Source organism: Amycolatopsis bullii, from assembly GCF_014654205.1.
Lineage (GTDB): Bacteria > Actinomycetota > Actinomycetes > Mycobacteriales > Pseudonocardiaceae > Amycolatopsis > Amycolatopsis plumensis.
On record NZ_BNAW01000054.1, the window covers coordinates 1 to 57671 of the forward strand.

Genomic DNA, 57671 nt, shown 5'->3' on the forward strand with positions numbered 1-57671 from the left:
GGTCCGCACGAGCGCGCGGAACAACGCGGGGACGTCGGACCGGAACCGGTCCAGGACGAGCCGGGCCGGGACGAGGTCCGCGCGGCCGGCACCGGCACCGGCATCGAGCAGCGCGGTCCCCCGCCCGGCACCCAGCGGGCCGATCCCCGAGCGGGCCAGCCGCTCGACGTCGCCCGCGTCGAGCGCGCCCGCCATCCCTTCGTCCGCCCACAGGCCCCAGGCCAGCGCGGTGGCCGGACGGCCTTCGGCCCGCCGGAGCCGGGCCAGCGCGTCGAGGAAGGCGTTGGCGGCGGCGTACCCGGCCTGGCCGGGTGCGCCCAGCACGCCGGCCGCAGAGGAAAACAGCACGAAGGCCGGCAGTTCGAGGTCGCGGGTCAGCTCGTGCAGGTGCCAGGCCGCGTCCACCTTCGGCGTCAGCACGCGCTCCAGCCGGTCGGTCGTGAGCGAGCCGACGGTGCTGTCGTCGAGCACCGCGGCCAGGTGGACGACCGCGGTCAGCGGCCCGGCCGCCCGCACGCGGGCGACCAGCGCGGCGAGCGCCGCCCGGTCCGTCACGTCACAGGCCTCGACCGACACCTGCGCGCCCGCTGCGCCCAGGTCGCCGACGAGCTCCGGCACGCCGTCCGCCGCGGCCCCGCGACGGCTCGCCAGCACCAGCCGCCGGACCCCGTGGGCGGTCACCAGGTGCCGGGCGACGATCGCCCCCAGAGCGCCCGTGCCCCCGGTGACGAGCACCGTCCCGGCCGGGTCCCAGCCGAACGGCTCCGGGGCCGCGAACGGGACCAGCCGCGGGACGTGGCACGTCCGGTCCCGCACCGCGACCTCCGGCTCGCCGCCGGGCACCGACTCCGCCGGCGGCAGGGTGCCGTCGGTGTCGAGCAGCCCGAACCGGCCGGGGTGCTCGGCTCTCGCCGACCGCACCAGGCCCCACACCGCGGCCGCGGCGGGGTCGACGGCACCGGTACCCGGTCCGGTCGCCCCGGACGTCACGACGACGAGCCGGGATCGCTCGAACCGCGGGTCGCCGATCCAGTCCTGGACGAGACCGAGCGCGTGCCGCGTGGCGATGTGGGCGGCGGCGGCGCGGTCGCCGCCGCCGGTTCCGATGCGGGCGAACACGACGTCCGGCACCGGGTCGGCGAGCGCGGCGAGACCGGCCTCGCCCAGCGTGGCCGTCTCCGCCGGGGCGGCCGCGGGCGCGGGCACCTGCCGCCATTCCACGGCGAACAGGTCGTTCGCCGCGGCGGCCGTGTTCAGCGCACCGGGCGCGAGCGGCCGCAACCGCAGGGCCCGCGCGGACGCGACGGGCTGTCCCGCCGCATCGGTGGCGAAGACGGAGAACGTGTCCTGGGCGGTCCTCGACAGCACCACCCGCAGAGCGGTCGCCCCGACGGCGTGCAACGCGAAGTCCTGCCAGGCGAAGGGCAGGAGCACCTCGTGCCCTTCGTCGAGGACCAGAGCGTGCAGTGCCGCGTCGAGCAGTGCCGGGTGCAGGACGAAGGCCGCCGCCTCGGTGGCGCCTTCGTCCGGGAGGGCGACCTCGGCGAAGATCCGGTCCCCGCTGCGCCAGAGCGCGCGCAGGCCGCGGAACACCGTGCCGTAGTCGTACCCCCGGGCCGCGAGCCGGTCGTAGGCGCCGGTGACGTCTTCGGCGACCGCGTCCGGCGGCGGCCAGCTGCCGAGGTCCTCCCCGGCCGGACCGGTGCCGGGCGCGAGGAAGCCGGTCGCGTGCCGGAGCCAGGTTTCGCCGCTGCGCGAGTGCACGCCCAGCGCCCGGCGGCCGTCGGCGGCCGGCGGGTCGACCACGACCTGGACCGCCACGCCGTCGCGGTCCGGCACGATCAGCGGCGTGGCCAGCGTCAGCTCCTCGAGGTGCCCGCAGCTGACCTCCTGCCCCGCCCGCAGCGCCAGTTCGACGAAGGCCGTTCCGGGCAGGATCGCCGTGCCGGCCACCACGTGCTGGGCCAGCCAGGGGTGCGTCGCCGTCGACAACCTTCCGCTGAGCACCACCCCGTCGGACCCGGCCACGGCCACCACCGCGCCGAGCAGGGGGTGCCCGGGGACACCGAGTCCCGCGAAGGCGACGTCACCCGCCGGGCGGCCGGCGTCCAGCCAGAAGCGGCTGCGCTGGAACGCGTAGGCGGGCAGCCGGACCCGGCGGGCCGACGACCCGGCGAACGCGGTGCCCCAGCCGACCTCCACCCCGGCCGTGAACAGCACCGCGAGAGCCGTCATGAACGTTTCCGGTTCCGGCTTCGCCTTGCGCGCCACGGGTGCGAGCACCGCCTCGTCGAGGCACTCCCGCGCCATCGCGGTCAGCGTCGCGTCCGGGCCCGCTTCGACGAAGACGTCGGCCCCGGCCGCCGCGAGCGCGTGCACGGCGTCGGCGAACCGCACGGGCTCGCGCACCTGCCGCACCCAGTACTCCGGGTCCGTGAGCACGCCGGGCGCGACGAGCTCCCCGGACACCGTCGACACGAGCGGCAGCTCCGGCTCGCGCAGCTCCAGTCCGGCCACGACGTCCCGGAACGCGTCGAGCATCGGTTCCACCAGCGCGGAGTGGAACGCGTGGCTGACCCGCAGCCGCTGGGCCCGCGCACCCCGGGCCCGGAAGTCTTCGACGAACGCGTCCACCACGGTCTGCCGTCCGGACACGACGACCGCCGCCGGTCCGTTGACGGCGGCGATCTCGATCCCGGCCGACAGCGCCTCGCGCACGACCTCTTCCGGGGCTTCGACCGCGGCCATCGACCCGCCCGCCGGCAGGGCCTGCATCAGGTTCCCCCGGGCCGCGACCAAGGTGCAGGCGTCCGGCAGCGACAGGACCCCGGCGACGTGCGCCGCCGCGATCTCTCCCACGGAGTGCCCCGCAAGCAGTTCCGGCGCCACGCCGAACGTCGTGAGCAGCCGGTACGTCGCGACCTCGAAGGCGAACAGCGCGGCCTGCGTGTACCGGGTCTGCTGCAGCAGCGCGGGATCCGCGTCGAACATGACCTCGCGCAGCGGCCGCGGCAACCGGTCGCCGAACCCGGCGCACACCTCGTCCAAGGCCGTCGCGAAGGCCGGGTAGGCGGCGTACAGCTCCCGGCCCATGCCCGCTCGCTGGCTGCCCTGGCCGCTGAACAGCACCGCGGGGCGACGGCCGGGCCGCGCCCGGCCCCAGACCACGCCGGCGGCACCGCCGCCGGCGAACCCGGCCAGCGCGGCCGCGGGATCACCGGCCACGGCAACCGCCCGGAACGGCAGCGCGGCCCGGGTCGTGGCGAGCGAAAACCCGATGTCCTCCGCGGTGTGCGCGGCCGCGGCCGCCGCCACCCTGGCCGCTTGGGCCCGCAAGGCGGCTTCCCCCGCCGCGGTGACCACCCACGGCACGACGGGCACCGGCGCGGCGGCCTCCGGGCCGTCGGCCACCACCGCGGCCGGCGGTTCTTCGAGCACGACGTGGGCGTTGGTCCCGCTGATGCCGAACGACGACACCGCCGCCCGGCGCGGACGCTCGCCGGCCGGCCAGTCGACCGGCTCCGTCAGCAGCTCGACCCGGCCGGCCGACCAGTCGACGTGCGGGGTCGGCGCGTCGGCGTGCAGGGTCTTCGGCAGTGTTCCGTGCCGCATCGCCATGATCATCTTGAGCACCCCGGCGACGCCGGCGGCAGCCTGGGTGTGCCCGATGTTCGACTTCACCGACCCCAGCCACAGCGGCCGGTCCCGGCCCTCGCCGTAGGCCGCCATCGCGGCTTGCGCCTCGATGGGGTCACCGAGTGCCGTCCCCGTCCCGTGCGCTTCGAGGACGTCGACGTCGGCGGGCAGGAGCCGCGCGTCCGCCAGCGCCGCCTGGATCACCCGCTGCTGCGAAGGACCGTTCGGCGCGGTCAACCCGTTCGACGCGCCGTCCTGGTTCACCGCGGACCCCCGGACGATCGCCAGCACCCGGTGCCCGTGCCGCTCCGCGTCCGACAGCCGCTCCACGAGCAGCAGCCCCACCCCCTCCGCGGCCCCGAACCCGTCGGCCGAGGCGGCGAACGCCTTGCACCGGCCGTCCGCGGACAATCCCCGCTGCCGCGAGAACTCCACGAACATCGCCGGATCCGACATCACGACGACACCGCCGGCCAGGGCCAGGTCGCACTCGCCCCGCCGCAGCGACTGCACCGCCAGGTGCAGCGCCACCAGCGACGACGAGCACGCGGTGTCGACCGTCACCGCGGGTCCTTCGAAGCCGAACGTGTAGGAAACCCGGCCCGAAAGGACACTTGCGGTGTTCCCGGTCAGGAGGTACCCCTCGAGGTCGGCGGGCGGGTCCGCCAGCCGGGACGCGTAGTTTTCGTAGCTGCGCCCCAGGAAGACCCCGGTCCGGCTGCCCCGGATCAGCCCCGGATCGATTCCGGCGTACTCGAGCGCCTCCCACGTGGTTTCCAGGATGAGCCGCTGCTGCGGGTCCATCGCCAAAGCTTCTCGCGGCGAAATGCCGAAGAACTCGGCGTCGAAGTCCGCCGCGCCGTCGAGAAAGCCACCCTCACGCACATAACTCTTCCCTGTCTGCTCCGGATCGGGGTCGTGCAGCCTGTCGAGGTCCCAGCCGCGGTCGGCCGGGAACGCGGAAATCGCGTCCCGGCCGGCCGCGACGAGGTCCCAGAGCTCCTCCGGCGACGCGACCCCACCCGGGTACCGGCACGACATCCCCACGACGACGATCGGATCCGCGCTCCCGCTCCCGGCTTCCGCCAGCCTGCTCCGGGCCTGCCGGAGATCGGCGGTGACGCGCTTGAGGTACTCACGCAGTTTCGCTTCGTTCGTCATGAGGAATCCCGGTTCGTCGTGCGGGCGGCGGGAGAGCGAGCGGTCAGGCGGAGGCCGGCACCGGAGCGTCCACTGCGGACTGCATGACGGGTGCCATGTCGTAGAGACCGGAGATGAGCACGATGAAGTCCTCGCGAGCGGCGAGCGCCTCGGCCGGGTCGACCAGCGCGCGGGCGCGCTCGAAGTACTCCACGACCTTCTTGCTGGGGTCGTAGAAGAACCGCACGAACGAGATGACGACTTCGAGGAAGTCCCGGTAGGACTTCTCGTACGCCGTGCGCAGTTCCTCGTCGCGCTCCGGGGCGTCGAGCAGGGCGTTGACCGTGCGGGCCGCCGTGGAGGCCCCCTTCATCGCGAGCATCACCCCCGTCGAGAACAGCGGGTCGATGAACGCGGCCGCGTCGCCGGTCGTGAGCACGCCGGGTGCGGTCATCCGGCTCGCCGTGTAGGACCAGTCCTTGGTCGTCCGCGGCGCGGCGACCTCGACCGCGTCCCCGAGCAGGCGCTGCACCTCGGTCGACTCCGCGATCCGCTGCCGCAGCACCTCCGGCGGGGTGAGCCCGGTGGCCGCGTACTCCGTGGTGGGCGCGACGAATCCGACGCTGCAGGTGCCGTCGCTGAACGGGATCATCCAGAGCCACCCCGGCGGGCGGTTCTCCACCAGGATGTTGCCGGCCTGGCGCCCCTCGTAGCGGGTGCCGCCCTGGAAGTAGGTCCACGTCGCGAGGTTCTTCAGGTCCTCGTGCCACTCGACCACGTCCAGGTGCCGGGCGAGGAGTTTCGTCTGCCCCGAAGCATCGATGACGTAGGGCGCGGTGACCTCGACGACGTCGTCGGACCGGCCGACGCTGTACCGGACACCGACGCACCGCTCACCCTCGAACAGCAGCTCGCGGACCGACGCTTCCTCGATCACCGTGGCACCGAGCCGACGGCTGTGCGTCAGGAGCAGGTTGTCGAACTCCGCGCGTTTGACTTCGTAGGCGTAGGGGTGCGGGCAGATCTCGTCGAAGTCGACCGACCACGGAGTGGGTTCGTCGCCCCAGAGCAGGGACAGGCCGAACTTCTTGGTGGCGCCCGCGGATTCGATCAGGTCGATCGCGCCCAGCTCCTGCAGCACGGGCACACAACCGGGAACCAAGGATTCGCCGATGTGGTAACGCGGGAATTTCTCCTTTTCCAGGACCAGCACCCGCCGGCCCCATTTCGCCAGCAGACCGGACGCGGTCGATCCGGCCGGACCACCACCGATCACGATGACGTCATAGCCATTCTGCATTGCGTGGAATCCCTTCGACAGTGGGATGTAATCGACGTGCGCAACGGCTTTGCGGCCGGACGCGTGACGGCCGCACGGAAAGCCGGCCGGCCCGCGCACGCCGTGTGGAGAAGCTCTCCCGGCGACTGGCGCGTCGTCGAGTCTCATGACGTGAGCTCGGCCCGACAACCCTTAGCCCCGCGTTGGGCAACCCGTAGCCCGCGGGTTAAGGGTCGGATCCGGCCGCACTAGGGGTGTCACGAAGCGCGGGGCAGCCGCTTAGCTGGCGAAGCCCGAGAAGACCGGCGCCGCGACAGGGGGAACCGCGCATGACCGAACTACAGGTGGCCATCCTGCTCTGTGACGTCGCGCTGATCGTGGTGATCGCGCGGCTGACCGGCCGGCTCGCGCGGGCGCTGGGACAGCCGGCGGTCCTCGGCGAGATCGTCGCGGGCATCCTCGCCGGACCCACCCTGTTCCACGGCGCGATCGCGCAAACCCTGTTCCCGGTGGACATCCGCCCGCAGCTGACCGGGCTCGCTTCCGTCGGGCTGGTGCTCTTCATGTTCGCGGTGGGGCTCGAATTCGACCACGCACGGCTGCGCGGATCGGGCCGGGTCGCCGGTGCGACCGCGCTGGGCGCCTCCGTCGTGCCGTTCGCGCTCGGTTCGGCGTTCGCCCTCTACCTGGTCGGCCGCCACCCCGGCAACCGCCTCGGCTTCGTGTTGTTCCTCGGCGTGGCGCTGTCCGTCACCGCTTTCCCCGTCCTGGCCCGGATCCTGACGGACCGGGGGATGCACCGGACGACCATCGGCACGGTCGCCCTGTCCGCGGCCGCGGTGTGCGACCTGGCCGCGTGGACGATGCTCGCGGCGGTCCAGGCGATCGTCGGCGGCGGCGGCGGGACCGACCACTGGCTGGTCCTCCTGGTCGTGCCGTTCGCCGCCGCGTTGTTCCTGGTCGTCCGCCCGGTGTTGCGGTGGCTGCTAACGCGAACCGGCGGCGAGGCCCCGCACCTCGGGCAGTTCGCCGTCGTCCTCGCCTGCCTGCTGGCCTCGGCCGCCGTGACCCAGCTCCTCGGTCTGCACTTCGTGTTCGGCGCTTTCCTGTTCGGGCTGGCCGTGCCCCGGCGGGGCACGGCGAAGGTGCGTGAAGATCTTCTGCACCGCACGCAGGCGACGACCGCGCTGCTGCTGCCGGTGTACTTCGTCGTCGCCGGCCTGAACGTCGACCTGTCCCGGATCGGGACCAGCGGGCTGCTGGAACTCGGGGCGATCATCGTCGTCGCCGTCGCCGGCAAGTTCGCCGGCACCTTCGCCGGCGCACGCACGCAGGGCGTCTCGGCCCGCCAGTCGGCCATCCTCGCCACACTGATGAACACCCGCGGGCTGACCGAGCTGATCGCGCTCGGCGTCGGCCTGCAGATCGGCGTCCTCGACCGCGAGCTCTATTCGTTGATGGTGGTCATGGCGGTCGTCACGACGGCGATGTCCGGGCCGCTACTGCGGTGGCTGGCCGGCCGCGAGAACCAGGAGCCGGTGCCGGAACCGCTTCATTCACTGCCGACCACGTCGAACTGAAGGTCCGTGGGCAGGTCCATGCGGCGGGTCACCCGGAGCTTGCGGTAGGCCCGGGTGAGGTGCTGCTCGACCGTGCTCACCGTGATGAAGAGCTTGGCGGCGATGTCCCGGTTGGTGCACCCCTGCGCCGCCAGGCTCGCGACCTTGCGCTCGGCGTCGCTCAACGCGCCGGTGCCCTCGGCGTTGCGCCCGGCACCGCCCCGGTTTTGGGTCGGCAGCAAGGATTCCAGGCCCGCGCCGTGGAGCTGGTCGATGATCGGCGTGGCGTTGATCTCGTGAGCGAGGTCCCGTGCTCGCCCGGCCGCGGCCCGGGCACCGTCGTGGTCGCCGTCGGCCAGGAACGCCGAGCCGCAGGCGACCAGCGCACGCGCGAGTTCGTAGCGGTCCCCGCAGTTCTCGAAGATTTCCACCGCTTCGCCGAGGAGACAGCGCCGGATCCCGGCGTCGGGTTCGATTTCCGCCAGGATCCGCAACGCAAGCCCGTGTGCCCGTGATCCTTCGGGGGTCTGCCCGCACAGCTGCTCGTCGACCAGTTCCCGGGCGCGGCCGGGCTCGCCCATCCGGAGGTACACCTCGGCCGCGCCGGTTCGCCAGGGGACGACGGTCGCCAGGTCGATGCCCCAGTCCCGCATCAGCTCGCCGCAGTGGAGGAAGTCGGTCAGCGCCCCCGCGGTGTGCCCGGTGGCCAGCGAATACCTGGCCCGGGCTTCGAGGAAGTGCAGGCCGTACCGGGTCTGGAAGGTCGCCTCCAGCACACCCTGGTCGAGCAGCTTGGCGGCTTCGGCATGCCGCCCGGACGCGGTGACGGCCCGCACCAGCGCACCGAGCGGTGCGCCGACGGCGGCGCCCCAGCCGCGCGGGCGGATGAACGTGAGCGCGGCGCGCGCGTAGTACTCGGCGCTGGGCAGGTCACCCCGCCGAAGGTCCACCTCGGCCCGGATCGCCGCGAAGACGGCCCGCCAGCTGGGCACTTGGCGGGCCCCCGCGTCCGCCAGCAGGCGATCGCTCCACGTGGCGGCCGCGTCCACGTGGCCCCCGTAGATCAGGGTCAGCAACGCGGCCTGGAGGGTGTCCAGGTTCGCGTCGCTCATGGCCGTCGCGGCCAGCAGCTGTTCGGCCCGGCGGCGGTTGTCTTCCGGCGCGTCCTGCCGCAGCACCGCGGCGAGCAGCGCGTTCGCATTCGTCCTGACGACCATGGTCGCCGGCGAGTGTTCGGCGCTCTCCTCGGCGAACAGCCGCTGGTGCACCACTAGTGCCGGATACGTGTGCCGCAGCCGCAGTTGCATCAACCGCAGTTCCGCCGCGGATTCGGCGTCGGCCTGGCCTGCGCCGAACTGCTCGATCGCCTCGACGGCGTCGTCGAACCGGCCGTACCAAAGCAGGGAGCGGATCAGCGACGCGGCATGCCGTCCCCGGAGCGTCCCGCGGCGCAAGGCGTCGACCAAGGTCGGGTAGTACCGGGCGGCCAGCACCGGGTCGGCCCGCCACTTGGCGAGCGCGAGCTTCATGGTGATCACCGCGCGCCGGTCTTCGTCGTCGCAGGTCCGCAGGGCGAGCTGGAGCGCTTCGGTGGCGATCGGCAGCCAGTCGTCGGCGAGCGCCTCGTCCGCTGCTTCCTCCAGCACCGGCACCACCCACCGGTCCTCCACCGGCGGCGCGGCGAGCAGGTGCCCGGCCACGGCGGTCGCCGGCGCGCCGTCGCTGTGGAGCAGCTCGGCCGCGGCCCGGTGCAGCGCCGCCCGGTCGCCCGGCGACATCCCGTGCCGGATCGCGGTCACGGTGGCCGGGTGGCGGAAGTGGTTGCCCTCCAGCAACCCCGATTCGGTGAGCGTCGCGATCAGCTGGCTGGTCGAGGCGGGATCGATGCCCAGCAGCTGCCCGGCCAGCCGCGACGACGCGTGGTCACCGAGGATCGCGATCGCGCGGGCGACCGCCAGCGCCTCCGGCCCGTACGAGTCGATCAGCCCGATCACGGCCGCCTCGAACGCGGGCCCCGCGGCCGGCGGGGTGCCCGGCCGATCGGCGTCGCCGCGGTCCCGCAGCAGGCTCATGAGCAGCTTCGGGTTGCCGCCGGTCGCCTCGTGGTATTCGGCCGCCCGGGCCGCCTCGGCCCCGCCGGTGCGGGCGAGCAGGCGCTTGGTGCCGGCGAGGGACAGCGGCGCCAGCCGGACCGCGTGGAAGTGCGGTAGCTTCGCCAGCTCGACGTGCGCCGCGGACCGGCCGGAATACGGGTGTTCGAGTTCGCTGAGCACGAGCGAGATCCGGCTTCCGGGCAGCCTTCTCGCGAAGTGCAGCAGGCACTCGAGAGAAGCGACGTCCGCGTAGCCGATGTCGTCGACCAGGATCGTGACCGGACAGGCCCGGGAAAGCTCCTGCAAGGCCGACCACATGCCACGGATCGCTTCGGCCCACACCGAATCCCCGTGCGCGCTGCGGTCGTGGTCGATCACCGGCGCCTTGTCCACGCTCTCGTCGAGGGCGACGGTGAGGCGTTCCAGCCCGGCCTGCCCGCTCGGGCAGCTCTGCAGCAGTTGTGCCACCACGCCGAGCCGCAGCGGTCTTTCGGCGACGGTCGCCGTCGCGCGCAGGACCAAGCCGCCCCGGCGTTCGACCTGCTCGGCGTGGGCGGCGAGCAACGCGCTCCGGCCGTGGCCGGCGTGCCCGAACACCACGACGACCGAACCCCGCGCCTGCCGTGCATGCTCGAACTGCTCCGCCAACCGGACGAGGACACTGTCCTCCTCAGCACCTCGCATGCGACGCCCCCCGACTCGCACAGAACCCCAGACAACGGAGACCCGGAAGAGAAATCATGATTCGGCGTCAACGCTGACGGAATTCCACGCTAGCACGAGCCGCCTCGACCGGTCAAAGCGGAAACATGCACAAAACATTTACCCCCACACCCTTTCGCGCGCGTTTCCTCAGCCGGAAGCGACGCACACTCCGCGATCCGCAACACGAAGCGCCCACATGTCACTTCCGAGAAAGCGCACCACGACCCCCGAACCAACCCCCACACTCACCGACGCGGAGCCACGCCCCGCGGAACCAGCTTAACGCAACGCGGGGGTACCGCGTCGGATTCCCATCGCCGACCGGACCAAGGACGGCTCGGCCGTGCGGCGACCCCCGCACCGGCGGGGCCGCCGCCGAGCGCCGTCCGACACGTCCCGCACGGCTGGCGTCGGCCCCGCACCCGGCACCCGCACGCCCACGAAAATGCGAGAGCGGAATGGCGTGGCTTATCGCTCCTTCAGCGCGTTCACACCTCGCTTGAACCCTTTTCGGCACCGAACGGCCAGGTCACCGGAAACGGCAAGACCGGACGTCCAGGCACCGCTTCCGGCCATCACCCGGCGTGCGACGGCGAGGGTGCGGCGCGTCGGCGCAGCCTGCCGAACAAGGAAGCGGTCAGCGCATTGGTCTTGCCGTCGATGACCGCCGGTCCGTTGCCCGGCAGGGCACGCACCACGGTAGCGGCGACGGCCTCGGCACTGCGCGTGCCACGGGTGTCATCGGCGTTTTCGTGGGACCGGGACTGACCGCCACCACCCGGCCCCGGTGCCTCGGGCCTCGGCCCACAGCGCCTGGGTGAACGAGATGACGTACGCCTTCGTCGCCGCGTACACCGCCAGATAGGGAGCCGGGATGTATCCCCCGGTGCTGCCGATGTTGACGACGGCGCCGTGGCCGCGGGCGACCATCGCGGGCACCAGGAGCGTGGTGAGCTCGGTCAACGTCTTGGCCGGCCGCGTCGGCGCGTCGGCGGTGGCGAGATCGAGCGCCGCGGCGCGCACGGTGACTCCGTGACACCGGCTCAGCCGCGCGGCCGCCTCGTCGAGCTTGCCCGCGCTGCGGGCGACCAGGACGAGGTGCATGCCGTCGGCGGCCAGCCGCTCGGCGATGGCCGCGCCGATGCCGGTGGAGGCGCCGGTGACGAGGGCGAACTTGTCGCGCATCTGCGCTGCTGTGGTCATGATTTCGACGGTGAACCTTGACGTCAACCGGCGGGTGATCGCGGCCGGTGCCGACGCAGGCAAGCCTACCCGTACGCGGACAAGGGTGCCTGGCACCTCGACGAGCGCCGGGGGACGACCGCGAAGGACTCCAGCGGCGCGCCAACCCGCTGACGCTCACCCCGACCGGGGCCGCGTTCGAGGACGGCGCGCTGCGGTTCACCGGCGGCTCCGCGGACACCTACGGCCCGGTCGTCGACACGACCGGTGACTACACGGGTTCGGGAACACGCGGAAGTTCGTCGAGCCGCTCGGCGGGCAGATCGTGGCGGAGTTCTTCGACGTCGGGCAGTCACGGTCCGTCCCGTGGGAACGACGTACCGAGGGCGCGCGGCTGCTCGCCGAGTTGAAGAATCCGCACCACGAATGGGACGCGATCGTCGTTGGCGAAGGCACGCGTTGTTGGTTCGGCAATCAGTTCTCGCTTATCGCGCCGAAGTTCGCGGCGTACGGCGTGGATCTGTGGGTCCTAGAACTGGGCGGCAAGTACGACGCGCGGAACCCGTCGCACAAGATGCTCATGAGCGTGCTCGGCGGGATGAGCGAGTCCGAGCGCCAGCACGTTCAGGCTCGCGTCCGCGCGGCAATGGACGCGCAGGTGATCAACGAAGGACGGCACCAAGGTGCACCCTACGGGTACGTCGTCGTCAACAGCGGGCCACATCCGAACCCGCGAAAAGCTGCGGAAGGGTCCAAGCTGCGGGTGCTGGCGATCGACGAGACCACGGCGGACGTGGTCCGCCGGATCTTCGCCGAGTACCTGGACGGAAACGGCGATCGCGCGATCGCCAACCTGCTCAACCGGGACGGCATTCCCTGTCCCTCCGCGCATCGGCCGGACCAGAACCGGCACCGGCTCGCGGACGGCTGGCAAGGCAGTTCGGTGCGGGCGATCCTGGACAACCCGCGATACACCGGCTACGCGATCTTCGGGCGTTGGACGAAACAGGAGACGTTGCTCGACCCGGAAGACGTCGCCGCGGGCCACGTGGTGCGGTTCAAGCGCGCGGCGCCGGACCGGATCGTGCGGTCGCGTGAGCAGGCGCATCCGGCGATCGTGTCCGTGGAGACCTTCACGCAGGTACAGCTTCTGCGTCGGTCGAAGTCGGCGGGTGGGTTGAAGACGGCACGCAAGGCCGAGCGAGGCGCCCGAAACACCGCACGGTCATATCTGCTGCGCGGACTGGTCCGATGTGGAATCTGTGGCCGGAAGATGCAAGGCGCCACGATCCGGAAGGGCGCCTACTACCGCGGTACTTCGCGGACCATGGCGCCCGGCTCACTGACGCTGGCGGATCATCCGAAGACGGTCAACTTGCGCGAAGGCGTGGTCGTCGAGGCGCTCAGCGGATGGCTTCACGAGCTGTTCCACCCGGACAACCGCGACCGGACGGCGGCCGCGCTACTCGGATCGGACGGGAGCAAGGCCGACGGCGGCGCACTGGAGGCGGCGCGAAACCGGCTGGCGGACGCTGAGGCGAGGCTTCAGCGGTATCAGGCCGCCATCGCGGCCGGCGTCGATCCCGAAGCACTCGTAGACCCGATGAACCAGGCACAGGCCGAACGAGCCGCCGCGAAAGCACAGATCGAGAACGTTCCAGCCGACTCGACAGTAAGCCGTGCCGAGATCTACGCGAGGATCGATGCCCTCGGCGACGTCTGCGGAACACTGGCCGACGCGACCACGGCAGGCATGAGCCGCCTGTACCGCGCGCTGAACCTGAAGCTACGCTACGAACCAAAAGAGCTGGCCGTCTATGCGACGACCAACCCGGGTGTAGATAGTGCGTGTGTCCGAGGGGGGACTTGAACCCCCATACGTGGGATATCTCCCGTGTTTGGGGAGATCATGCACTCACGGTAGCACAGAGTCACCGGGGCCGCGCATCCCTTCATCCCGCTCTTCGCCTTGATTCTGGCCACGCTCGCAGCCGTGTGGAACAGCAGTGCCAGGCCAGGACACACCGGCACCGGGCCTGGCCGTGCTCGACCGTGCCTTCCGGGGTTGCTTCGACCTATCGAGGGACTGTCCCAAGATCGGCTCTGGCGCACTTTCGGTGGTGGTGTGATGGGTCCCCGGCTGGGACGGGTTTGCGGGGCCGCCATGATCGCTTGTGGTTGAGATGGCGAAGCTGGTCGGTGCGGTGTTCTCGGGGCTTTCGGCGCTGTCGATCGAGGGGGTCGAGGACGCTGGCGATGTGATCGTGGTCCGGGTTTCTACCAGGGACGATGCGGTGGCGTGCCCTGGCTGCGGAACACCGACAGGCCGGGTTCATGCCTTCCATGAGCGGGTCCCCGCGGATGTCCCGGTTGATGGCCGCAACCGGAACTTCCACCGAACCCCGCAGCCCCATGCAAGATCGAGGCTCACCCACCGGGTGCCGGCGGCACCCGGTGGTTCGTCACGGAGTCGTCAGTCGAACCAGTGTAATATCTGGTTCCAGTTGGCGATGTAACCCAGATTGGCGGTCATTCCTTCGAGGTATGCCTTCGGGCCGAAAGTGGCCCTGCCACCCCATGAGACGTTTCCGCTCGTTGTCAAGTTGTTCTGACTGTCTGTCTCGAGTTCAACACCGCCGCCCATTGAAGGTACGATCTCCACGCCTCCCGCAACGGACGGACTGAAGGAGCTGTTGACCTGATCTGCGCGCTCGGTGTGGAACTTCAGCCCGAAGCCGGCCGAAGCCCCGCCGCCGATCTGGCGGCTCAGCTTCAAGGAGTCGTTGAGCGTCACCCCGTGATTGTCGCCAGTGAGGCAAATCTCGCCCTCGGCATGCCCGCCCAGACCGGCGGCGGCGGTGACGCAGATCGACACCGCCTGCGTAGGCCTGCCGAAAAGTTCGGAACGCTGTTTCTCAAGCCAACCCAGAAAACTCTCCAAGGGATCCTTGCTCGACTTCTTATGCCTCTCCTCCTCGTTCTTTCGGCTGTTCGCGAGTGACCTTTCGTGATCTTGCCTGCGGATCGTGTCGTATACTGTCTCGCCTGTTCTGCAGTAGCCCTTGCCGTTGAACGGATCCACTAATGTACACCCGCTGGTACGGGATATGTCTATGCAGCCGGTGAGGACGAAATAGCCCGGCGTCCCCGGTCCGCCGCATTTCACGATGTCCGGCCGCGGCTCGAGGTAGTTGGGATCGTTGCGGTAGCCGCGGCTAGTCTTCCTCGGTGGCCCGGTGCCGCCGGCTTGTTTCGGCGCCCCGGCGCCGCCGGTTTGGGCTGGCGCCCCGGTCCACGGGTCCAGTCCATTGCAGGAGCCGGAGCTGTCTCCGCAGTCGCTGAGAATGAGTCCGGTGGGGTCGCTGAAGCTGACGGGGCTGTTGTTGGCGTAGGCGTAGCCCTGCATTTGCTGGGGGTCTTCCGGTTTCATCACCGGGTCGACCGAGATGAAGCGGCCCGTGCTCGGGTCGTATTCGCGGGCGCCCAGATGGGTGAGGCCCGTCGACGCGTCCTTTGTGCCGCCTACGAAGCCACGCTCACCAGGCCAGGTGGGCTCGGCTCCGCGTGGGGCGCCGTACGGGGTTTGGCGTCGGCGGGCCACCGTGAGGGTGGCCGGGTCGATGGCGGTCTGGGTGGTGCCCTGGTGGTCAGCGGCCAGCCAAGTGATCTTGTCCTTGCCCTGCTGCATCGCGATGACCGCGCTGCCATGAGTGTAGTAGCGGGTGACGCTGAGCGTGTTCGTGCCCGCGTCCAGGCGGATCTCCTGCTTGCCGAGGTACAGCGTGCTGCCGCCGGGATCCTTGCGCAGCAGGCGATCACCGCCGGCGGTGTAGATGAACGACGTGCTGCCTCCACCCTCGGTCACCGCGGCGAGATGGCTTTCGCGGTCCCACGTCAGGGTCTGGTCGGAGCCCGGCGCGACCCGGCGCGTGGTCTGGCCGACGCTGTTGTAGGTGAAACTCTGCGTGCCGGCGGGGCCGCTGGCCGACCGAAGCGTGTGCGGCTGCGGCTGATCCGCGGCCGGGTAATCGTAGGTGCGCTTGGCGGAGGCGACCAGTCCGCGCGTGGTCTCCTCGAGCCGGTTGCCGCCCGGGCCGTTCTTGTACGAATCCCAGTAGGGTGCGGGTCCAGCGGACACGGTGGGCTCGGCGGTGCACCCGCCGTTGCGGGGGCCTTCCGATCCGGACCACGTGCCTGGGGCGGCGGTCCACGCCTCGGTCAGCCGGCGCAGGTGGTCGTAGCGGAAACACTGGATGTCCGGCGCGTTGGTGTTCACATCGGCGGCCATCGAGGTGATGCTGCCGGCGTCGTTGTAGGTGTACTGCACGTCGGCCTGCTTCGGCTGAGGAACCTCGGCATCCACAATGGAGCGTTCGAGCCGGCGGTTGTTGCCGTTGTAGTAGAACGACTGCCAGCCTCGGTTAGGGGTGACGCCCTGCTCAATGCGTTCCGGCTCGCCGTAGCGGGTGTAGTAGGTGCCCGCCACCAGCTGCTGGCCGGCACCGGTCCGGGTGGCGATCGGCCGACCCCAGTCATCCATCGCGTGGTTGACCGTCTGCGCACCCACGTCGGTGCCCGGCACCCTGGGATAGGTCTCGCTGTTCTGGGTGCCGTCCTCGCCGTATCCGAAGTTGATGTTGTACGTTCCGGCCAGCGCGCCCTCGGCGGCGGGGATGGTCACCGACGTGTACAGCGGCTGGTACCGCGGTGTGTAGGCATCGATCGTCGATGTGTACGCGTTCTCCCCGACATACCTGGTGGACGTCGCAGGCTGACCCTTGCCGGCTGGGACCGTGTCGTAGGTCCACTTGGCCAGTAGCTTGCGGGTGGCACCGTCCACCTCGGACAGCGCGGTCTTGCGGTTCAGGGCGTCGTAGTCGTAGGCGAGGGTTCGCCCCAGAGCATCCTTGGTGGACACCAGCCGATCGGCGTCGTCGTAGCCCTTCGTGCTGGTACCGGAGTCCGGGTCGGTCCCGCTGATCGCGCGGCCGCGCAGGTCGTAGCCGTACTTCCAGACAGCGCCGTCCGGGCCGGTCACCTCGGCCACCTGTGCGGCAGGCGTGTACTTGTACCGGGTGACGTCGAAATCGCCGGTCGGCGCCGGTCCGTGGTACTGGCGCAGCTCAGTGGCCCGGCCGCGGGCGTCGGTGATCGTGGTCGTCGCGGTGCCGCCGGCCGGCGGGATGACGGACACCCGGTCACCGTCGTAGTCGGTCTTCGTCGACCACCGGTTCTCGGTCGCGCCGGCCTGATAGATCGACTCGATGGCGCGGCCGGCGCCGTCGAACTTCGTGCGGGTCAGGCCGGGAACCTCGGCGTCGGCCGCGCGCCACAGGTTCGTGTCCACCGGCGCGTCGTTGAAGTAGGACTGCGTCGCCTTATAAGCGCGGCCATGCGAGTCGTACCGGGTGTCGGTGATCAACCGGCCCTGTTCCACCGGAACCGGCGGCTTACCCGGCACCGAGCGCATGCCCACCGCAGGCGCCTGCGTCTGCCTCGGCCGCAGCAACCCGTCGAAGACGGCGTTGCTGCTGACGAAGACGCCGTTCGGGCCGATCTTGGTCGTGGTGACCACCGACGGTGCGTCCCGGCGGATCAGGTAGTCGAACCGCAGGCTCCCCTTCGGTGTCGCGTCGGTCTTGGGACGGTTGGGCAGCCACGTCTCGACACTGCGGCCCAGCGCGTCATAGGCGATCTGGGTGACGAAAGCGTTGCCGTCGATGATCTTGGTCGGCGTGCCGAAAGCCGGCTCCACCTCGGCCTTAACGGCGAGCCCGGCCGGCAGCGTCGGCTGAACTGCCGGGCCGGTCGCGGTGGACGCCGTGACCGGCCCACCCTCGGTCGGTGTGAATGAGACCGTACTGCGGCTGCCGAGTACGTCGATGGTTTCCGTGGCCCGGCCGTGCTTGTCGTAGCTGGCGGTCGCGGTCGTGAGGTACACCGCGGGCCCGGACGCGGGGTGCTCCTTCGCGATCTCGGTCTTGTTGAGGTTTCCCCTTCCGTCGTAACCGAACTTGGCGTCGCTGACGGCGTGGTCGGGGTACTTCACCGTGCTGCCGCAGGCGACCGCGACCGTTTCCTCCCTGATCGCCAGATCCAGTTGCCAGTCGGTGGTGTTGGGGGCGTAGGTGGTTCTGGTGCACCGGTCATCGTCGGCCTTGGTGACGTCGCCGACATCGTCCACACTGGTCCGCAGTCCTCGGGCGGCGTCGTTGTCATAGTGAGTCGTGGTCTTGGTCTCGCGCCAGCCGCCTGCATTGAGCGCGCTGAAGCCACGCTGGGTTTCCGGCCGCACCAAATAGGATTTGAAGACGCCTCGGGTGGCAGTCGGCCCCTTCGCCACCGGATACGAGACCGATCTGCCGACCCACGGCGGGTTCGGCGACCCGGACGGGGCTTCCTTCGCGAATGTCGTGGTCTCGAAACCGAATCCCTGCAACCAGTCCGAGTCGGTACGCGAGCTCTGGCCGTCGCCAACGGAATCGGAGACTGCGACGGGCTTGGTGCCACCGGTCCGGTTCAGCCGGTCGCCGTCCATGCCGCGGTAGAACCGTTGCTCGGACATGGTTATCGGGGCGCCCCCGGGGTCGTCCGCCCGCCCCGTCCGGATCCGGACCCGGCCGAACCCGCGGAACTCGTTCCAGGTCTTCTTGTCGTCCTTGACGAATTCCGACATGTCCCAGTGCCACGCCGCACCGTCGAGGTACTCGTAGGTGGTCAACTGCTCGGCGCTGCTGGCGATCATGTCGGACTGGGTCACCGACGCGACCACGTACTTGTGGAAATAGTCGGTGCGCGGCTCGATGCTCACCGATGGCGACCAACGCACAGGGAAGCAGCGCAAGCTGTTGGTCTCCGCCGGCATTGTCTGCCCGGCCTTGCAGTCCGGCGTTTCGTAGTTGACGGTGGTGACGCCGCCCGTCTCGGAGATCACGGCGCTGACCCGGTACCGGTTGAGCCCGGCATAGCCGTCGGCGTCCCCGTCCACCCGGTTGGGCAGCAGCGTGCCCTCGAACGTGACCGGGGGAAGCTCGATGGGAACGCCGGCCAGTCCGGTGTGCCTGATGCCGTTCAGCCACAGCGCGGCGGCCTCCCGCTGTTCCTGGCCGAGCTCACCGGTGCCAGGGAACTGCTGGTCGAGCGTCCACCGGTCGACCGGATCGTACGTGGAACCGCGCAACACCTTGGTGGTGATCGTGTCGAGTCGTTTGGTCGTCCAAAACGATGGCGAGTGCTCGGTGCACGGCGCCGCCGCACACGCCAGCTTCAGCGGGGTGTCCGGCCAGTTGCCGCGCTTGTCCGGGGCCTGGGTGCAGACGCTGTCCCGGACGCACCGGTCGGACGTGCCGAACTCCACCCGCCCGCTCGCCTGGCCGCCGACCCGCTCATTGAGCCCGTACTCGATGTGCTCCAAGGCGCCGCCGCGGACATAGTCCGCGGGGGCATCCTTCTTGTTGATCCCGTATTTGTTCGTTTCCTCGGTGTAGAAATAGCGGATCATGTTGCCGTTGCGGTCGACGACCTTGTCCAGGTTCCACCGGTAGGCCTGCGTGCACGACGACGCGTCGAACGTCGCCTTGTGGCAGGGTTCGCCTACGTCGTCGCCGAACACCGGCACCGTCCACGTGGAATCGGCCTGGGTGCCGAACCAGTACTGGGTGCCGTCGACCGTGGTGACCTTCCAGTACTCGTGGTCGTCGTCGCCGTTCTGCACGCCCCCGTCGAAGACACGCTCGATCCGGGCCCCGTCGTCGTTCTTTGCGCGCCACTTCTTGTCGCCGTCACAGCAGATCAGCATCCCGCCGCCGCCGTTATAGGCCGCGGTGGCGTTGTCGCTCTTCCAGCACAGATCCCCGGTGGACGCGTCGTCGTCGACGCAGGCACCGTAGGTGCGCTCGATGAAACCCGGCCACAGATCCCAGCCCTCACCGATCCACGACGGCTGGTTGTTGGACACGCTGGTGCGACCATCCACGGCGGAAGATCGATAAGACAGAGCGAGACTTGGCTCGAGTCCACCTGGTGCAGGCGGTACCCGCAGCGGGTACGACCAGCTGAAATCGCCGGTGTGGGCCGCGACCTCCCAGGTCGCCGACGGCGAAAGCGACGTCGCGGCCGGGGTGTTCGCGCCGGGCTTGGCGTCGATCGCCTGCTGATCCTTGGTCAGCGACCGGCGCGAGGCCTGGTCCGGTGGCCGAGCCGGCTTGCCGGTTTCCGGCTGCACCGCAACCGAGCTCGTCGGCGACAGCGGCACCGACGGTTCGACCGCGGCCGCCACGCCGGGAACCACGAGCGCGGGGACCAGCGTGGCGGCCAGCACGGCTACCAGGCCTCGAATGATCCACCTTGATCTCAGTACACGAGCCATCATGAGGTCACCGCCGGATAGGATTTGTACAATGCGTTGAGCCGAGCCGCGTCGAGATTCCCGTTATAGAGCCGGACATCGTCGATGGCACCCTTCCAGTACTCGCCCGGTCTGCCGTCCACGGCATTCGTTCCCCGGCCGATCTGCAGGCCGCCGCTACCGTGCCAGGGGACGGTCACGGTACCGGTCGCATAATCGGGTTCGTCACCGGGAATGTCGCTGTACACATACAGCTCGATCTTCTTGCTGGCCGCGTCGTACACGCCGACCAGCAGCATCCACGTGTTGAACTCGCCAGGGTTGACCGAGATCGCCGCCACGTTCTCCTCGTCGCTGGTCCTCGGCGTCATGCCGAAGACCCACTTGCCGCGCGGTCCAGGTGCCTTGATCGGGTCGATCCGGTGCCCAAGCCGGAACTTGGTCGACGGGTTCGCCGCTCCGCCGTCCAAGCTGACCGCGGTGCTCGCGCACACACCACCGCACCCGCCGGGATCGGTCAGCTTCACCCAGGCCGAGACCGTGAAACTCTGGTCGGTGCGCAGATCCACGCCGCTGGTGGACACCGCGCTCGCGCCACTCAAGGTGATCGCCCCGCCGGCGCGGCCGGGTCCGAAGCTCGCTCCCGCGGGCGGCAACGTGGCACCACGGACCCCGACCGAGTCCGCCGCGGCCTGGGTGCCGCCTGCCTCGTTGAGCTGCCAGTTGTGCACCAGGCTCGGATCACGGCCAGCCATGGCCCTGATCTCGTCCGCGAACAGCGCACGGGGGTAGACCTTCACGTCGTCGAGCGCGCCGACGAAGTAGTTGACGTACGGGTTACCCGGATCGACTGACCACCACTTGGTTCGCCCGATCTGCAGCGGGCCGGTGGCGTTGATGGCGCCGGTATGCAGCGTTTGCCCGATCAGCACCCCATTGATGTATAACTCGATTCGGCCGCGTTGTTTGTTGTACACAGCCGCGACATGGGTCCACACCCCGGCTTGGGGCTCGCCCCAGATCAGGTAGGTACCCAGCGGATTCGCGCCCTGGCGATCACCCGAACCGGCGAACATGACCCAAGTTGGAAGCCCGCGGGAGTCACGGCCGACGGAGAGGGAGAACCCGTTGCTGTAGGTGGCGTCCTGGGACACGACGGTGCACTGGCAGTTCACCGAATCAAGCTTGACCCAGGCGGCCACCGTGTAGCTCTCGGCACTGTTGACCGCGTTCTGCGTCGTGACCGCGTTGGAGCCGTTGAGCCGCAACGCCTTGTCCGCCGGATCGGGATCCTTGCTCTGCCCATCGGTCCACTGTGCACTTCCGATCGCGGTGCCGTTGCGGTTGTTTCCGGAGGAGTCGTTGGCGTTGCCATCCAGCTTCCACGAACCGGCCGGCACGTCCGACTGGCTGACGATCGCCTGGATCTCCTCGGCGGCGAGCGCGCGGTTGTACGTGCGGACCTCGTCGACCTGGCCGTTGAAGAAGTCGCCGGGGTTGCCGAGCGACTTGGCCCGGCCGACCACAAGCGGACCTGTTGCGTCCCAAGCCGGTTGGCTCAGCTTCGCCGTGTAACCACGTTCCCCGTTGACATAGATGGTCAGTTCTCTGGCTGTCGCGTCATACACACCGGTTAGGTGGACTGGTACGTTCAGGCTTGCGTTCGATATGGACCCGGCCCCGACCCATTCGGCATTGTCGGTCCGATCCGTGCCGGCCTTCATGAACATCCATTTCCCGCTCCAGTGCCGTTGCAGGTAGAATCCGCTGTTGGCAGCGCCGTCCTGGCTCACCGCAGTCACCGAGTCGTACTGGCCGGTGGGAAACACCCTGGGCGTCACCCAGGCGGTCACCGAGAAGCTGCGGTCGGTGTGCACGACCGGGCGGTCCGGGGCGGTGGCCGCCTGACCGGAGGCACCGTCCAGCCGCACCGCTTTGCCGAGCGCACCGTTGTCCACGAACTGGGCTCCCCCGCTCAGCGTCAGGTCGGCGCCACCGGTCACCGAGTTCCGGGCCGCCGCGCCCAGCCGGTCGTCGTCGAAGCGCCAGTGTCCCGTTCGGACATTGTCCCGGCTGACCATGGCGCCGACCTCGGCGTCCGACAGCGGCCGGTCGAAGACCTGAACCTCGTCGACCGCACCGGCCCACGGCACACCGAACTGGGTGTTCCACTTCAGCCGGCCCACCGTGATCACACCCGTCGACGGTGCCGCGGCGAAGTCCGCGGCCTGTCTCTCGACCTGTGAACCGTTGACGTACAAGCGAAGCTCACGAGCCTGCCGGTCGTACACCCCGGTCAGGTGGGTCCACTCCCCGGCCACCGGCACCGCTTTCTGGTTGGTCACTCCCCACATCCGCTGGTCCTTCTCGCCGACCAGGAAAGACCATCGATTTGCGGCATTGTCGTAGCTCAACCACCAGGAGCTGGTGTTCTCGCCGTCCTGGCTCAGTGCGGCCATGCCCGAGGTCAGCCGGTCCGGGCGCACCCATGCCGACACCGAGAAGCTCGACTCGGTGGGGAACGCCGGGGGCATCGTCACCGTGCTGTCGGCGTTGCCGTCCAACTGGATCGCGGTGCCAACCGCACCCGTGGTGTAGCTGGCGTTGCCGTTGAGCGTGCCGTGCCGGTCACCGAGGAACGCGCTGTCGGTGGGCTTTCCCTCGAACGACCACTGGCCAAGCGACCCGCTGCCGGCACGGACGTACACGTGGCTGGTCAGGATGGGGCTCCTGTTGCCGGCCCGGTCGACGCTCTGCACCCGCAGCGCCTGCGGCCCATCACCGGGCGGTGCGGTGCTCACGGTCGCTGTGCCACCCAACGCACCCGCGTCGACCCAAGTGGACGGTGTGTCCTGCCAGCCGTACAGGTAGTGATCGATGTCCTTGACATCACACGGCGGATCGCCAGGTTTCGGTGGCGGGCAGGTGCCTGGGCCAAAGGTGAACGACCCGGGCACCCCTGCACCGCCATGCCAGCGATTATCCTCTTTGTACAGAGCGCCGGCGACCGTCGGACGCACGGTCGGCGAGACCCGGTCCACCACAAAGGGCCTGAGTCCGACCGCGGCGGACTCGGCCTCCGTGTCGTGGGCCTGCACCGACCACGAGACCTCAAGGCCGTTGAGGTCGTCGCCCAACTGGACGTCGTGACGGCGGGCAGCCCCCGATGGCCCGGGGTTGTACTGGGTCAGTACGGGAGCCCCACCCTGAATTGTGACCCACCACTTCGGATAGATGTTGTCGCTGTCCGGATCCGACAGGGTGGCGATCAACCCGATGCTGTCGTTGGAAACGTAGGGCTTGCCGGCGCACCAGCGGCACGGCTGCGGGAGTGGCGGGTCCGTACTCAGATTGGTCGGCGTGTTCGGGGACCGGTTCCACGTGGCCTGCAGCAACGTCTCCGCGCTGACGTAGTACTTGCGCCACGCGTTCTGGTCGTTGCCGTTGGCGGCGCGCAGGTAGAACGTGGTGAAACCGGTGCCGTTGAGCGAATTTCTGTCCAGGTTCACCTCGACCCCCGCACCCGTGCACGGCGCGGGGAAATCTTTCCACTGCCCGTCCCATTCCGGCTTGTTCCTGAACGTCAGGCCCGAGCCGATGTCCTGGTACACCCAGTGCAGTTGGTGCGTCTGGCCGCAGGACGAGCTCGGGCTGTACGCCACCTTGGTGTAGAACTTGGCCGACAGCACGGGTTTGTCGCGTAGCATGTCCTGCGTGTTGAACCGGAAGTAGGACCAGGCCTCCCCGATTCCCTTACATTCGTCCGGCACCGCTCGGTAGCACTGACCGACCTGGGCCCATTCGGGGTGACGGTCGTCGGCGCTGTGCCCCCAGTAGGACTGATCCGGATGCCCGCCGACCACGGTCGCCCACGCGGTCGGTGCCATCGGCGACTGGGTCGGGTCGATCGCGACCGGATATACCGTCGCCGGGTCGGCGAGGAACCCCTTGTCCGGCACCAGGTTCAGTAGATCGCCGGCGACCTTGACGCCGACCGGCGCCTCCCGGCGCGACCTGCTGGAGTCCCACATCACCGACGGCGGCGACTGGAACACCGGCCGCCCCGCGTCGTCAACCGCACGCAGCGCCCCGGAATCCTCCGCGGTCAGACGAACGCCGCGTGCCTCGACAGGGAAGCTGATGCGCACCAGCGCCAGGTTTCGCGCCGCCGCGGCGTCCTTGACGAGCAGCAGCTGCGAGTAGCCCCTGACCTCGGCCCGCAGCATGAGATCGACCCCCGGCAGCACGTCGTGATACGTGGCCTCGTTGCCATGCAGCACGGGTCGCGGCAGCCCGCCCGGCCAACGCAGCGCCAGCTCCGCCGGCCCGGAACGCAACCGGATCAACGCGCCGGCGCCCCCACCGGACAACGTGACGTCGTCAGCGCCCGCCCTCGGCGCCACCGTCCCGTCCGGACGCGCCTGCAGCGTGGTGTCAATCGCAACCCACTCGGCGCCCTTCTTGACCCTGGTAGGCACTGCGGTCATCTCCGAGGTATGGGTCCCGTCCGGGTTGGCGTACACGGTCACGGTTTCGGTTCGCTCCGCCAGCACCTCCACCCGCGTGCCCTGCGCCCGCGCGGCACGCATCGCGGTCGCGTCGTCCGACGCCTGCGCGATCCGGTGCGGCTCCTCCACACTCCGCGGCCCGCGCGGCGACCCATCCCCGGAAAACCCCGTCGTGGTAGCCGTCGCGATCAAGATCAACGATGCCATCCAGCTACCGAAGCTGCGCACGCGCGGAGTCCGGGCCCGACTGTGTGTCACAAAGACCTCACGACTGGTATTCACGGAAGGACGACCCCCTCGGCCTTGAGCGTCTCGCCCGCAGCGGGAGCCGTGGTCCCCACCCGCAGCGGCGAGACGCCGACAACCGGGTACGTCAGCTTCACAAAGACCGGGTCTCGGTCGGCACACATATCCATCCCCCTTGGTCCAGCGCCGAACGTAAGTTCGAATCGAGCGGAGGCTCGCTCCCCTTCGAGCGTCAGCCCGAGCCAGATGCTCGTGTACCTTTCTTGTAGGTTTCTGAACTTCGCCGGTCAGCGCACTTTCTGTCCGGATCGGGACCTCGGGCAGGGGGGGACACCATGCTGCGGCTCGGACTGCTGGGCGACGTCGTCGCGCACCTCGACGGTGACGCGATCGACCTGGGCCCGGCCAAGCAACGCTGTGTCCTGGCGGCGCTGGCGGTGGACGCCGGGCGGCTGGTTCCGGCGGAACGCGTGATCACCCGCGTCTGGGGACCGGATGCACCCGAGCGAGCACGGGGGACCCTCCACAGCTACATCTCGCGTTTGCGACAGGCATTGACAGCCGCAGAAGACGTCGACCTCGTGCGGCGATCCGGTGGCTACCTGTTCCAGGCCGGTGCGACCGTCGTGGACGTGGCACGGTTCCGTGACCTGTGCGCTCGAGCCAGCGTCGGCGACCATGCACATGCCGTGCCGCTGCTCACCGAGGCGTTGCAGATGTGGCGCGGCGAAGCGCTGAGCGGGCTGACCGGACAATGGGCCGAAGCCGAACGCGACCTGCTGCACGCAGAACGGCTGGCCGCCGAACTCGACCTCGTCGACGCCCGGCTCGGGCTCGGCGAAGGCGAGCAGCTCGTGGTCCGGTTGGCCGCGCTGAGCGCGGAGCACCCGCTGGACGAGCGGGTGGCAGGGCAGTACATCCTCGCGCTCTGCCGAGCCGGCCGGGCGGCCGATGCGTTGACGCACTACCGGACCATCCGCACCCGGCTTGCCAGAGAACTGGGCACCGACCCGAACTTCGTACTTCAGGACCTGCACCAGCGGGTCCTGGCCGCGGACCCCGCGCTGCACCCCGCCGGCGCGCGCGCTACCTCGGCTGTGGTGCCGCGACAGCTACCCGCTGTCCCCAGGCCGTTCGTCGGCCGCGAAGCCGAACTGGACCGTCTCGGCGCCGGCATTCCGGACAACAACGCCGGCGCGACCGTGGTGATCTCGGCCGTCTCCGGCGCCGGCGGGATCGGCAAGACCTGGCTGGCGCTGCAGTGGGCACACCTCTACGCCGAGCGTTTCCCCGACGGGCAGCTCTTCGTGGACCTGCGCGGATTCAGCCATGAAGGCACGCCGATGACTTCCGAGGTGGCCGTCCGCGGCTTCCTTGACGCCCTCGGCGTCGAACCCGCACGTGTGCCCGTCCTGCCCCACGCTCAGGCCGCACTGTTCCGCAGCCTGGTGGCGGGCAAACGGATGCTGCTGGTCCTCGACAATGCAGCCGACACCACACAGGTCGTGCCGATGCTGCCAGGCGGTGACGGCTGCCTGACCCTCGTCACCAGCCGCAACCGGTTGCCGGGCCTGATCACCGGCCACGGTGCCCGCCACCTGGCCCTGGACGTGCTCCCGGACGCCGAAGCGCGTGCGCTGCTGGCCGACCGCCTCGGAGCAGATCGGATCGCCGCCGAACCGGCGGCGGTGGACGAGCTGGTCCGGTTGTGCGGCGGATACCCCTTGGCCCTGAGCATCGTCGCCGGCCACGCGACCACCTACCCGGACCGGCCGCTGGCCGCGCTCGTCACCGAGATGCGCGATCGCGGCGTGGGCGCCTTGGCCGACGAAGACCCGATCGCCAGCCTGCCCACCGTGCTGTCGTGGTCGTGCCGGTCTCTTCCCGGCGAATTGGCCACGGCCTTCGTCCTCCTCGGCACGGTACCTGCACCGCACATCAGCCTGCACGCCGCAGCCAGCGTTCTCGACCTGCCTCTCGCGGAGACCACGAATGTCCTCCGCGCCCTGGAACAAGCCTCCCTGCTCGGCGCGGACTCTCGCGGGCGGTACCGGATGCACGACCTGATCCGCCAGTACGCCGCCGAGACCGCACTCCGGCAGCCCACGCACGGCGCGCGGCGACGCGTTCTCGACTACTTCCTCCATGGCGCCTGCGCCGCCGAGAAACTGCTGTCCCCACAGCGGCGGCACATCGAACCGGCCCCAGCCGCATCCGGTTGCCGCTGCCCGGAACTGACGGACTACCAGTCCGCCGCCGACTGGTTCGACGCCGAACACCCCTGCCTGCTAGCGGCCCAGCGGTCCGCCGCCGACGACGGCCGGCACGACGTGGTCTGGCAGCTCGCCTGGGCGTTGAACACCTACCACTACCGACGTGGGCTTCTGCACGACGAACACACCGTCTGGCAAGCCGGGCTCACCGCAGCGCGGCAACTGGCCCATGCAGCCACCGAAGCCCAGGCGCACCGTTTCCTGGGCCGGGTTCTCGGCAGGCTCAACCGGCTCGACGAGGCATTCGACCACCTCCACGATGCCCTCCATCTGGTCGAAACCGAGTCCAACCGCCCGGAGGAGGCCGCCATCCACGGCACACTGGGACAGCTGTGGACCCAGCGCGGCGATGACCTCAAGGCGCTCAACCACATGACGAACGCCCGCACAATCTTCCGCGAACTCGGCGACTCCATCCGCGAAGCCCAGAGTCTCAACAACGTCGGCTGGCTGCACGCCCAGCTCGGCAACTACGAGGACGCACTCGCCGACTGCCGGAAGGCGCTGGAAATGCACCGGCACCACCAATACCGCGACGGCGAAGGGCACGCCCTCGACAATCTCGGCTACATCGAGTGCGCCAGCGGCCACCACACCGATGCCGTCGAGTACTACGAGCGGGCGCTGGCGCTCTGGCGTGAACTCGGAGACTCCTACGAGGAAGCCAATGCCCTCGACGGCCTCGGCCGAACCCACGCCGCCGCCGGCGACCAGAGCCGAGCCCTTGCAACCTGGCGACAGGCACTCGAGCTCTACCTCGCCCAGCACCGCATCGACGACGCCGACCGCGTCCAAGAGCAGCTGAACCTGGCGACCACGTGATCATGAACGATGTCCACAAGACGCACCTTGGGACGTCACCGCATGTCGGCCTGGGTTCGGTCCCAGTTCTCCGGCGCGCCGGATCGCCGACCTGGCCGCCCGGATGCCGCGCACCCAGGGTCGGAACGCGGACCCGACGTGCGGCTCTTGCAGCCGGAACCGGCTGAGCACGGTCTCCCACAACGGATCCGCGGTGTCGGCGAGACTGATCCGGGCCAGATCGTCTCACGTGAAATACATGCGCAGCATCCCCATCGAACTCCCCTGCACCGGGCGACCGGGCGCGCTCACAGGGAGCGGCGCCTGCCGCCCATCCGGACCGGCCGGACCGTCACGGCCGCCACCGGTCACGTCCCTGCGCGGCATCGTACGCCCGCCGGCGCCCGGCGGCGAATGGGCGATGTTGCGCCGGAATGGCGAGCAACCGTCAACCACGGACCTGCCCGAAGCCCGCCCACGGCCAGGCTGTGCAGCCCCGCGCCGCCGACCACCACGGAAGCCGAGGGCCGTGCCCACCAGCTCGCTGGCGCTGACCGAGTTTCCCAGCTCGGCGAACGCCCGGCGGGCGAGGCAAGATCGACAGCGAATGTGGCAACCTTGGTCGGTTCCGAACGACCTGCGGCCTGCCAATCGGCATGGACCGAGTTGTTTGCCTTGATTGTCCCGGCTTCAGCGGCCTATCGGGACAACGCCGCGAACGCCGATCCGCGGCTTGCGTCCCATCCGGTGACGCGATCGGCAGCCACCTTGCGCCGATCTTCTCCGTACACCTGGAGGAAGTCATGATGTTCACCCGTGCAGCGTCACCCGAGCGGGCGACAGGGCCGTCCCGGCGAAGCAGGAAAGCAATGACCGTCGCCGTGGCGACGCTCGCGCTGTCGGCGGGTGCCGTGCTCAGCGCTGTGCCGGCCAGTGCGTCGGTCGGCAACCCGATACGGCGTACAGCTCCACCTTCGACATGCCCGGCATCGACGCTCCTCACTTCGAGGCACATCGACGCTGCCACCGCAAGACCCAAGTGACGTCGAATTCGCTGACAGCAACCCGCCCTCCTCACAGATCGCGGGCAAGTGACGTCACGTCACACGTTCAAAACCACACAGGTCACAATGCACGAAGACTGTCGGGCCGCCGGGCGCGGGCAACTGTTCGAGGCGTTCTTCTGCGGCCGTCAAGAGCGCGGTGGTGCCATTTTCTCGTCGTTGGGCCGCGAAGTCGACGTCCGCGACCGAATCAGCCTCGTCGCATAGGTCGTTATACGGCCTGTGTGCGCCCGATCCGCTACTCCGAACGGGCGGACAAACTCGAACACGCCGTCATAAGGCGTCAGCCTCGCCATCGGTCCAGCGTGCATCCACGTCAACCACACCCGGCTCAGTCCTCGTCTCCGAAAGATGCTGTGGACTTGCTCGCACAGTGGATGAGCAGAAGAACCCAGACCGGAGCAGCATCCACCGAAGTCCAGTTCAACGGCCTGCGGTTCGCCTTCTATGGCCGCACCTCCACCACCCGCCATCAAGACCGCGTGTCATCACAGGGCTGGCAACGCGACATGGCGGAACATCTCATCGCCGGTCACGGCCAGATTGTCGCCGCGCACTTCGACATCGGCACCTCACGCCGCGTCCCATGGCGACATCGACCGCAGGCTGCCCGGCTGTTGGCCTCGGTCTCCGCTGCGGAGCCCGCGATCGATGCGATCGTGATCGGCGAGTACGAACGCGCCTTCACCGGCACCCAGTTCGCCACCCTTTACACCTGGTGCACCCGGCACGGCATCCAACTCTGGCTGCCCGAGACCGGCGGCCCGGTCGATCTCGCCAACCCTGACCACCGCGCGCTGACGGCATTGCTGGCCACTCAGTCGCAGCGCGAAGTTCTGCGCGCCCGGCACCGAGTGCTGGCCGCGATGCACAACCAGGCCACCCAACAAGGCCGCTACCTCGGTGGCCGACCACCCTACGGCTACCAACTCGTCGACGCCGGCCCCCACCCCAACCCCGCCGACGCCCGCTGGGGCCGACGCCTCCAACGCCTCGCCCCCGACCCACGAACCGCACCCCACGTCGCCTGGATGTTCCGCCAGCGTCTCGCCGGGCACAGCGTCGCCAGCATCGCCCGACACCTCAACGAACGCGGTATCCCCTGCCCGTCCAGCGCCGACCCGGACCGCAACCGCCACCGAACCCGCGGCACCTGGGCCCTGCGCACGGTCGCCGTCATCCTGGCGAATCCGCGCTACACCGGTCGCCAGACCTGGAACCGCCGCGCCACCGGCACCGAAGGCCCAGCCTCAACGCCCGCGCTGTCGGCGAAGGCTGCCCATCCGGCGCTGATCACGGAGCAGGACTTCGTCGCCGCGCAGGAAGTCCGGGCGGCGCGCCCCGCTGGCGACGGCCAGACTCGCCGATTCGCCCTCGCCGGGCTGATCCACTGCGGCGTTTGCAACCGGCGACTGGACTCCCACTGGAACCACGGGCGACCGACGTACCGCTGCCGCCACGGCCACACCAGCACCCAACGCGCAGGCCAAGAGCGAGCGAAGACGCTCTACATCCGCGAAGACCATCTCATCGATCAGATCAACATCAGACTTGAAGAACAGGTCAGCGCAGTCGCAGCCAAGCTCGAGCCTGACCGAACACGAAGCACAAGGGTCGCCACAGCGCTACGAGACTCAGGAAAGCGCATCATCTGCGACAACGCAGGATGGCGACTACAAGAGATCGATTCAACCTGAGCTAGGATCGAACGAGCTTCAAGATCGCGTTTCGCGATCCGTGGGGTAATACTGTGTCCGAGACTTGAACCCCCACGCGTGGGATATCTCCCGTGTTTGGGGAGATCATGCAACCATGATAGCGCAGAGTCACCGGGGCAGCACATCACCCTCACGCCGCTGAGCGCCTTGTTTGGCCTCGTTGCAGCGCTGCGGAACAGCACTACCGCGTCGCGCAGTGGGCGGCAACCGGTGCGCCAGCCACGACCCGCGTCTCGGGCTTGGCGCGCGATGCATTGCCGTGGCGGACCGCGGCCTCGGCGGAACCGAGTTGCTCGACGGAAGTAGATGCGATCGGACGGATCCGTACGGCGGCGCCACCCCGGCCAGATTCAGGCTTTCAGCGGGGAGAGCAACAAGATCGAGATCGACGGTGCAGAATCGCACGTCCGCACGGCGATCCGGGCACTGTTGCCCGAGGTACACGGCGCCCAGGTCGCGGCGGCAAGTAGATCGAGGTCGCGCCCGCCAACGGCCAGTCGCAGGAGTTCACGACCCTGGCCCTGCAAGCTCTGCGTCGGACGTCGAACCGGCGATCGGGGGCGAGACACGCGAACTGCCCGTCGCGTCGTGCCAGCATCGCTGCCGCGCCTGAGGCTTCATCTTCCTCGACCCGGGCCAAATCACGTCCCTGAAGGTGTCCTCGACGAGAGGATGGCGGCATCGAGCCGCTCGTAACACTGCTGCTGAACCAAGCGACTCCGACTACGACAAGTGTCGGGGTCGGCAGACCGGTGCGATCGAGGGATGACTTGGCAGCCGTGACGCAATACACCGACCGCGCTACCGCGATGCTCATGTCTCTCGAGCGCCTGCCTAACCATCTCTCCGAACGCGAACGGCTTGTACAGGCGCTGGCCGCCGGCTGGCCAGCAGCCTGGGACATTCTGGTGGCAGCCCTTCCATATCGAGATGCGGCACCTCTAAGAAGGCCAGGCCAGGCGTTCATCACTCGCCCACTGTGGCAGGTTCTGACGGTAGCTGGCGTGATCGCCGAGCTTCACGGATCCGATCGCATCGACTTGCCGCACATAGTGAGTTCCCTCGAACTGACCAGTGAATGCCGCAATAAAGGAATAGACCTTTCGAAGAACGTGACCGAGGCATTCGAGCTGCCGCCGTTCGACCACCTAGATGAGGTCCTCACGACGCATCACCAGCGGATCACCGCTAGAAGTGAGATGCTGGTTGACGACGTCGATGTCCTGCTTACCCGCCACGCCCTGATATGGCACCGGTCCACGATCATCGGCTACTTCGCCACCATCGGAATAGGTTTTCTGGCGATGACAGCTCTCGCCTTCAAGACTGAATCAGCTGTCGTGTGGGCTGCGTTACCGTTCACCTTGATTTCTTTCGCCGACTCACGCAGCACAGAAACTCAGCTATTCGATGCCGGCAAGTTGACGGGGCGCATCTCGACCCGCTGGCCCGCTCAGTTTATCCCTGTCGCTATCACCGCCGCCGCAGGCGCACCACATGCGGCCTGGGTATTACTTGCAGAATATTTCCTGGTCGAGGTCGTCATGACGATCGGCGACTCCGCCCTAGCTCGACAGAGTCGCTTCAGCGGGCCCACATTCGACCTCCTGCCGGACAAGGTTCGGCTGGTCGCAGCGATTCCGGACGCTTTTCTAGCGAGCAAACGTCAGTTCACCTTGGGGATCACCGTCGCTCTCGGGGTCGCTCCGGTAGCGCTCGCTCCCGGACTATCGCAAACAGATCACATTTTTACATCATGGCGGCCGTCATGATCGGCCATCAACGAGCGTGGCTTGGAGTCATATTCCTAGTCATCGCCACTACTATGAACGTGTCGACTGAGGGAATCATCCTCGCACTGGGCAGCGGACTTCTGACAAGAGCTGCCATCAGCTGGTCATGGCGGCCTCCCCCTGCACCTGTCCCTGTTCCGTTACGCGGAGTCCGCGGAATTCCCCGACTCCGCGGATCAGAGGGCCAGGCGTGCCGCCGCGCACGGCAGCTACTGCGGCGCGGACTCTTCTCAGCGGCTGAAGCAGAACTGAGTTCCCATCCGGGCGCTCATCCGATCAAAACCGCCTTACACGGCTGGGCACTCCTGGAATCCGGCCATCCCGGCGCTGCACAAGACGCCGTCAGCAAGCTTCCGGAATCACTCAGCCCGATTCGTACCCTCGTGATCGCTTGCTCCCACCTCGAGTTGTCCGAGCCGAGGAAAGCCCTCACAGTATTGGCCGAGACGAACAAGCCGATCGGGCGAGCCGGCGTCAGAAGACAACTCGCTACCGAGATCCAGATGACCCGCCTGAGAGCCGAAAACCTGCTGAGCGAGGACACGGTGCCCACCCTCGCGCGCTGGCTCACACTTTCATCGAGACGCACGAATGCGCTGCGCACTATGCGTACGATCCGCCTGATCGCGGAGAATCACACCACACCACCGGCGGCCGCCTCGATGATCGCGATTTTCGCTTATCGATTTGGTTCGTGGTACCGAAAACACATCGAAGTGCCGAATTCAACGCTCCTGCAGAACGAACGGGTGCTCTGGCTCGAAAGCATGCGTTTGCTCACAGTATGGGTCACGGCCAACATCGCCGGTGACCGGCAGCCGATCGACCCCCTCGAAGCTCTAGGCCGAGACACCGGCGCAGCCGAGTTCTTTCTGCGAGCCGACCGACCACTGGAAGCGGTCGACATCCTCAACCAGCTCGCAGACCACCTGGAAATCTCACCGCACCACCGCGCCGCGCTCGATACGCGGATCGAAGCGGCCGCGACACTCCATTGGCTTCGCCACCAGTTCCACGACCTCGCCACGCGCCGCGCGTGGTGGGCGCGAGCTGCGGTCACTCTCTCCGCCGCCATCCGACAGGCCGCCAGCAGGAAAGACTGGGCCACGCTCGCCGAACTCATCGAAACCGCCCGACTGCAGCTTGCGCCACGTGAAGACGAGGACCTGGCCGATCGCACGAAGGCCCCGTTCGTGCGCGTGCGCGGTACCTCACGCATGGCGACGACAGTGTGGTATTCACCGCAGGAGCGGCCGGTCATCTACGACCTTGAAAGATTGGCAGCTATCGTCCTCGGCCGCGGCACGTGGTGGTGGAGCACCTGGGCCGTCGGCACCGAGCTGTACTGGTCGGTCGTCCCACCGGACGGGGAGGTGTACGGCGGAGTGATGGACGTCGGCCCCTCCAGCTCGTTGGGACAGGCACTCGCCGACCTTCGCCGCGCTTCCCCTTCGCCGGTGGCAGGAGAGTCCGTGGGCAGCCCGGGATTCGAGGCTCGAATGGCCGACAGTGTTCTGCTAGGGCCGCCATCGGCGGAGGCCGAACTCTCGATGAGGCTGGCCGCGCTGATTCCCCACCCGCTCCGCGAGCATCTCGCCCGGAACCCGTTGACCGATCTGGCGATCGCACCCGATCGGGTACTTGCCGGCGTACCGTGGTCGACCATCGGCACTGGTGTCGGTGAATCCAGGTTGCTGGAACGGTGTCGGCTGGCCATTGCCCCGCCAGCCAGCCTTCTTGCCGCCTTGGCCGGACGTCCCTGGCACGACGGGCATCGCCCTCTGTCCTTGGCGGTCCTCAACCCGGGCGGACGGCTCGGACCGCCCTCGCTCGATCTTCTGGCTGCCAGCGCGCTGGCTTACGCACTACCTGCGGATGTGCCGAAGATCGTGCGTGGCGATGACGTCACCCTCGAATCTGTCGGTGCCCTACTTCGGTCGTTACCTCCCGCCTGCAGTTTCCTCTTCGCCGGTCACACACATCCCGGCGCCGATGAACCGCTCGGGGGCGGGCTCCTGTTGCGGCCGCCTGACGGACATAGGGACGCTGTGGTGCTCTCGGCGCGCGACTTGATCGACCACCCCGGCTGCTACCCCATCCCGAGCCAAGGTCTGGTGCTCGCCTGCGACACCGCAGACCTCGCCCAGGCCGCCGTCGGCGAGTGGCTCGTCTTGGGCACAGCGTTGCTCTGGGCCGGAGCTCGAAGGCTCATCGTCACCGGCTTCCCGGTGCTCGACACGACCGGCATTGACGAGGCGCTGGTCCGCTGTCTGCTTTCCGGCGACGACCTCGTGGACGGCTTGCGCGCGATCCAGCTCGAGCAACTGACGCAATGGCGCGCTTCCGGCGCAGCTGACGTGAGCCCGGCTATCTGGGGTGGCCACATCGCCATGGGCACCTTCACCTCAAATATCCCCTTGAAGGAAATCACCGTGGGCGCCGACCAGCAATTCGCCCGCGATCTCATATGGCTGCTGGATTCCGCGGCCGAGGCGGCTCTCCGTCGAAATAGAAACGAAGTAGCGCCCAGTGATGTTCTGGTCGAACTGGCACTCGAAGCCACTGGATGGCTTCCCCGAACCCGTGGCCACACTCTGGTAGCGGTCTCCTGGCTCGCCAACTCCTTTTTTCCCGGCGCGTGGCAGCTCCACGGGCCGTCTGGTAAACAGGCCGGTTTGCATCCCACCACGAGGGACCTGCTGCGCAGGGCAACGACCTACGCAGCCGAAGCAAGGCACGGGTTAGTCACGACGAAGCACCTGTTGGTCGCCATGCTCGCCGACTCCGGTGCCGCTCCAGGACTGGCACGGTGGGCGACCCGTTACGATGGCCGACATCCCGAAGTCATTAAGGAGATCATCGCCGACTCACAATCCAATGCCGCACCGGCAGGGGGGTTTCGAGGGCGCAGCCTCCGACCCGAGGACGTCGACGCAGCTTACCGTGAGTGCGGTATTCGGCCACCACGGTGACCGATTTATCCCACCGGAAAGCGAGTTATCCTCGTGATTCGTCGCAGATTCGGCGCCAGTGGCCACGCGAACGGCCTCAATACATGCGGAGGCAGGTAGCTGATCCAGGCCAACTCGATACGCCGGACTCCCTGCCCAGTTCCACCGATGATGCCCTCGGCCAGTTTCGGGCTTCTAGCCGTCGCGGCCGAATAGCAACAGAACATCACTCACGACGCCGCCTGAAGCGCACCGCTATAGCCGACCTACCCGGGCAGAAGAGATTGCTCCTGTTTCGTTGTAGGCGGTTCGGAGTTATTGGCAATATAGACAGCCCGGACCACGTGCGGGGCCAAGTACCTGACCGAGGCAAGCCCGTAGCGACGCAGACCATGTTGGGTTTCGCTGATGATCTCCTTGACCACTTCCGGGTGCCGACCGTCCCAGCCGAACAGCTTGCGGGCGAGTGTCGCGGACTTACCGCGGCCGGCCAGCGCGGCGGCCAGCAGGTGATCGGGCGTAAGGAGCTTATGCCGCGCATCGGATGCCACCGCGCCCGCGTCGCGCACGATCTGCATGGTGTCCGCGCGCAACGCGATCGTAGACAAGGCCGCACGTTCGCGCCGGCGCAGCGCCGCCCAGGCCAGCGAAACGGCGGACCATGAATACACCAGTGGCACGAGCAGCAGGCGACGTGCTTTCTTCGCGTCTTCGGCGAAACCGTAGATGGCAAGGGCGAACAGCACGTCGGTCGGTGTGACCTCGTACCTCCCCAGCCGAGCCGCCTGCTCGGCCGCACTATCCAGCAGCCCGACCAGGGACTCCTCGACGTACCGGTCACCTCGGTCGTCGGCCTCAGGTACCGGCGAGCGGGCCGAGAAGGTGCCCATCGCGATGTGGGCTGCCCAGATCGCCGGGGCCATCACCTCGTCTCCGGTGGCCCGCCAGTGCGCCAAGTGCCGCATCTGGATCCCGCGCAGCGAGTCGACGAGGTCGTCCCCGGCCACGAGGTGGTCGAGCAGCGGAACGTCGAGCACATCGCTGTCAACGACCGGGAAGCCGGTCACCACCAACCGCTGCGCGCCGGCCCACAGCAGCGCCGTGCCGAGCACGAGCCATTCTCCGTCAGCCGCCTGTCCCAAGTCGGCACTGTCACACGCCAGGATGAGCCCCTGAACCGGCACCGGGTAACGAGAAGCCGAGTCGATCAAGGCGCCGGCCGACAACACCACCGGCTCACCGTCGGCCGTGGCCGGGCGGAGCAGCAGGCCTCTGCTCAGCGGCGTGCTGTCGCCCGCGCTCGTGTGACCCGCGAACACCACGCTGGACCGAGATGGCAGGGAGCGCAGAGTCTCGCCGAATCGAGCGAGGTCGACGCGGTCGGAGCGGCCGACGACCGGCACTCCGGTGGGCAGGCGGTACTGGAGAGCGCTGGCCGCGACCAGGTCGTCCCGGGCTGCGCCGAAGGCTCCGCCCGGGTTCAGCACTGCCAAGGACACCGGATGCCGCCCTTTGTGATGGGGGCGTCCGGACAAGGCCGCGATCAAGCCGGCCGGTGGAGCGACTGCCAGCCGGCACCGTTCCACGAGGCGGCGATCCCCGTCACCAATGGCGACGATAGCCCAGGGCACGGCGGCCAGCAGCTGGGCTGGCGCGATCGCGAGGTTCACCGCATCGCCGTGCCCGCCGAGATGGGCACGCAACGAGGCCGGTAGCAGCCCGCCCAGGCGCCGCGCCAGATCGCTCTCGTCACGCACCGGTCCGAACAGGACGCTGCGGGCCATGCGGTCCCCGAAGCGCTCGTCTCCGACGGATTCGCCGGGCCACGGTGCCGGAGCGGCCGCGGTCAGATCGGCCAGTGCCATCCCGAGATCGGTACCGGGGCCGACGTCCAGCACACCGCCACTGACGGCACCGTCGGGCGGGACAAGCGCCCAGTACAGCCGGGTGCCGGCCGACCAGGTGCTCCACCACCACGTCTTCGGCCCGAGCACAGTGTCGGCCAGTCGCTCGAGGTCGTAGCTCGGTGGCCGATCCCCGGGCCGATACCAAACCGCTTTGGACAAGCGGGATACTCCGCGCACCCGGATGAACGGGGCACGCGAGAGATCGGTGAGGTCCTCCCCCTGGCGCGGGGCCAGCTGCAACCCCGCCGTCTCGATGAGTTCGGCCAGGGTTGCCCAGTCGGCGCCGGCGACCGCCTGGCGCATCGCGGCGTCCATCGTCGCGGCTGCTTCGGCCCACCGCAGCCGCCGGGTAGGCAGGTCGTCAAGCTGGTGGCGGGTCCAGTACAGCGACGCGGCGGCCTCAATTCTCGCGTCCAGCGCCGAGAGCTGGTTCGGCGTGTTCTCCAAGTGGTCCGCTAGCTGGTTCAGCGCCTTCGCCGCTTCCAGCGGCCGGTCGGCGCGGAGTAGGAACTCGGCCAAGCCGGTTTCGCTGTCCAGCTCATCCGCGATGTCGATGGCGTCTTTGCCGTCCTCGACCGACGCGACGATGATCACCGCGCTCGCGCGAAGGCTTTCCAAGTCTAGGGCTCGTTCGGACTCCAGCAAGGTGAACATCCGCGCTTCACGCCCATCGCGGGCCCAGCGCTGGAGCATGAAGGCACATCCCGCGATCAGCTTGACCGCCACCGGCGGATAGGCCGGGTCACTCTGGGCGGCCAGCCGGATGACGACCATCGCGTCGAGCAGCTGGGAACGGCGTGGCGTGCGCGGCACGCCGCGGCCCAGCGCCACCGACAACCCCTGCTCCCCCAGCGCGATTCGCGCCCGCCACCGGGCGAGCTCAAGCTCCTTCCGCAGCCTCCGGCGGACTGTTCCCCTGCCGACGAGCCCGGTGGCAGTATCGAGGCTGCGCAAGGCTAGATCCGGCTGGGACAGCTCGAGCCCGGCGTGTGCGACGATCAGCGCACGAACCGGCGCGATTGCCCCGGGCAAGGTGCCGGCGAGCTCGGCGGCTCGGCCGAACCGCCCGCTCTGCACCAGTGCCCAGGCGTGCAGCGCGGTGAGCAAGGGATGGTGCGCCGGTGGTTCGGCCAGCAATGTCGCGGCTGCGGCGGGCAGGCCTCGCCGGACGAGCTTCCGCGCACGGCGGAAGCTGCGGGCGTCCCGCCCCCTCGGCGGCCGCAAGCCGGATACCCCGCGTTGCGGGATCGGCACCGGCGCCCCCGGCGGCCGACAGCGCCAGGCAATCAGCGCTCTCGCCACCAGCCCGGTCACCGGAACAGCCAGCGCGAACCAAGTGAACCCGCCGGCGACGACGACGGTTACCACCAGCACGACGGCCGCTCCGGACAGCCGGCGGGCGACCAGAATGGCGGCGGCGGCGTACAGAGCCGCGGTGAATCCCTGCTGCCAGGTGCTCAGCAGCGTGGGCAGGCCCGCCGCGACCAGGACGCAGCCGAACGACGCGGCGCGCCGGGCGGTGATGTAGGAGTCCGGGACGGCCGCCAGCCAGCACACGTACGCCGGCACGTCCTCGAAGCCGGGGCCGTCGAACATGTCGTAGTGCGCGACGACCGCCTCCCCCGCTGCCGCGATCGCATCCAGCACCACGAACTGCGCGATCACGACCACCGCGGCGAAGGGGTCCCCCATCGCGACGGCGAGCACCGCCAGCACGGGCTGCACCGGCCAGCGCAGCGGCAACCTAGCCCAACCGATCCGCTCCGACTGGGTGGTGGTCTCCCGGGAATCGCGAGCGGACACGACCGTGGCGGCGGCGAGCACCCACGCCGCGACCGAACCGGACCGCACGCCGTGGACGACGAGCAGGACGACCGCCGCCAGCACGCCGGCCATGTAGCAACCGGTGAACGCGCGCTGCCACCGCTGGCCGTTCAGGGTGAACCCAAGCCGAACCGGCTCGTCGGGCCGCGGCGACTCCGCGGCCTCCCGGCGGACGCTGTGCTCCTTCAGCACGTCGTCAAGCCGGTCCAGCGTCCCCAGCCCGAAGGCTTCGGCGACCACCTGCGGCACCCCGGAGCCGACCGGCGCCCGCATGGTCAAGGAAAGCGCGACGGCGATCTGCGCGACGTCCACGAACTCGAACCCGTAAACCGCGGCCAGCGTCTCGGCAACGTCCAGGACGTGCCCGAAAGCATGCTTCCGGAAGGTCGAACCGGGCGCCAGCAGCGATGCGAACTGCTCGGCGCTCAGTCGGACCCGCACTCGAGTCCACTCGGTGCTCGCGAGCAGATCCAGCGCCGATTCGAGCCGTTCGCGCTCGGGCAGGCGGATCGGCAATCCGTTGACCGCGTCGACCAGGCGTTGTGCCGCGAGCGTCAGCGGCCGCGATGCGGCCGCCGTCTCAGCCGTCGTCAACAGCATGCTCCCAGTCGACTTCGGCGAGTGCCGAAGCCGGGGCACTCCCGGGCAAGCCGACCACGTCCGGTTCGCTGGAGCGCCAAGCGAACCGGCTCGGACCGACCAGCGACCTCTGGAACGCGATCGCGCCGAAGAACGGCGTGGCACCCGACTCGACCGCAACGCGCGCGGCCAGCCCGTGCGGGTTGGCCGCCGCGAGGGCCGCCGACGCATTGGCCACCGGCAGCGGCCCGGCCAGCACGTCCGCTGAGACCTCGAGGTCCACTGTGGCGCCGGCGGTCGCCGAGACCAGGATCGCCGCCGGGCCGGTGTGGAGCACCTTGTGCACCACCACCCATTCGCGCCGCCACACCTTCGCCAAGCGCAGCACCTGGAGCTCGCGTTCCAGCGCCGGTAAGTTGGCCAGCTCCCGCCACGCGCACCCGGAGGCTTGCAGCAGCGTCGCGCCGGCGTCGTTGAAGGCGACCGACAGCTTGCCGGATCCTGCCCCTGGCGCGGCCGCGCCCGCGCCCGCGCTGACCCTTACCTTGCCGGCGGACTGATAGTTGAGGTCCGCGGCGACGCTCAACTCACGCACCGCAAAAGGGACATTCAGGTCGCCGAGGCTGGTCACGCGATCGAACCTGTGTCCGCGCAAAGTGCCGACGTCCCCGATACTGATCAGGGTGTTCGGGAACCAGCACGCTAGGAAACCCAGCTTTTTGTGAATCTCCCGGGTGTAGATCTCGTGGATCCCCGCCATGCAGTCTCTCCTCCGCTCAGTTACCAGTCGCGCGGACGATCGACATTCGTTACAGTGCCGGTCAGCATCCGGTCTCCATGTTGCTCAGCGCGTTCCCGGGAGTCCCGACACCATGAAGGAACGTGACCTTCACCCGCCCGGACGCGTAGTCCGCCGCCGGTGCGTCGTCGAGGCTGAAGCCGATCGCTCCCCGGCGTCGTTCACGCTGACGCCGTCCGTTCCCTGGCCGAGGTCGAGGTTGAAGCGCTCGGCGATCCGGTACCCGCGGAACGCGTTGCTCAGCTGCGCCAGCGTGAACCCTGCGCGCACCTCGCCGACTTGGGTCGTCATGTTCTGGCTACCGCTCTTGGTGGCGAGGATCCGCCCAGATTTGCGCGTCGCGGAATCGGGCAGCATCTGGGACCACGCGGTGCTGCCCACCCTGCGCGACCACTTCCACGGACGCGAAGGCGTACTCGCCGAACTGTCCTTGCCTCAGCTGCGAGCGGAGGTGACCGGCAGCCCCGATGAAGACACTCAGCTTCCATGAATACGAGCAGTCCAAGAACCAGCCTCTGACCCTGGCTGAGATCAATGTTCTGCGGAACAGGTTTAGGTGCACGGTCACTCGCACAGATTCGGGTGATGGCCTGTTCAACGTGCAGGCCGCCGACCGGGTCGGCACCGTCCTGGTCGACGGACCCTCGATCGTCGTGGCACCGACACTGCCGGTCTCCCGAGTCTTGTTCCTCATCGCCCACGCCGTCGACCCCGCATGGACCGACGACGCCGTCCTCGACGAGAAGCAGACCCTGACCGAAGCCGTCGCCGCCCTCTTCACCCACCTGTGTGACCGCGCCACACGAACCGGGGTCCTGCGCGGCTACCGCGATCGCCACGACCGGCTCCACACCGTCCGCGGCCGCATCGACTTCACCCAGCAGCTGCGCCGCTCCCCCGGCCGGGACTTGCCGCTGGCGGTGTCCTACCAGTCCCATGACGAATGACGTCACCCAGCTGATCTCGCTGATCGACATCATCCCAACGATCCGTGGCGCGGTCGGCAGGCCCCGCCGTCTGGTCCGCGCCCGCGGCATAACCCCGCTCATCGCCCGCCACGGCGCCGAGCATGGCTCGGGCGTCAGTAAAGTCCGCTGGCCGGCGGATCGCACTTCCGTCTGGCTCAGGAACTTCCGCCGCCTGAGCAGCCGCACCGGACGACGCGCCGACGTGCAGCAAGCCGTCCTTGGCCTGGCCTGCTCCGTGATCTGCCTCCGCAAACTCATTCTGCACTGACCCCTGAGGCGCTGACTGCGGCCGGTGGGAACCCGCTGTGACCACAGCACGGAGACTTCGCTTGCCAGTAGCGCGCTGGACTGCAGTCCTGACAGGGTGATCACCGACGGTCGGTGGTCATTCAAGCCGAGCCGTCGCCAAGCAGCTACCGCGACTTACGTGCTCAGCCGTGGTTGAGCCCCGACTTCCACTCGACGATGCTCCAGGTGAGCAGGTCGGCGTTCCTCCGCAGCATCGGCTTCATGCCGAGAGCCTCCAGAGCGGCCGTAACGGAGGGCATGGGCTTGAACGTCCTCGCTCACCGACTCCGGGCACCCTATGCCTCACCATGAAGCGCAGCTGCGCAGGAAGTCCCGCCCGTTGCCGACCGGTCGCGCGCCTTTATGCGCGTCTAGTATGGCGAGACCAAGCTGCCACCTTGAGGAGTTTCTGAATGGCACCCGCCGCCCGGATCGCTCCCACTCCGAGGTCGACTTCATCCGAGGTGGCCGGTCGGCCGGAGACGCACTCAGGTCCGAGCGGGAGCGGCCTAGGACACTCCGCCCAGTGCTTCGCGACGCGGTACGGCTGATCGAACACAACTGCCCGCCGCGCACCGCAACGTGAGAATGGAGGGGACATTGGTCGATCAGATCCTGAACGACTTCCAGTCACTTAACGACTTCGGAATCTTCTTCACCAGAATCAAGCAGATAATTAACACTATCGAACCACAGGTAATCAAGGATTTACCTTTTGCCTTCCGTCTTGTTGCATACCTAATAATCACCTCGATCGTCACTAGAATCGTATTCGGAGCTTTCCGAACAATCGCTCGAACTCTTCATTTCGTAGTTTGCGAGACATTCAACCTCACAATCCCACATCTCCCTTTCGAGTTCACCGACTCCTCGGCCATGTTCTTCGTCAGGTTCGAGGCAACGATGAACAGGACTCGACTTTTGCGGTCACGAAGAGCACGAATCCTCGCACTACCTCGCCGACGCAACCTAAGCACACTTTCGAGATCATTCCCGAAATCGAACACCAGACGATCTAGTTTCTTCAAATTCGTGATCGTTGGCCCACTTGTAATTACCTCATCCTTACTAGCCGCACCGTTCACCCTCGCGTGGTACATACTCAAACCCACGCCGGGAAATATCATTGCTTGGCTCGCGTCACTCTGGTACCTGGGCATCCTCCAAAAACCATTCCAGCTAGCAAACAAAGCTAGTTTGGGAGATATTCACCTGTCGACCATCCTTGCGGCAGGAAGCCTGTTCGCTGCCATCTATGCGATCACGAACAGCGACGTCAGAGGACGCGCAGAGCTCAACAAGACGGCGAGTCTGGCATGCAGAACCGCGCTTCACTCATGCACCTACCCGCTACTGAAAGCGGCCACCGCACTTCATGAAATCAGAATTCAGTCCACACGAAGGCTACAAAGATTTCCCAGGCGCCACGAAATAAAGAGGGTGGCCCGCCGACCCGACCTGGAATGGCGCGGAAGGATTCTACTACCCCGTGGAGCCTCCCCGATCCCGCACGCCAAAAGGGCCAGCGCGATACTCAGACCACTTCTGGTAAGAAGATTTTTTACCGAATGCATATACTCGCGTAAGCGTCTTCATCAATCTGGCGACCGACTAACCACAATCACAGACATCGAAGTACACCATTCCACAGTAGAAAGCGCCCGAAATTTGGTCGACGAGAGATTGTCCGAGCTTCGAGAGTCCGGCATGCTCAGCAAGATCGACCGCGTGCTCGATGGCTCCGGCATACATCTCCTCGCAACCGCCCTCGACGATGATTTCGGAATAATCGACACGAACCTACTCGTCGCGGCAGGTCAGTCAACTTGGCTCGACACCATCACACTAGAGAAGGACAAGCAGGATCTACTTCAATCATGGGAAGCATTGAGAAACGCCTCTCCGGACGATCCCGAACTTCGTCGAGCATGCGTTGACCTGACGCGCAGAATTCGACGTTTTCTGAGACTCGAACATCGCAAGCTTTGGCGAGCCGCAGTGACCGAACAGCGCCTCGTTCACCTTGTGGAATGCATTGACAAGTCGCTACGGCCTCGCCTTATTGAGCGGATACGGCAACAGTTTGGCAAATAAAGTCCATTCAACCCGGTCGGGTATGCGCATCCACTACTGCGAAGGAGCAGCCGGTGAAGCTGAAGGCTGCGACCGGCAGCAGCAGGCATCTCGCTGCGCGTTCCACCCACTCGATCGGACGCGGTCGAAGACGCGCTGCTCGCGCGCACGCGTCGCGTCCACGACTCCCTCGGCCGATGCTGCTGGCTGGTCGCCTCTGCAGACCACCGCCTCGCCGCGCTTACCGAGCTCGGCCGCACATTTCGCTGAGCGCGGAAAAGTTGTGCGATCCGCAGACCCAACCCCTGGGACGCGATCGGATCGGCTTCAGCAAGTCGATGAGTCCCGGCGCGCTGTACGACGCCGCACACGGAGTTTGGGTCATCGGCCGCAACCACCGCAACGAGCGGTTCGCGCTCTTCGCCTTCCAGGGTGTCGTCCGTCAAGCCGTAGAGATCCAACGCATCGAGACCGTCGTAGTCCGCGATGCCGGCGACACCCGCGACGACCGGTGCGTCATCCACGGACGCATCCTTGCCGCAGGGCATCCGGTTTTCGACGCCTACGTGAGCAAGCCCTCGCCCCTCGAGCCGGGCCGAAACCCTGTCCGCTACTTCTCGTCCGAGTTCGATACTGCCCAGCCATGTCGATGCAGATGCGGCGAGACAGTCAAGGGCCGAGACTTCCTACCGGGCCATGACCAAACCGCATTGCATGACCGAGTGCGACAAATCGGAACAGTGGCCACCGGCGATTCGACACACGCAACTCGAGCCCGGCGCCGAGCCACGGACCGGCGGCAAGCAGGACGGCACCCCGGTTACGGACCCTCCCAGCCAGTCGGCGCGCCAGCCGCGGCTGCATCCCACGGGCCGACGGCCTGGCCGAGCACGACCAGGTCAATCCCGTCGACCAACGCCGAGAGGACCGCGGCGATCTCTGCTCCGGGGTCGGGGATGAGCGCGAGCCGCTCCAGCTCCACGCCCAGTTCGGAAGCTGCCGCTACGCCGATGTCCGACATGCCGGTGATCGCCGAGGTCAGGCGGTGCGGGCCAGTCCAGCATTCCGACCGTCCGGCAGGCACTTGGCCGACCCAGCGCGGACCCGACGCAGCACTGAGCGACCAGTCACTATGCTTGCCCTCCTGCGGGCTACCGAGCAGGGTCGACGATCTGCCGCGCCGCGGACGGTCCGCGGGGAGTCCTCGGCACCGCTATCCGCGCCGACGATGCTAGCGGGTGGAGACCGAAGTACACGACAAGTAATTCCGTCTACCTGGGCATGGCCACGAGATTCCGGTTCGCGGGCTCAGAGGCGGCCCTAGGGAAGACGCCGAGGTCTACGAAGGCCGGCAGGTCAATTTGTGAGAGAGTCTGACCGGCCGCGGGCATCGCGCGCTCGACCCTGCGCTTGACGGCGGCGACGATCGTCTCGGCGTCGCTTTCTATCAGATCAGGGCTCAGCAGAACCGTCCGCTCGAATTGCGCGAGTAGCTTCTTCACCGCGGGCAGCCGGTCCGCGCGCGCGGCGCTCAGCAAGGCGGCATACACGGGACCGACCTCGGGCAGCCGTGCCCAGTCCGCACGAGCCGCGCTGGCTTCGATGCTGAAAACAACGTAGGCGACGTCCGTCACCGGTGATCCGTCATGCCAGCACAGCACATCGTCAGACAGCACGCACTGCCTTCGGGCGAGCGCGGTGGACGTTGTCGCCAGGACCGCGAAAACTCCCGTGCGCACCGGCGTAAACGTGCGTACCGCACCGACCCCCAGCACGGAATCCCGGGTGCCGACCAGAGCGTTCAGGCCGTCTTTCAGCGGCCGGATGAGGCTCAGCGCCGGCGCGACGAACGAGACGCCAGCCAGCTCGCCGACTGATTGCAGGAAGTCGAGATAAGGCTCGGCCAGATCTTTCTCTTTGATGGCGAACAGTCCGATCTCGATGTCGAGCGGCCCGCCGAGGTAGGGCACCGGTCCCGCAAGCCGTGTCGGGCCGATCGGCACCTTGGCGAGCTTGTCCCCGGTGATGCCCCGCATCGACGCAGGGCTCGTGGTCAGGAGGAACTCGACAGGAGTCGGGCCTGCGTGCTCGAGCCGGGTGTAGCTGGTCAGCGAGCAGTGATAGCGCGAGGTCCACCGCCGCTCGTACGGCAGGCGCATGGCCAGCAGGTGGACGTGCAGATACTCGTTCCCGACTGCGCGGCGGACCAGGTCCGCTCTGGCTTCTTCGGCGCCGAGTTCCTGCACCACCCAGGGAGCGGCGGCAGTTTTGATGATCGCGGGCCACAATCCCATGTGGTCATTCCTTCGATGGCTCGAGTCGCATCATGTTCAAAACTTGCCGCGCCCAGACCCAGCTGGTGCACTCGAAGGGAGCTCCGAGTTCTGTCCGTTCACTGCAGAAGCCGATGAGCTTGCCGTCACCGTCGTACAGCGCCGCGCCGGAGTCACCGCCCGCTGTGTCGGCGTCGGTCAGCACACACAGCGCCGTGTTGCGCACTTCCGACATGATCCTCATGTCGAAACTGCGGACCATGGTCTTGGTGGGGCCCGAGCGCGCGCCGTCGAAGCTCGCGAATACCTGTATCCGGGGCGGCACATCCAGCACACCGCCGCTCGGCGAATCTACGTGCACCTGGTAGGGATGGGCGAGCAGGGCGCAGTCGAGAATCTCGCTGCTGCCGATCACCGAGGTGAGACTGCCCGAAACGTAGAGGTCCGTTCGGTCAGCGACGGCGTGCCGCGCCGTGGTCAGGACGGCTTCGCCAACGTCGGTGACAGCCGCCATTCCCACCGTGCCGATCGCATCCTCTTCGCCCACCGTTCTGATCCCCAGACAAGGTTGAACGGTCATGGGGACAAAGGCAGGTGCAGGAACGACTATTGCCGCATATTCCCGTCGCCTCCCGACCTCTCGCATCGCCTCCTCGAACACATCGAAGATGTCAGATCCGTACCAGCGCGGCCCGGCTCGCCCTAGCACTCGCGCTTCTGCGTCTGATATTCGACGACCTCTCTCGAGGGTAAACTCGAACAAGTCGAAGTAGACCACGATCGGTTCCGCTGACGGCGGCATTCCGGAGTCGAGTACTACCAGGTCATACCGGCCGCCGTTCGCGTGGGGCACCAGGAGGGTTTTGACATCGAGGAAAACGCGACGCGAAGCGCCAGCCCGCCTCAGTCGATCGCGCAGGGGGGTCGGACGCCAACGGTTAAATATCCGGCCGGTTAATACATCCTGTTGATCAAAACCCGCGTTGAAAGCGCGGCGACTGATGGGGGGACGCGGTATCGCGTCAGCGCGCATCCAGAGCATGGCGGCGAGCATAAGTTCGGCGCGATCCGGCTCGACGGCGAGAGCTCCGGCGAACACTCGGGCTTCTAGTCCGACCCCCTCTGCGCCACCGTCCGCACCGACGTACCGATCCGCGAAATCAGTGATATTCATCCGACCTCGATCATTCACCTGTCTGGCAATCCACAAAGTCGTTTTGCGCCAGCGATGCGTTACAACACGACGGCGAGACACAGCATGGCCACCCAGTCTGCTGGCCGCGTCTGCCTGCGTTCCCGCGGAGCGTCAAGCTCGCCGACGACCTGCCAGCAACGTCCGTCGCTGCGGGCGGCGCGCTGAGCAGAACGCGGATAAGCACCTCGTCCCCCAGGGGACGGAGGGGGTGCTCGAAAAGTCCTGAATCTCGGGTCCGCCGAAACCGACTGCCCATTCTCCGACACCTCCCGATGACCGAACCGGCGGTTCCGGGCCCTGCAGCCACCGTGAGCGCTCATACCGGCGTCAGGGGCACCCGCCCGAGGTGCGGGGCGGCATCGCAGCGGCGTCATCGTTGTGCTTTAATTCCTAGATGTCTTCAAAATCGCACCGCCGCGCGGCGCGGAAACGGCGAGAACGACGAGCACAAGCGAACGCCGTTCCGGAATTCGATATTCACACACAGGCTGTGGTTGAGTCCTTTTCTTCGATGGAGCAGATGATCCGATCGGTTGATGCTTCCGAAGATCCGGCTCAGGCAATTGAGACTGCCTTTCACGAGGCCGTCGACAGCCTCAGTGAGCGAATCGGCGCGTTCGACCCCATCCGGTTGATCGAGGCCGCCCGGCTTCGCTTTCTGCCGTGGGGCGCAGCCGGCCAAATGTCGTATTCCTCCGAATCCATCGCTTCGCGGGTGGAGCTGCTTACATTGATCGCTTTGACCACGACGACGACCGGTGAAATCCGGGAAACGCCGTCGATGAGCGAGTTCGTCGCCGAGGCGGAAAACGAGTTCGACGGTCTGCTCCAGCTGTGCCAGGTGAGAGCCATGATGGCGACGGACCGGGCGGACAAACTCGCGATGATCTCCATGCTGATCCGGGGCTCGGAAGTCTGGCTTCGCAACACCTCGTACCCGGAGCAGGCCAAGGCCACAGTAATCGACCTTTTTGACGGCTGCCCGGAGGTCCGGCAGGCCCTGCTCGCGGAGCTGGGTTTCTCGGCCGCGGACGCGTTCGCCGTGCTCGATTCGTGCCATGACCGGCAACAGGACAAGCTGAACGCCCGGATGCAATCCTTTGTCGAACTGGTGGACACCGCGCTCAGCGAGCAGGCAAGCGGTACCTTCGAACCGCGGGCGGACGAGGCGGCGGCCGCGCTGAGCGCCGTGTGGGAGGCCGAGGCGGAAGCGGTGACCGTCGGCATCGACGAGCTCGTCGATGCCACCAACGTGCCGGAGGCGCGGGTCCGCGCGGTTGTCGGCCGGTTCCGCCTCGACCTCGGTGCCACCACGCCGGCCCAGGTTGTCGAAGACTACGCGGCGGGACGTAACCCGCTGCGCACCCAGCCCTTGATCACCGGCCCGGACGGCCGGGTGATGCTGCCGCACCACGCGCTCACCGCCGGCGCGATCAAGGAAAACCTGGAACAGCACCTCAAGGCGTCCACGAGTTGGGAGATCTACGCAGGGCACCGCGGAAAACTGCTGGAAACCCGGACCCGAACGGCTCTCCAGGCACTGTTGCCGGGGGCGGAGTACCGCGACGGCTTCGAATACTTCGTGCCAGCCACCACCTCCGAGTCCGCTACTGGAGATCCGGCCACCTACACCAAGCGGGTCGAAGGTGACCACCTGGTCCTCCTCGACGACGTAGCCGTCATCGTCGAAGACAAAGCCGCCGCCCTCAGCGCGCTGTCACGCGGCGGCAAGGTCAACCGCATGCGGACCGATCTCACCGGGATCATAAAAAAAGCCGGAGAGCAGACCGGCCGGCTGCGCACCGCGATCGAGCGCGACGGCGGCGTGCGAATCGACGGTGAAGGCTGGATCGATCTCGGCCACATCCGGGAGGTCCACACAATCGCTGTGAGCCTCGACGACCTCACGAGTGTCGCGACCGCCACCGCCGAGCTGGTCCGCGCCGGGCTCCTCGCCCCGGAGAACATATGCTGGACGGTCTCGCTCCACGACCTGGAGCTCATCGCAGAACTAGTCGACCGGCCAGCGGAGTTTCTGCTGTACCTCCGCCGCAGGCGCAATCCGGACGTCACCGAGCTGTTCTCCGCGCCGGACGAGCTCGACCTGTTCCTCTACTTCTTCGAGAACGGCCTCTGGGTCGAACCCGATCCCGACCAGGTCCGGACCGCCTTCCCCTTCCTCCCCGAACCCAGTACCGCCGACCGGCGCCGGTACCGCAACCAGAAGCGCGCGATCATCTCCACCCGGACGGACCCGCTGGACCACTGGTACCACACGCCGGATCGCTCGCAGGCGCCGAAGCCAGCGATGGTCCCATCACCGCTCATGCCTTTTGTCGACGAACTCCGAGCGCGCGGAACGTACGGCTGGCTCAGTATCGGCGCAACCCTGCTCGCGGGCGCCACCGAACTGCAAGAACGCATGTCCCGGTTCCCGCGGCAGCTGCTCGACGCTCCGCGCGAAGACGGCAACGGCAGAACGCTCACCATGCCGGTGACCGGGACCTCCGACCCGGCCGAAGGCTGGCTTCTGGTGTGGATGACACGGCCGGCAGGCCAAAGTCCGGCGGCATTCGAGCACAATTCGCAGCGCTACCTGCGGCTCAAGAAACACCAGCTTTCGCTGCCGCGGGGCGTAGTGTTCGCCTACGACGAACCGACCCGGGCTTTCCTGGGCGCCCACTACGACGGTGACACCGGGCCTTTGACAGCCAGCCTCGAGGCAGACCTCGGCCGGCTCCAGCCGCCCGAGGCCATGCAGCGCAGGCCGCCCCCGCCGAGGAAGGCGAAGCGGAAACCCCGCAAGCGTAAGTAGCAACGGTCGTTAGCCGCCCCGAGCCCTCGGCCCGGCGATCACCGCGGTCACCGCGGTTGGGCTGACAAGCTCCCACGCTTGTCAGCCCAACCGCGGACCGCACGTAGACCAGGCTGTCCCAGACTTCTCGGCCGAGCCACTTCTGCCCGGCCGCATCCGTCCAATCGACCGCCCCGGCCTCCTGCACCCGCAGCCCGGCCATCGCGGCCCACAGGACCAGCGCCGGCCGGACGTCGATGCCTGGCGCCGAGGGACCATCGCCACCCAACTGTGGGTAATCGCTCAGCTCACCGGCGTCACAGTCCACCACCAGCCAGCCGTGACTCTGCCTCAACCCGTTCCGGAAGTTGGAGCATCAAACAACCTGGTCAAAGGTGTTCGCGGTCGTCGTCGACAAACGACGAACGGCTTCCCGGTCGTGGCGTCGGGCATCGCCCGGCTAGTGGCGCGTCGCCGCCGGGGATCGCGGAACGCGCGGTTCGCGAAGGCGCGAGGCCCCGTCCACCTCGAGCCTGATCAAGATCGACTCCTCGCGCAGAACTCGCTGATCAGGGTAGGCGGAGGAAACGAACTGTGGGTGGGGCCAGCATGGAGAGAGAAGGCTTCCCCCGTTACCGTTTTCGTAGTTCCTGATCAAGGAGCTGTGGTCACCAGGCTCGGTATGACTTACGCCCCCAGTCGCTCGCATGATCCGGGGGGTGGTGTCACCGGGCCTGGTGGCATCGACCGACCGCTAATAGGGACACGGCCACCGACTGGTAGGTCTCGATGCCCCTATTGTTCGTCAAGCAGCTTGGTCTTCTGGCGCAGCCTGAGGACCGGGCGTAGTGATGACCCGGTAGAGCTCGCGGGCGATGTAGCGTTTGAGGCACCGGACGGCTTCGCGTTTGGTCTTGCCCTCGGAAACGCGTCGGTCGATGTAGTCGCGGGTGCGCTGGTCCCAGCGCAGGCGCACCAGCACGATGCTGCGCAGAGCGGAGTTGGCCTGGCGGTCGCCGCCGCGGTTGAGCCGGTGGCGTTGTGTTCTGCCCGAGGATGCTTCCACCGGGCTGACGCCGCACAGTGCGGCGAAGGATGGTTCGCTTCGCAGTCGTTCGGGGTTGTCGCCGGCGGCGATGAGGAGCGTGGCGGCCGTGTCGGGCCCGACCCCGTAGGAGTCGAGCATGGCGGGGTTGTGGCTGGCCAGGACCGCGGCGGTCTGGGCGTTGAGGTCGGCGATCTCCTGGCTAAGCCGGTCGATCCGGCGTGCGAGCAGGCGCAGAGTGAACCGGGTAGCCGTAGTGGTGTCGCATGGTGTGGTGGGCGCCCAGTTGATGCATCGCTGCACGAGTTTGGTGGTGCTGAGGTCGCGCAGTTCGTCGCGCAGCGCGGGGTCGGCGGAGACCAGGAGGGCCTTGAGCTGGTTGATGGCCTGGGTCCGGGACTTGAGGGCCGAGGTCTTGGCCAGCTTGAACATGCGCAGCATCTCGACTGGCCCCTGGCCGCCTTTGGCCAGTGCGCTGGCCTGCCCGTTTAGCACGGAGCGGGCGGCGGACTCGGCGTCGATGGTGTCGTTCTTGCCGCGGCGCCGGCGGGTGGCCTTGTCCGGCTGGTTGACCTCGAACACCTCGATGTCAGCGGCGGCCAGGTGGCGGGCGAGCGCTGCTCCGTAGGAGCCCGTGCACTCCACGCCCGCCTGCCGCACGACGCCAAACTCGCACGCCCACTTCACCAGAGCCTGATACCCGGCTCGCGTGGTCGGAAAAGTCTTGCTGGCCAGCAAGACGCCCAGCGCGCTGATGACGGCGGCGACGTGAAAGTCCTTATGGGTATCGACTCCCACGATCACCTCCTGGCCGTCGCGGACCTGGTGCTGAGAGGAGGGATGCGGAGTGCTGAGCACGGTCTGCTGGCTCCTGCTCTGATCGAAACGCCGGGGACTTGGCCGACGCCGGGCTGATCAGGCGGTCAAGACTGTGAAGATGCGCAGTGCGGCAAAGCCCCTATCGGGACACGCCCCACCAGCCCGGCGGCAGCAAGCACCGCCCCGGGACCGAGCCGACGGATCGAGACAACGACACATCGGTCAGTCGTAACGCGGGTCAGGCCACGGCCCGCGGCGGCACCCCTTGATCATCACAGTCGTAACGTGGGTGCCGGCGCTCGATGCCAGACTCGGTGACCACGTCGCGGCGAACGAACGGCAGGGTGGATGAGCAGCAGCTTCGGGGTGTTCCTCGGTCTGGATGTCGGCAAAGACGCCCACCACGCGGTCGGCCTCGATCCGGAAGGCAACCGGCTGCATGACGGGCCGCTGCCCAACACCGAACCGAAACTGAAGGCGCTGTTCGACAAGCTCGCCGGGCATGGTCCGCTGCTGGTCGTGGTCGACCAACCGGCCACGATCGGGGCACTGCCCGTCGCGGTCGCCCGCGCTGCCGGGCATCAGGTGACCTACCTGCCCGGCCTGGCGATGCGCCGCATCGCCGACCTCTACCCCGGCCGCGCCAAGACCGATGCCCGGGACGCGTTCATCATCGCCGACGCCGCACGATCCCTGCCCCACACACTCCGGCCCGTCGACGTCGGCGACGAAGCCCTGGCCGAGCTGGAGGTGCTGGTCGGGTTCGACGACGACCTGGCCGGCGAAGCCACCCGCATCGCCAACCGGATCCGCGGCCTGCTCACCGGCATCCACCCCACCCTCGAACACGCCATCGGCCCCAAGGTGAACCACCCCGCAGTGCTGGAAATCCTGTCCCGTTGCGGCGGCCCGGCCGGCATCGCCAAGGCCAGCCGCCGCAAACTCACCGCGATCGCCCAGGTTCATGCGCCGCGCATGGGCGAGCGGCTGGTCGAGGCGATCATGACCGCGCTCGGCGAGCAGACCGTCACCGTCCCGGGCACCGCCGCCGCGGACACGGTCTTGCCACGACTGGCGGACAGCTTGAAAACCGTGCTCCTGCAGCGGAAACAGGTCGCCGAGCAGGTGGAGGGGATACTTGATGCGCACCCTCTTGCCGGGGTCCTGACCTCGATGCCCGGCATCGGCGTCAGGACCGCAGCCCGCATCCTGCTCGAAGTCGGCTACGCCTGAAACTTCGCCAGTTCCGGGCATCTGGCTGCCTATGCCGGGATCGCACCGGTCACCCGCAGCTCCGGCACCAGCATCAAGGGCGAGCATCCCGCCCGGACTGGCAACCGCCAGCTCAAACGCGCGTTCTTCCTCGCCGCGTTCGCGGCCCTGTCCGACCCGACCAGCCGGGCCTACTACGACAGGAAGAGGGCCGAGGGCAAGAAGCACAACGCCGCCCACATCTGCCTGGCCCGCCGACGCTGCGACGTCCTCTACGCCATGCTCCGCAACGGCACCCACTACCGCCACCCCGAACCAACACCGGCCCCCGCTGCGGCTTGACAAACCCCATAGGGACACCCCCCCGCAAGCGGGAGTCACGAGCAGCGCAACCAACCTGAATGGAGGTCTGTCGCATTCCTGCTCCACCGTCCGACGTCTGGCCCAGAGGACACCTTCGGTGAACAAATCTTCACAATCGTGACCTGGATGGCGTGGGGGGGAGGGAGCGAAGGCGCGCGAAACGGCGCACGTGCCGATTCGCCTTGGCGCTAGGTCCTTCGCATGGTGACCTGGGTGGCTGGTGGATGCGGCGGCAAGCTGGCCTTGATCAGTGTCGAAGTCGGCACGGTCATGGGTCGGTCAGCGCCGGCAACGTCTTCACCGGTTGACGACGGCCAGCAGCAGCGCGGCGACGCGCAGAAGGATCGGTGAAAGACCTCGGTCAATGAGGTGGATGGTCTGACGAGGGGTACCCTGCTGAGCTCCTCGGCGTTCAGGACGCCGAGGCAGGTGGCCCAAGTTGACGGTAAGGCAGGGCGTGGTTGTGAGGGGACGTCTCGAGAGCGGCCGGCTGTGGCGGCGAGTTGTCCTGTTCGCGTGCCTGGGTGTGGCTGGCTTGACCGCCCCGTGGTGGCTGCCGCCGCTGCAAAAGCTGGTGGGCGAGTATCTGCGCCTGGGCTGGTCGGACAAGGACCAGCGGGCCAGCGTAATCGGCATGGTGATCGGCGGGCTGTCGCTGCTGTGGTCAATCGTGCTCGGGGTGGCGCAGATGCGCCAGGCCAGTCGGCTGGCCGGCACCACCTCCGATCCGCTCGACCCTCGCCAAGACGCTGGTCGTCGCCTGCGCGCTCACCTGGGACCGACGCAAGGGTTGCCGCGGATGAGGTCGGTCTCACCGCGACAGGCGCGGGTGCACGCCGCGATCGAAGCACCCCCGCAGCCTGGAGGGCCCGTTCGGCGGGTGCTGTGGGCGCCGTGGCGCACCAGCGAGCCGGCCCTGGATCCGAACCTTCCGCTGTTCATCGAACGCGACCTCTGGCCCGACGTGCTGCGGTGGGTCCGGCAGGCACGCCAGGAAGGTGGGTTTCTGCTGCTGGTCGGCACCTCGAGTGTGGGCAAGACTCGGCTGCTGTTCGAAGCCGCTCGCCACGAACTGGGCGACTACCGCGCGGTGATTCCAGATCTAGGAGATGGGGGGCTGGTCAACGCCCTGGCCGCCGACGGGCCACGCGAGCCGCTGATTGTGTGGCTGGACGAGCTGCAGCGTTTCCTGCCCGGCCCGTACTTCACTACCGACCAGGCCACCGGGCACACGCCGCTGACCGCGACCGCGGTCCGTCACCTGCTCGATGGCGACACTCCCGTGGTCGTGCTTGGGACCCTCTGGCCGGACTACGCCTACCAGCTGCGCGCCACAACCACGGATCCCGACACTCAGACGACCCGCCGCCGCTATCCGCAGGCAGTCGACATCCTCGACCTGGTCACCCGTCACCTGACCGTCTCCTCGTTCAGCGACACCGAGAGGGAAGCCGCGGCCCGACTCGCCGCTCGCGATCCGCGGCTGGCCACCGCGGTGGCCCACCGCGACTACAACGTCACCGAGACCCTCGCCGGCGTGCCTGCCATTCTGCGTCGCTACCGCGAAGCACTCCCCGAACATCAAGCCGTGATCCACGCCGCGGTCGACGCCCGCCGCATGGGCATCCAAAGTGTCCTGACCATTGATCTGCTGCGCGCCGCCGCCCGCGGCTATCTCACCGCCGTGCATACCGATGACGCCTGGTTCGGCCAGGCCCTGCCCGCGCTAACCCGCAGTGACCGACGTGACGACGCCGCCACCGCTCCCCTCGTCACTGTGGCCGACCACGAACGACGCACCGTCGTCGGCTACACCGTCGCCGACTACCTCCTGCAAGACCTGCTCCGATTGCGCCGCAGCGAGTTGCTCCCCGAAGCTACCTGGCTCGCCCTGGCACACCACGTCCACGACCCCGACGACCTGCAACGCCTGATCAGCAACGCCACCCGTCGCATGCAGTACGCCCTAGCCATCCGAATAGGCCGTATCCACGGCGACACCGGGGACAGGGCAGCCGCCATGCGGCTGGCCGACCTGCTGGTCGAGCAGGGCAAGCTCGACCAAGCGGCGGCGCTACTGAGCATCCGCGCCGACAACGACATCTTTGCCGCCATGCACCTGGCCGACCTGCTGGTCGAGCAGGGCAAGCTCGACCAAGCGGCGGCGCTAATGAGCATCCGCGCCGACAACGACATGTTCGCCGCCATGCACCTGGCCGACCTGCTGGTAAGGCAGGGCAAGCTCGACGAACTGCGCGCCCGCGCCGACAACGGCGACACACACGCGGCCGCGCGGCTGACCAACCTCCTGGCCGAACAGGGCAAACTCGACGAACTGCGCACCCGCGCCGACAACGGCGACACACACGCCGCCATACAGCTGGCCGAGGTGTTGAGCGAGCAGGACAAGCTCGACGAACTGCGCACCCGCGCCGACAACGGCGACACACACGCCGCCATACAGCTGGCCGAGGTGTTGAGCGAGCAGGACAAGCTCGACGAACTGCGCACCCGCGCCGACAACGGCGACACACACGCCGCCATACAGCTGGCCGAGGTGTTGAGCGAGCAGGACAAGCTCGACGAACTGCGCACCCGCGCCGACAACGGCGACACACACGCCGCCATACGGCTGGCCAGAATACTGAGCGAGCAGGGCGAACTCGACCAAGCGGAGGCGCTACTGTGCGTCCATGCCGACAACGGCGACAGGCACGCCGCCATACAGCTGGCCATTGTGTTGGGCGAGCGGGGCAAACTCGACCAAGCAGAGAAGCGACTGCGTCTCCACACCGACAACGACCTCTTCGCCGCCATGCAGCTGGCCAACCTGCTAGCCGAACAGGGCAAACTTGGCGAACTCCGCGCCCGCGCCGACAACGGCGACGCGCGCGCCGCTTGGCGGCTGGCCAAGATACTGGCCGAACAGGGCAAGCTTGACCAGGCAGAGGCGCTACTGCGTGTCTACGCCGACAACCACAACGACGGTTTCGCCGCCATGCAGCTGGCCGAGCTGCTAGCCGAACAGGACAAACTCGACGAACTCCGCGCCCGCGCCGACAACGGCGACGCGCGCGCCGCCTCGCGGCTGGCCAGGATACTGGCCAGACAGGGCGTGGTCGACAAATTGTGGCAGGAAATTCATGCTGGCACGGCCTCGCCTGAAGTTTTGGTCGCCATGCTGCCCGATGAAGACTGGGGGCCGGACGTCGATACTCAGCAGCTTCTTCGGTGGGGCCTGAACGCCGATGGCAGTATCGCTCAGCCGTGGTAACCGAAGTCGGCTTCGCCAGGGACTTCCGATGGGTCGGACTACCTCACATCTCCAGACGGCGCAGGATCTCTGCTGATCGACAGCGAGAACTTCTTCGGCGCGATCAGCCTGCGGCCGCGGCTGTTACGTGCCCGCCTGGCTGCCCTGCTGACCGCGGCAGGCCCCGTCCATCACGCCATTGCTGCCTTCGCCACCACCAGCGAGACCGGCGACCCGCTCGCGTCGATCCTGGCCGAGCACCGCGTGGCCTCCCTGACCGTCGCACCCAGCCCGGACGCGGCCGAGGACGCACTGCTCGCGCACGCGCGCCGCGTCCACGACTCACTGGGCCGATGCTGCTGGCTGGTCGCCTCCGCCGACCACCGCCTCGCCGCGCTTACCGACCTCGGCCCCATCGAAGTACTGGCCTGGGAAGGCCAGCCGGTCGCCGACCGCTTGACCAACGTCGCGCACGCCACCCACCGGCTTCCCCGTCCCGACAGCGCCACCGACGCTTTTCCCGAACCCACACCGACCCCGGGCCCACGACAGCAACGATGCCCGGACGTCCTGCGTGCGGTCGGCTACGCCGTTCTCGTCGGCGGCGGCGTTGGGATTGGCCAGCACCTCACGGCCCGGCTGCTCGGCCGTCGACGCCGCTAAACCCGGGTGACACGACCAGTACCGACTACGCGGCTTCTGCGCCGTATCTCTGGGCTCCGCGGGAGCAGCGATCCCGCTTTTTCTCCCGGCGGCCGGAGTACACAGTGTCCATCCTGAGCGGAGCTACGTTCGATGAAGACCGTCCGATCGGAGGTTTGTGTCGCCGATGTGGTACAGGCACCGTTGAGCACGTGGAATCGCGTGAGTTTCGGGTGCGGCTGCCGTTCGACGTACCGCCAGCCCGGTACGCGGCGATCGTGCACGCGGTCGCCGGCGTGCTCGACGCCGCCGACCTGATCGCCAGATCGTCGATCGCCGTTG

25 protein-coding genes and 2 pseudogenes are annotated in these 57671 nt (G+C 68.0%); 14 read left to right on the plus strand and 13 right to left on the minus strand.

All coding sequences use genetic code 11. The features are described from left to right. Positions 1 to 4797, minus strand: a 4797-nt coding sequence (locus IE317_RS37560) for a type I polyketide synthase (protein WP_191316125.1), incomplete at its 3' end; no start/stop codon positions are given. A gap of 43 nt (positions 4798 to 4840) precedes the next feature. Continuing rightward, a complete protein-coding gene (locus IE317_RS37565; protein WP_191316126.1) occupies positions 4841 to 6076 on the minus strand; it encodes an NAD(P)/FAD-dependent oxidoreductase in 1236 nt (411 codons plus the stop codon). 308 nt (positions 6077 to 6384) lie between these two features. Between IE317_RS37565 and IE317_RS37570 the strand changes: the two genes are divergently transcribed. Continuing rightward, the gene (locus IE317_RS37570; protein ID WP_191316127.1) at positions 6385 to 7635 is read left to right on the plus strand and encodes a cation:proton antiporter; all 1251 of its coding nucleotides are present in this window, start codon (positions 6385 to 6387) and stop codon (positions 7633 to 7635) included. Here the strand turns inward: IE317_RS37570 and IE317_RS37575 are convergent. Further along, a complete protein-coding gene (locus IE317_RS37575; RefSeq protein ID WP_191316128.1) occupies positions 7608 to 10391 on the minus strand; it encodes a helix-turn-helix transcriptional regulator in 2784 nt (927 codons plus the stop codon). The two genes, IE317_RS37570 and IE317_RS37575, sit on opposite strands and share 28 nt — an antisense overlap. A gap of 759 nt (positions 10392 to 11150) precedes the next feature. Further along, entirely contained in the window at positions 11151 to 11615 is a 465-nt protein-coding gene (locus IE317_RS37580; RefSeq protein WP_229903122.1) for an SDR family NAD(P)-dependent oxidoreductase, read from the minus strand. A 259-nt stretch (positions 11616 to 11874) separates the two neighbouring features. On the opposite strand from IE317_RS37580, the pseudogene IE317_RS37585 reads away from it, so the two are divergent. Further along, positions 11875 to 13464, plus strand: a pseudogene (locus tag IE317_RS37585) (recombinase family protein); the annotation flags it as partial. Positions 13465 to 14067: 603 nt separating this feature from the next. Here IE317_RS37585 and IE317_RS37590 read toward each other — a convergent pair. Both IE317_RS37590 and IE317_RS37595 read right to left on the minus strand, forming a co-directional pair. Continuing rightward, a complete protein-coding gene (locus IE317_RS37590; RefSeq protein ID WP_191316129.1) occupies positions 14068 to 19914 on the minus strand; it encodes an RHS repeat-associated core domain-containing protein in 5847 nt (1948 codons plus the stop codon). A gap of 47 nt (positions 19915 to 19961) precedes the next feature. Beyond that, entirely contained in the window at positions 19962 to 24656 is a 4695-nt protein-coding gene (locus IE317_RS37595; RefSeq protein WP_191316130.1) for a LamG domain-containing protein, read from the minus strand. A gap of 374 nt (positions 24657 to 25030) precedes the next feature. Between IE317_RS37595 and IE317_RS37600 the strand changes: the two genes are divergently transcribed. From IE317_RS37600 to IE317_RS37615, 4 genes are all read left to right on the plus strand, one after another. Continuing rightward, complete coding sequence (locus tag IE317_RS37600; protein ID WP_191316131.1) at positions 25031 to 27790, plus strand: AfsR/SARP family transcriptional regulator; 2760 nt, start codon at positions 25031 to 25033, stop codon at positions 27788 to 27790. A gap of 1399 nt (positions 27791 to 29189) precedes the next feature. After that, a complete protein-coding gene (locus IE317_RS37605) occupies positions 29190 to 30530 on the plus strand; it encodes a recombinase family protein (RefSeq protein ID WP_229903124.1) in 1341 nt (446 codons plus the stop codon). 800 nt (positions 30531 to 31330) lie between these two features. After that, entirely contained in the window at positions 31331 to 32323 is a 993-nt protein-coding gene (locus IE317_RS37610; protein WP_191316132.1) for a hypothetical protein, read from the plus strand. Positions 32324 to 32781: 458 nt separating this feature from the next. Continuing rightward, positions 32782 to 35316, plus strand: coding sequence for a CHAT domain-containing protein (locus IE317_RS37615; RefSeq protein ID WP_191316133.1), 2535 nt, complete (start codon positions 32782 to 32784; stop codon positions 35314 to 35316). 245 nt (positions 35317 to 35561) lie between these two features. Here the strand turns inward: IE317_RS37615 and IE317_RS37620 are convergent, their stop codons facing one another. The 3 genes from IE317_RS37620 to IE317_RS37630 all read right to left on the minus strand — a co-directional run bounded on the left by IE317_RS37620 (position 35562) and on the right by IE317_RS37630 (position 40695). Beyond that, a complete protein-coding gene (locus IE317_RS37620) occupies positions 35562 to 39626 on the minus strand; it encodes a CHAT domain-containing protein (RefSeq protein ID WP_191316134.1) in 4065 nt (1354 codons plus the stop codon). Further along, complete coding sequence (locus IE317_RS37625; RefSeq protein ID WP_191316135.1) at positions 39607 to 40365, minus strand: hypothetical protein; 759 nt, start codon at positions 40363 to 40365, stop codon at positions 39607 to 39609. Before IE317_RS37625 ends, IE317_RS37620 begins: the two co-directional genes overlap by 20 nt. A 129-nt stretch (positions 40366 to 40494) precedes the next feature. Further along, complete coding sequence (locus IE317_RS37630) at positions 40495 to 40695, minus strand: hypothetical protein (RefSeq protein WP_191316136.1); 201 nt, start codon at positions 40693 to 40695, stop codon at positions 40495 to 40497. A 176-nt stretch (positions 40696 to 40871) separates the two neighbouring features. On the opposite strand from IE317_RS37630, the gene IE317_RS37635 reads away from it, so the two are divergent. The 3 genes from IE317_RS37635 (at position 40872) to IE317_RS37645 (ending at position 43754) form a co-directional block, all read left to right on the plus strand. After that, positions 40872 to 41351 carry a 5-methylcytosine restriction system specificity protein McrC gene (locus tag IE317_RS37635; RefSeq protein WP_191316137.1) on the plus strand — a complete coding sequence of 160 codons (480 nt, stop codon included), beginning with the start codon at positions 40872 to 40874 and terminating at the stop codon, positions 41349 to 41351. Then, positions 41341 to 41640 carry a hypothetical protein gene (locus IE317_RS45540; RefSeq protein WP_191316138.1) on the plus strand — a complete coding sequence of 100 codons (300 nt, stop codon included), beginning with the start codon at positions 41341 to 41343 and terminating at the stop codon, positions 41638 to 41640. The genes IE317_RS37635 and IE317_RS45540 overlap by 11 nt, the downstream gene beginning before the upstream one ends. Before the next feature lie 1727 nt (positions 41641 to 43367). After that, a complete protein-coding gene (locus tag IE317_RS37645; RefSeq protein ID WP_191316139.1) occupies positions 43368 to 43754 on the plus strand; it encodes a hypothetical protein in 387 nt (128 codons plus the stop codon). A 799-nt stretch (positions 43755 to 44553) separates the two neighbouring features. On the opposite strand, the gene IE317_RS37650 is transcribed toward IE317_RS37645, so the two are convergent. From IE317_RS37650 to IE317_RS37660, 3 genes are all read right to left on the minus strand, one after another. Further along, positions 44554 to 44754, minus strand: a complete 201-nt coding sequence (locus IE317_RS37650) for a hypothetical protein (RefSeq protein ID WP_229903125.1) — start codon at positions 44752 to 44754, stop codon at positions 44554 to 44556. Between the two features lie 250 nt (positions 44755 to 45004). Further along, a complete protein-coding gene (locus IE317_RS37655) occupies positions 45005 to 46027 on the minus strand; it encodes a hypothetical protein (RefSeq protein ID WP_191316140.1) in 1023 nt (340 codons plus the stop codon). 4 nt (positions 46028 to 46031) lie between these two features. Beyond that, a complete protein-coding gene (locus tag IE317_RS37660; protein WP_229903126.1) occupies positions 46032 to 47105 on the minus strand; it encodes a S46 family peptidase in 1074 nt (357 codons plus the stop codon). A gap of 490 nt (positions 47106 to 47595) precedes the next feature. Here IE317_RS37660 and IE317_RS37665 point away from each other — a divergent pair, with 490 nt between their 5' ends. Further along, entirely contained in the window at positions 47596 to 50016 is a 2421-nt protein-coding gene (locus IE317_RS37665; protein ID WP_229903127.1) for a preprotein translocase subunit SecA, read from the plus strand. A gap of 784 nt (positions 50017 to 50800) precedes the next feature. Here IE317_RS37665 and IE317_RS37670 read toward each other — a convergent pair. Beyond that, positions 50801 to 51898: an IS110 family transposase gene (locus tag IE317_RS37670; protein ID WP_191316142.1), complete on the minus strand. Its 1098-nt coding sequence runs from the start codon at positions 51896 to 51898 to the stop codon at positions 50801 to 50803. Positions 51899 to 52207: 309 nt separating this feature from the next. Between IE317_RS37670 and IE317_RS37675 the strand changes: the two are divergent. The 4 genes and pseudogenes from IE317_RS37675 to IE317_RS37690 all read left to right on the plus strand — a co-directional run bounded on the left by IE317_RS37675 (position 52208) and on the right by IE317_RS37690 (position 57350). Further along, positions 52208 to 53413: pseudogene (locus IE317_RS37675) on the plus strand (IS110 family transposase). A gap of 222 nt (positions 53414 to 53635) precedes the next feature. Further along, entirely contained in the window at positions 53636 to 53785 is a 150-nt protein-coding gene (locus IE317_RS37680; RefSeq protein WP_191316143.1) for a hypothetical protein, read from the plus strand. Between the two features lie 184 nt (positions 53786 to 53969). After that, positions 53970 to 56708, plus strand: a complete 2739-nt coding sequence (locus IE317_RS37685) for a hypothetical protein (RefSeq protein WP_191316144.1) — start codon at positions 53970 to 53972, stop codon at positions 56706 to 56708. A 243-nt stretch (positions 56709 to 56951) separates the two neighbouring features. Next, the gene (locus IE317_RS37690; RefSeq protein WP_191316145.1) at positions 56952 to 57350 is read left to right on the plus strand and encodes a hypothetical protein; all 399 of its coding nucleotides are present in this window, start codon (positions 56952 to 56954) and stop codon (positions 57348 to 57350) included. The last annotated feature ends 321 nt before the right edge of the window (positions 57351 to 57671 follow it).

What these genes read in the sequence shown, in the direction of transcription:
- IE317_RS37680 (WP_191316143.1), top strand. Translation starts at nt 53,636, where the DNA reads ATGGTGACCTGGGTGGCTGGTGGATGCGGCGGCAAGCTGGCCTTGATC.
- IE317_RS37565 (WP_191316126.1), bottom strand. Translation starts at nt 6,076, where the DNA reads ATGCAGAATGGCTATGACGTCATCGTGATCGGTGGTGGTCCGGCCGGA.
- IE317_RS37580 (WP_229903122.1), bottom strand. Translation starts at nt 11,615, where the DNA reads ATGACCACAGCAGCGCAGATGCGCGACAAGTTCGCCCTCGTCACCGGC.
- IE317_RS37570 (WP_191316127.1), top strand. Translation starts at nt 6,385, where the DNA reads ATGACCGAACTACAGGTGGCCATCCTGCTCTGTGACGTCGCGCTGATC.
- IE317_RS37620 (WP_191316134.1), bottom strand. Translation starts at nt 39,626, where the DNA reads ATGCTGTTGACGACGGCTGAGACGGCGGCCGCATCGCGGCCGCTGACG.
- IE317_RS37635 (WP_191316137.1), top strand. Translation starts at nt 40,872, where the DNA reads ATGAAGACACTCAGCTTCCATGAATACGAGCAGTCCAAGAACCAGCCT.
- IE317_RS37625 (WP_191316135.1), bottom strand. Translation starts at nt 40,365, where the DNA reads ATGGCGGGGATCCACGAGATCTACACCCGGGAGATTCACAAAAAGCTG.
- IE317_RS37645 (WP_191316139.1), top strand. Translation starts at nt 43,368, where the DNA reads ATGCTCAGCAAGATCGACCGCGTGCTCGATGGCTCCGGCATACATCTC.
- IE317_RS45540 (WP_191316138.1), top strand. Translation starts at nt 41,341, where the DNA reads ATGACGAATGACGTCACCCAGCTGATCTCGCTGATCGACATCATCCCA.
- IE317_RS37650 (WP_229903125.1), bottom strand. Translation starts at nt 44,754, where the DNA reads ATGTCGGACATCGGCGTAGCGGCAGCTTCCGAACTGGGCGTGGAGCTG.
- IE317_RS37655 (WP_191316140.1), bottom strand. Translation starts at nt 46,027, where the DNA reads ATGGGATTGTGGCCCGCGATCATCAAAACTGCCGCCGCTCCCTGGGTG.
- IE317_RS37665 (WP_229903127.1), top strand. Translation starts at nt 47,596, where the DNA reads ATGTCTTCAAAATCGCACCGCCGCGCGGCGCGGAAACGGCGAGAACGA.
- IE317_RS37595 (WP_191316130.1), bottom strand. Translation starts at nt 24,656, where the DNA reads ATGGCATCGTTGATCTTGATCGCGACGGCTACCACGACGGGGTTTTCC.
- IE317_RS37630 (WP_191316136.1), bottom strand. Translation starts at nt 40,695, where the DNA reads ATGACGACCCAAGTCGGCGAGGTGCGCGCAGGGTTCACGCTGGCGCAG.
- IE317_RS37600 (WP_191316131.1), top strand. Translation starts at nt 25,031, where the DNA reads ATGCTGCGGCTCGGACTGCTGGGCGACGTCGTCGCGCACCTCGACGGT.
- IE317_RS37575 (WP_191316128.1), bottom strand. Translation starts at nt 10,391, where the DNA reads ATGCGAGGTGCTGAGGAGGACAGTGTCCTCGTCCGGTTGGCGGAGCAG.